41 protein-coding genes (1 of these 41 running past the window's edge) are annotated in these 57,671 nt (G+C 69.0%); 23 read left to right on the top strand and 18 right to left on the bottom strand.

Features of this window, described 5'->3' with window-relative positions; genetic code table 11:
* Nucleotides 1–282 precede the first annotated feature (282 nt).
* From cysN to VH569_RS31105, 3 genes are read right to left on the bottom strand one after another with little or no spacing between them, the layout of a single operon-like run.
* Nucleotides 283–2,214, bottom strand: a complete 1,932-nt coding sequence (gene cysN, locus VH569_RS31095; protein WP_423320661.1) for a sulfate adenylyltransferase subunit CysN — start codon at nt 2,212–2,214, stop codon at nt 283–285.
* Entirely contained in the window at nt 2,214–3,221 is a 1,008-nt protein-coding gene (gene cysD / locus VH569_RS31100) for a sulfate adenylyltransferase subunit CysD (protein ID WP_423320662.1), read from the bottom strand. Before cysD ends, cysN begins: the two co-directional genes overlap by 1 nt.
* Nucleotides 3,211–4,035: a sulfotransferase family protein gene (locus tag VH569_RS31105; RefSeq protein WP_423320664.1), complete on the bottom strand. Its 825-nt coding sequence runs from the start codon at nt 4,033–4,035 to the stop codon at nt 3,211–3,213. The genes cysD and VH569_RS31105 overlap by 11 nt, the downstream gene beginning before the upstream one ends.
* A gap of 30 nt (nt 4,036–4,065) precedes the next feature.
* Between VH569_RS31105 and VH569_RS31110 the strand changes: the two genes are divergently transcribed.
* The 9 genes from VH569_RS31110 (at nt 4,066) to VH569_RS31150 (ending at nt 15,277) form a co-directional block, all read left to right on the top strand.
* Nucleotides 4,066–4,206: a hypothetical protein gene (locus tag VH569_RS31110; protein WP_423320666.1), complete on the top strand. Its 141-nt coding sequence runs from the start codon at nt 4,066–4,068 to the stop codon at nt 4,204–4,206.
* A 640-nt stretch (nt 4,207–4,846) separates the two neighbouring features.
* Nucleotides 4,847–5,695 (top strand): ABC transporter permease, encoded by an 849-nt coding sequence (locus VH569_RS31115; protein WP_377806416.1) that lies wholly within the window; start codon nt 4,847–4,849, stop codon nt 5,693–5,695.
* A 4-nt stretch (nt 5,696–5,699) separates the two neighbouring features.
* Nucleotides 5,700–7,118 (top strand): ABC transporter ATP-binding protein, encoded by a 1,419-nt coding sequence (locus tag VH569_RS31120; protein WP_423320668.1) that lies wholly within the window; start codon nt 5,700–5,702, stop codon nt 7,116–7,118.
* 213 nt (nt 7,119–7,331) lie between these two features.
* Nucleotides 7,332–10,778 carry a glycosyltransferase gene (locus tag VH569_RS31125; RefSeq protein ID WP_423320670.1) on the top strand — a complete coding sequence of 1,149 codons (3,447 nt, stop codon included), beginning with the start codon at nt 7,332–7,334 and terminating at the stop codon, nt 10,776–10,778.
* Between the two features lie 3 nt (nt 10,779–10,781).
* A complete protein-coding gene (rfbC, locus tag VH569_RS31130) occupies nt 10,782–11,333 on the top strand; it encodes a dTDP-4-dehydrorhamnose 3,5-epimerase (RefSeq protein WP_423320672.1) in 552 nt (183 codons plus the stop codon).
* 97 nt (nt 11,334–11,430) lie between these two features.
* Entirely contained in the window at nt 11,431–12,498 is a 1,068-nt protein-coding gene (gene rfbB / locus VH569_RS31135) for a dTDP-glucose 4,6-dehydratase (RefSeq protein ID WP_423320673.1), read from the top strand.
* Between the two features lie 8 nt (nt 12,499–12,506).
* On the top strand, nt 12,507–13,397 hold the full coding sequence (gene rfbD / locus VH569_RS31140; protein ID WP_423320675.1) for a dTDP-4-dehydrorhamnose reductase: 891 nt from the start codon (nt 12,507–12,509) through the stop codon (nt 13,395–13,397).
* 14 nt (nt 13,398–13,411) lie between these two features.
* A complete protein-coding gene (rfbA, locus tag VH569_RS31145) occupies nt 13,412–14,275 on the top strand; it encodes a glucose-1-phosphate thymidylyltransferase RfbA (protein WP_423320677.1) in 864 nt (287 codons plus the stop codon).
* Nucleotides 14,276–14,320: 45 nt separating this feature from the next.
* Nucleotides 14,321–15,277, top strand: coding sequence for a UDP-glucuronic acid decarboxylase family protein (locus VH569_RS31150; RefSeq protein ID WP_423320678.1), 957 nt, complete (start codon nt 14,321–14,323; stop codon nt 15,275–15,277).
* 43 nt (nt 15,278–15,320) lie between these two features.
* Here the strand turns inward: VH569_RS31150 and galE are convergent, their stop codons facing one another.
* The 6 genes from galE to VH569_RS31180 all read right to left on the bottom strand — a co-directional run bounded on the left by galE (nt 15,321) and on the right by VH569_RS31180 (nt 23,780).
* Complete coding sequence (gene galE, locus VH569_RS31155) at nt 15,321–16,316, bottom strand: UDP-glucose 4-epimerase GalE (protein WP_423320679.1); 996 nt, start codon at nt 16,314–16,316, stop codon at nt 15,321–15,323.
* Between the two features lie 163 nt (nt 16,317–16,479).
* On the bottom strand, nt 16,480–17,895 hold the full coding sequence (locus tag VH569_RS31160) for a DUF2142 domain-containing protein (protein WP_423320681.1): 1,416 nt from the start codon (nt 17,893–17,895) through the stop codon (nt 16,480–16,482).
* Nucleotides 17,896–18,004: 109 nt separating this feature from the next.
* On the bottom strand, nt 18,005–19,510 hold the full coding sequence (locus VH569_RS31165; protein ID WP_423320683.1) for an HlyD family type I secretion periplasmic adaptor subunit: 1,506 nt from the start codon (nt 19,508–19,510) through the stop codon (nt 18,005–18,007).
* Between the two features lie 3 nt (nt 19,511–19,513).
* The gene (locus tag VH569_RS31170) at nt 19,514–21,736 is read right to left on the bottom strand and encodes a peptidase domain-containing ABC transporter (RefSeq protein ID WP_423320685.1); all 2,223 of its coding nucleotides are present in this window, start codon (nt 21,734–21,736) and stop codon (nt 19,514–19,516) included.
* Between the two features lie 3 nt (nt 21,737–21,739).
* Nucleotides 21,740–22,159, bottom strand: coding sequence for a hypothetical protein (locus VH569_RS31175; protein ID WP_423320686.1), 420 nt, complete (start codon nt 22,157–22,159; stop codon nt 21,740–21,742).
* Nucleotides 22,160–22,313: 154 nt separating this feature from the next.
* Nucleotides 22,314–23,780 (bottom strand): mannose-1-phosphate guanylyltransferase/mannose-6-phosphate isomerase, encoded by a 1,467-nt coding sequence (locus tag VH569_RS31180; RefSeq protein WP_423320687.1) that lies wholly within the window; start codon nt 23,778–23,780, stop codon nt 22,314–22,316.
* A gap of 728 nt (nt 23,781–24,508) precedes the next feature.
* Here VH569_RS31180 and VH569_RS31185 point away from each other — a divergent pair.
* Nucleotides 24,509–25,453 (top strand): replication protein RepA, encoded by a 945-nt coding sequence (locus VH569_RS31185; RefSeq protein WP_423320689.1) that lies wholly within the window; start codon nt 24,509–24,511, stop codon nt 25,451–25,453.
* A gap of 242 nt (nt 25,454–25,695) precedes the next feature.
* On the opposite strand, the gene VH569_RS31190 is transcribed toward VH569_RS31185, so the two are convergent.
* Nucleotides 25,696–26,211, bottom strand: coding sequence for a hypothetical protein (locus VH569_RS31190; RefSeq protein WP_423320691.1), 516 nt, complete (start codon nt 26,209–26,211; stop codon nt 25,696–25,698).
* Nucleotides 26,208–28,058, bottom strand: a complete 1,851-nt coding sequence (locus tag VH569_RS31195) for an ABC transporter ATP-binding protein (RefSeq protein ID WP_423320693.1) — start codon at nt 28,056–28,058, stop codon at nt 26,208–26,210. The genes VH569_RS31190 and VH569_RS31195 overlap by 4 nt, the downstream gene beginning before the upstream one ends.
* 260 nt (nt 28,059–28,318) lie before the next feature.
* Here VH569_RS31195 and VH569_RS31200 point away from each other — a divergent pair, with 260 nt between their 5' ends.
* The 8 genes from VH569_RS31200 to VH569_RS31235 all read left to right on the top strand — a co-directional run bounded on the left by VH569_RS31200 (nt 28,319) and on the right by VH569_RS31235 (nt 38,473).
* Nucleotides 28,319–29,581 (top strand): glycosyltransferase family 4 protein, encoded by a 1,263-nt coding sequence (locus tag VH569_RS31200; protein ID WP_423320695.1) that lies wholly within the window; start codon nt 28,319–28,321, stop codon nt 29,579–29,581.
* Between the two features lie 163 nt (nt 29,582–29,744).
* A complete protein-coding gene (gene pseB, locus VH569_RS31205; RefSeq protein ID WP_423320697.1) occupies nt 29,745–30,833 on the top strand; it encodes a UDP-N-acetylglucosamine 4,6-dehydratase (inverting) in 1,089 nt (362 codons plus the stop codon).
* Nucleotides 30,833–32,080 carry a UDP-4-amino-4,6-dideoxy-N-acetyl-beta-L-altrosamine transaminase gene (gene pseC, locus VH569_RS31210; protein WP_423320699.1) on the top strand — a complete coding sequence of 416 codons (1,248 nt, stop codon included), beginning with the start codon at nt 30,833–30,835 and terminating at the stop codon, nt 32,078–32,080. Before pseB ends, pseC begins: the two co-directional genes overlap by 1 nt.
* A gap of 232 nt (nt 32,081–32,312) precedes the next feature.
* On the top strand, nt 32,313–33,887 hold the full coding sequence (locus tag VH569_RS31215; protein ID WP_423320700.1) for a flippase: 1,575 nt from the start codon (nt 32,313–32,315) through the stop codon (nt 33,885–33,887).
* Between the two features lie 272 nt (nt 33,888–34,159).
* Complete coding sequence (locus VH569_RS31220) at nt 34,160–34,456, top strand: hypothetical protein (protein ID WP_098734685.1); 297 nt, start codon at nt 34,160–34,162, stop codon at nt 34,454–34,456.
* Nucleotides 34,457–34,539: 83 nt separating this feature from the next.
* Nucleotides 34,540–36,960, top strand: a complete 2,421-nt coding sequence (locus VH569_RS31225; RefSeq protein WP_423320702.1) for a calcium-binding protein — start codon at nt 34,540–34,542, stop codon at nt 36,958–36,960.
* 16 nt (nt 36,961–36,976) lie between these two features.
* Nucleotides 36,977–37,570 carry an IMPACT family protein gene (locus VH569_RS31230; RefSeq protein ID WP_423320704.1) on the top strand — a complete coding sequence of 198 codons (594 nt, stop codon included), beginning with the start codon at nt 36,977–36,979 and terminating at the stop codon, nt 37,568–37,570.
* 177 nt (nt 37,571–37,747) lie between these two features.
* Nucleotides 37,748–38,473 (top strand): hypothetical protein, encoded by a 726-nt coding sequence (locus tag VH569_RS31235; protein WP_423320705.1) that lies wholly within the window; start codon nt 37,748–37,750, stop codon nt 38,471–38,473.
* Nucleotides 38,474–38,498: 25 nt separating this feature from the next.
* Here the strand turns inward: VH569_RS31235 and VH569_RS31240 are convergent, their stop codons facing one another.
* Nucleotides 38,499–39,209, bottom strand: coding sequence for a hypothetical protein (locus VH569_RS31240; RefSeq protein WP_423320707.1), 711 nt, complete (start codon nt 39,207–39,209; stop codon nt 38,499–38,501).
* Nucleotides 39,210–39,791: 582 nt separating this feature from the next.
* On the opposite strand from VH569_RS31240, the gene VH569_RS31245 reads away from it, so the two are divergent.
* The gene (locus VH569_RS31245) at nt 39,792–44,135 is read left to right on the top strand and encodes a DUF4347 domain-containing protein (RefSeq protein WP_423320709.1); all 4,344 of its coding nucleotides are present in this window, start codon (nt 39,792–39,794) and stop codon (nt 44,133–44,135) included.
* Nucleotides 44,136–44,385: 250 nt separating this feature from the next.
* Here the strand turns inward: VH569_RS31245 and VH569_RS31250 are convergent, their stop codons facing one another.
* The 3 genes from VH569_RS31250 to VH569_RS31260 form a co-directional block, all read right to left on the bottom strand.
* Nucleotides 44,386–45,672 carry a glycosyltransferase gene (locus VH569_RS31250; protein ID WP_423320710.1) on the bottom strand — a complete coding sequence of 429 codons (1,287 nt, stop codon included), beginning with the start codon at nt 45,670–45,672 and terminating at the stop codon, nt 44,386–44,388.
* 117 nt (nt 45,673–45,789) lie between these two features.
* Nucleotides 45,790–47,046 (bottom strand): MFS transporter, encoded by a 1,257-nt coding sequence (locus VH569_RS31255; RefSeq protein WP_423320712.1) that lies wholly within the window; start codon nt 47,044–47,046, stop codon nt 45,790–45,792.
* Nucleotides 47,047–47,283: 237 nt separating this feature from the next.
* Nucleotides 47,284–48,309, bottom strand: coding sequence for a hypothetical protein (locus VH569_RS31260; RefSeq protein ID WP_423320714.1), 1,026 nt, complete (start codon nt 48,307–48,309; stop codon nt 47,284–47,286).
* A gap of 288 nt (nt 48,310–48,597) precedes the next feature.
* Between VH569_RS31260 and VH569_RS31265 the strand changes: the two genes are divergently transcribed.
* Both VH569_RS31265 and VH569_RS31270 read left to right on the top strand, forming a co-directional pair.
* Entirely contained in the window at nt 48,598–50,886 is a 2,289-nt protein-coding gene (locus VH569_RS31265; protein ID WP_423320715.1) for a type I secretion system permease/ATPase, read from the top strand.
* 15 nt (nt 50,887–50,901) lie between these two features.
* The gene (locus VH569_RS31270) at nt 50,902–52,410 is read left to right on the top strand and encodes an HlyD family type I secretion periplasmic adaptor subunit (protein ID WP_423320717.1); all 1,509 of its coding nucleotides are present in this window, start codon (nt 50,902–50,904) and stop codon (nt 52,408–52,410) included.
* A 179-nt stretch (nt 52,411–52,589) separates the two neighbouring features.
* Here VH569_RS31270 and VH569_RS31275 read toward each other — a convergent pair whose 3' ends face one another.
* The 3 genes from VH569_RS31275 to VH569_RS31285 form a co-directional block, all read right to left on the bottom strand.
* Entirely contained in the window at nt 52,590–54,068 is a 1,479-nt protein-coding gene (locus VH569_RS31275; RefSeq protein WP_423320719.1) for a carbohydrate-binding domain-containing protein, read from the bottom strand.
* A 143-nt stretch (nt 54,069–54,211) separates the two neighbouring features.
* A complete protein-coding gene (locus VH569_RS31280) occupies nt 54,212–54,580 on the bottom strand; it encodes a helix-turn-helix domain-containing protein (RefSeq protein ID WP_423320721.1) in 369 nt (122 codons plus the stop codon).
* The gene (locus tag VH569_RS31285) at nt 54,573–54,857 is read right to left on the bottom strand and encodes a type II toxin-antitoxin system RelE family toxin (protein ID WP_423320723.1); all 285 of its coding nucleotides are present in this window, start codon (nt 54,855–54,857) and stop codon (nt 54,573–54,575) included. Before VH569_RS31285 ends, VH569_RS31280 begins: the two co-directional genes overlap by 8 nt.
* A gap of 98 nt (nt 54,858–54,955) precedes the next feature.
* Here VH569_RS31285 and VH569_RS31290 point away from each other — a divergent pair, with 98 nt between their 5' ends.
* Together VH569_RS31290 and VH569_RS31295 are read left to right on the top strand one after the other, a co-directional pair.
* Nucleotides 54,956–56,008 (top strand): M23 family metallopeptidase, encoded by a 1,053-nt coding sequence (locus tag VH569_RS31290; RefSeq protein WP_423320725.1) that lies wholly within the window; start codon nt 54,956–54,958, stop codon nt 56,006–56,008.
* Between the two features lie 189 nt (nt 56,009–56,197).
* Nucleotides 56,198–57,671 carry the 5' portion of a right-handed parallel beta-helix repeat-containing protein gene (locus VH569_RS31295; RefSeq protein WP_423320727.1) on the top strand. The gene runs 1,136 nt beyond the window's last position, so the window shows 1,474 of its 2,610 coding nt (coding positions 1–1,474); it begins with the start codon at nt 56,198–56,200; the stop codon falls past the right edge of the window.

The raw sequence follows: 57,671 nt of genomic DNA on the forward strand, positions 1-57,671 counted from the left end.
GAAAAGGCGCTCCATTCTGACAAAAACGGGCGCCGAAACGCCATTTCCAAGCCTCAGCGGAGGCAAAAAGCCAAAATATGTTCGTTTTTCCGCGTCCTGCTATAGGCGTTGCCTTATAGGTTTGATCGATTTGACAGCAGCCAAGCCCTCTTATCGGCCGTCATCCCCGCGAAGGCGGGGATGACGCCGAAAGAGGTGCCGCCCCGTGGGAAATTGGCACAGTCCTGTAAGTTAGCGCCTATGGAAGGGATCGGTTGAGGGCAAGACCGGCCGTACGTCCCCTCAGATCACCTCGCGCCGCCGCAGTTCCTCGATCACCTGGGCGACCATCGCGTCGGTGTCGTGTTCGGCGCCCTTCAGCGTGATCTCCGGGGCGTCCGGCGGCTCGTAGGCGCTGTCGATGCCGGTGAAGTGCGGGAGCTGGCCGGCTCTCGCCTTCCTGTAGAGCCCCTTGGGGTCGCGGGCCTCGCAGACCGCCAGCGGGGTGTCCATGAAGATCTCCAGGAACTCGCCGTCCTCCACCAGGGAGCGTGCCATCCGGCGTTCCTCGCGGAAGGGGGAGATGAAGCTGACCAGCACGATCAGCCCAGCGTCCACCATCAGCTTCGACACCTCCGCCACCCGGCGGATGTTCTCCACCCGGTCCTCGTCGGTGAAGCCCAGATCCCGGTTCAGCCCGTGGCGGACATTGTCGCCGTCGAGGATCATGGTGCGACGGCCGAGACGGTGCAGCTCCTGCTCCAGCCGGTCGGCGACGCTGGACTTGCCGGAGCCGGACAGGCCGGTGAACCACAGCACGCAGGGCTTCTGCAGGCTGCCCGCCCGCGCCGCCTTGTCCAGCTTCGAGGCGTGGCGGTGGATGTTGGAGGCCCGGCGCAGGGGGAAGCGGATCATGCCGCAGCCGGCGGTGGCGTTGGTCAGCCGGTCGATCAGGATGAAGCTGCCGGTCTCGCGACTGTCGGCATAGGCGTCGAACGGGATCGGCCGGTCGAGCGCCAGATTGCAGAAGCCGACATCGTTGAGATCGAGATGCTTGGCGGCGGCATGCTCCTGGGTGTTGACGTTGATGGCGTGCTTCAGCTCGGTCACCTGGGCGCCGACCGTCGCCGTGCCGGCGCGCAGCAGGTAGGAGCGGCCGGGCAGCAGCGGCTGCTCGTCCATCCACACCACATGCGCCGCGAACTGGTCGGCCACCTCCGGCCGGCCGGCGGCGGCGACGATCATGTCGCCGCGGCTGGCGTCGACCTCGTCGGCCAGCACCAGCGTGACCGCCTGTCCGGGCAGCGCCGTCTCCAGATCGCCGTCCATGGTGACGATCCGCGCCACCCGGCTGGTCCGGCCGCCGGGCAGGATGGCGACCTCGTCGCCGACGCGCAGCGCGCCGCCGGCCACCGTGCCGCAGAAGCCGCGGAAATCCTGGTTCGGCCGGTTCACCCACTGCACCGCCATACGGAAGGCGCCGAGCTTTTCTTCCGCCGCGGCATCGACGCTCTCCAGATGGCCGAGCAGGGTGGGGCCGCCGTACCAGCCCATCTGCTCCGACGGCCTGGTGACGTTGTCGCCGGTGAGCGCCGAGACCGGGATGCAGGTGACCTCATTGAGGCCGATGCGCTGGGCGAAGACGCGGTAGTCGGCGGCGATCCGCTCGAAGGTTTCGCGGTCCCAGCCGACGGCGTCCATCTTGTTGACCGCCAGCACGACATGGCGCACGCCCAGAAGCGAGACGATGGTGCTGTGCCGCCGGGTCTGGGTCAGCACGCCCTTGCGCGCATCGACCAGCAGGACCGCGGCGTCGGCGGTGGACGCGCCGGTGACCATGTTGCGGGTGTACTGCTCGTGGCCCGGCGTGTCGGCGACGATGAACTTGCGACGCTCGGTGGTGAAGAAGCGGTAGGCGACGTCGATGGTGATGCCCTGCTCGCGCTCCGCCGCCAGCCCGTCGACCAGCAGGGCAAGATCGAGCTGGCCGGCGCCGGTGGTGCCGAAGCGGCCGGAGTCCGCCTCCAGGCTGGCCAGCTGGTCCTCGAACAGGCATTTGCAGTCGTAGAGCAGCCGGCCGATCAGCGTCGACTTGCCGTCGTCCACCGAGCCGCAGGTGATGAAGCGCAGCAGATCCTTGCCGTTCTGGCGGGCGAGATACGCCTGCACCTCATTGGCCGCATCGGAGGGGGCGGCGTCAGAGGCGGCGGGGGCGGGATCGAGATCCGTCAGCATCAGAAGTAGCCTTCCTGCTTCTTCGCTTCCATCGAGGCGGCGGCGTCCTGGTCGATCACCCGGCCCTGCCGTTCCGAACCGGTGGACAGCAGCATCTCGCGGATGATCTCAGGCAGAGTGGCGGCGGTGCTGCGCACGGCCCCGGTCAGCGGATAGCAGCCGAGCGTGCGGAAGCGCACCCAGGCCATCTCCGGCACCTCGCCGGGCCTCAGCGGCAGCCGGTCGTCGTCGACCATGATCAGGGTGCCGTCGCGCTCGACCACCGGGCGCGGCTTGGCGAAATAGAGCGGCACCACCGGGATGGCCTCCTGGTGGATGTATTGCCAGATGTCCAGCTCGGTCCAGTTCGACAGCGGGAACACGCGGATGCTCTCGCCCTTGTGGATGCGGCCCTGGTAGAGGCTCCACAGCTCCGGCCGCTGGTTCTTCGGCTCCCAGCGGTGGGAGGATGTCCGGAAGGAGAAGATGCGCTCCTTGGCGCGGCTCTTCTCCTCGTCGCGGCGCGCCCCGCCGAAGGCGGCGTCGAAGCCGTGGGCATCGAGCGCCTGTTTGAGCGCTTGCGTCTTCATCACGTCGGTGTGGACGGCCGAGCCGTGGCTGACCGGGCCGATGCCCTGGCGCACGCCGTCCCGGTTGATGTGGACCGTCAGGTCCAGCCCGAGATCCCGCGCCATGCGGTCGCGGAAGGCGATCATCTCCCGGAATTTCCAGGTCGTGTCGACATGCAGCAGCGGGAAGGGCGGCTTCGACGGGTAGAAGGCCTTCATCGCCAGATGCAGCAGGACCGAGCTGTCCTTGCCCACCGAATAGAGCATGACCGGCTTGTGGAACTGGGCCGCCACCTCGCGCATGATGTGGATGCTCTCCGCCTCCAGCCTTTGCAGGTGGGTGAGGCGGGCCGGCGTGGTCAGGATGGCGGGCAGCGCGTCCTCAAGACCGGAAGCGGGAGCGGGCTGGGGGAGATCCCTTGCCGCGGGACGGGTGCCGAGAAGCGGATCAAGAAGCATAGCCGGCCTTCTTCTGCATGTCTCCGGCCACGGCGTCGAACACGGTCCGACGCTTGCGCGACCATTGGATCGGGCGCTTCGACGGGTCGAAGCCTTCGGGTTTGCTGACGGGGGTCCAGCTGACCTCGCCGTTGCTGCGCGAGGCGCGGGACGATCCCAGGATGGGAAGGTCGCCGATCCGCTCGAACGGATAGCGCCCCTCGTCCAAATCCAGGAAGCGCATGAGGTCGCGGGCCGTGCCGTCGGGGGCGGCCACCGCGTCCTCGAAACGGACCAGCCGGCAGGCGTCGGCGCTCATCCGGCTCTGCGCCTCCAGCGCCGCCTCGGTGCCGAAGCTCCATTCCCGGCAGACGTCGGCGAAGGTCCGGCCCAGGAAGCGCAGCGGCCAGGTGTCGATGGTGGACTGCACGGCGCGGCGGCCGTCGCGCAGCACGATCAGGCAGCGCTCCGCCGGGAACAGGTAGGGGAAATAGCGCATCATCCGGGTGTGGGGCGACTTGATCACCACCGTCTTGCCGGCCGGGAACTCGGCTTCGATCCGGCGCAGGAAGCCGTTCACCATGTAGCAGAAGGTTTCCAGATCGCTGAACGATTCCCGGTTGCGGCGATAGAGACGCAGGAAGCGCCCCTCGTAGGTCCGCGCATCCTCCAGCGTGTTCAGGAAGGGAAGCTCGCGGATGCCATAGGGATTGACCAGGACGTCGGGATGCAGTTCCAGCAGGCTCTGAAGATAGTTGGTGCCGCTGCGCGGCATCACGCCATGCAGGAAGACGATGCGGGGGGCCGACGCAAAAGCTGGCGCATCGGACGTCATCCCGCGGACGGATCGGGCGACCGACCGCAGATGGCGGGCGTTCTCCTCGGTGAACCAGGGATCGAAGAAGGCCGATCTTTCGGTGCTTGGAAGTCGAAGAAGCCGTTTCCCGACGAACTCGATCTCTTTTTGAAGACGATGAACCGCACCGTCACCGAAATGATGCCTTAACGACGTGGCATAATGATCGGCTGCCAGGGTCTTTCCATTCCAAAACACAACAGCCTCCTTTTGCGTCACCGCGTCTCCGGACAGTCCGGCTTTCCCGTGGACCCGGCAATCGGTGCGTCTTTCCTGAAAATCGGCCAAGCGCCCTCTCTCAAGGTTAGTTATGGTCCTGCCGGATAAGCTTTTTTAGCTCCAATACGGATCTAACCCCATGGTCTTACAAATATACGGATGCAATCCTCAATGGTTATCCGGGGTCTGCGCGGAAACCGCATGAGAAGGCATGTCTCTATCTTCACAATAGAGAAGTCACGTTTGATCGATACTCGTCATTTACTGATACGCACGGGTCAAAACCCTCCTGCTTTATCTGTAGCGTTAGCCCGTGCAGCACAAATAACTCGAATGTTTATTTTATTATTTTCCTTCGTGATAACGAAAATTCCTGGGCTGTTTCACCACTTCTCCGATCTTTCGGGTAAAGGAGGGAAACCGAAGGTCCGTTCCCCCAGCCGCTCTTTTTGGGAACGGACCGCCTCTTCCATGCCCTTCCGCCACCCCTCCGGCCGGGCCGATGCTTTCGCTTGAACCCCGCCGGAGCGGGGGTTATGGTCGGCCGGCCGCAGACGGGGAATACTCTAAATTGTTTAACTCTCAGTCGGGGAACCCTACGGTAGCGGGTTTCGGCGCCGGTCCCTTTGCCCTTTTCCAGACCGCCTGGCATCACAGGTCGCTGATCCTGCGGCTGGCCCGGCGGGAGATCGACGCCCGGTACCGCGGATCCGTTCTGGGCATCGTCTGGGCGGTGCTGAACCCGATCCTGATGCTGGCGGTCTACACCTTCGTCTTCTCGGTGGTGTTCCAGGCCCGCTGGGGGGCGACGGGTGGAAGCAACACCGAATTCGCCCTGCTGCTGTTCTCCGGCCTGATCCTGTTCAACGTGCTGGGCGAATGCCTGAGCCGGGCGCCCGGCCTCTTGCTGGAGAATGTCAGCTACATCAAGAAGGTGGTCTTCCCGCTGGAGATCCTGCCGCTGGTGTCGCTGGCGGTCGCCTTGTTCAACGCCGGCATCGGCTTCGTCATCCTGGTGGTCTTCCATCTGATGGTGGCCGGGCTGCCGCCGCCGACGGCGCTGCTGCTGCCGCTGGTGCTGGTGCCCTTGTGCCTGACCACGCTGGGTCTCAGCTGGTTCTTCGCCGCCGCCGGCGTGTTCCTGCGCGACCTGCGGCAGGTGGTGGGGGTGGCCGTCACGGTTCTGATGTTCCTCAGCCCGATCTTCTATCCGATGACCGCGATTCCCGAGCGCTTCCGCGCCATCCTGCACCTCAATCCGATGACCGCGATCCTGGAGCAGTCGAAGGACCTGCTGTTCTGGGGCCGCGTCCCGTCGCCGCTCGACTGGGGTCTGGCGACGCTGGGCGCCTGGGCGGTGGCGTGGCTCGGCTATCTCTGGTTCATGAAGACCCGCCGGGGGTTCGCCGATGTCGTCTGAGCCCATGTCGTCTGAGACCGATACCCCCGCCACGGCCGCCGATACTCCCGCCGACACCCCTGTCGTCATCCGCGCCGAGGGGCTGGGCAAGGCCTACGCCATCTTCAAGCGCCCGCAGGACCGGCTGAAGCAGATGCTGGTACGCGGCCGGCGCAAATATTACGACGAGTACTGGGCGCTGCGCGGCGTCGACCTGGAGGTCCGCCGCGGCGAGACGGTCGGGCTGATCGGCCGCAACGGTTCGGGCAAGTCGACCTTCCTCCAGCTTCTCTGCGGCACGCTGACGCCGACCTCCGGCCGCATCGCGGTCGACGGGCGCATCGCGGCGCTGCTGGAGCTGGGCGCCGGCTTCAACCCGGAATTCACCGGCCGCGAGAACGTCTATCTCGCCGCCTCGGTGCTGGGCCTGTCGAACGCGCAGATCGCCGAGCGCTATGAGTCCATCGCCGAGTTCGCGGGCATCGGCGACTTCATCGAACAGCCGGTGAAGCTCTATTCCAGCGGCATGTACGCCCGCCTCGCCTTCGCGGTGGCGGCGCATGTCGATGCCGACATCATGATCGTCGACGAGATCCTGGCGGTCGGCGACGCGTCCTTCACCCAGAAATGCATGCGCTTCATCCACCGCTTCAAGGAGCGCGGCACCCTGTTCTTCGTGTCGCACGACACCGGACAGGTGGTGAACCTCTGCGACCGGGTGGTGTGGCTGGACAACGGGTCGGTGCGGGCCATCGGCCCGGCCAAAGAGGTCTGCCACGATTACCTGGCGGCGCTCTACAGCGACCAGGACACCTCGCGCGGCTTCCGCATCGGCGGGGCGCGCCAGGCGCTGCCCCAGGCCAAGCGCGAGGAGCCGGTGGAGGACGCCCGCGCCGAGCTGCTGAAGGGTTCGCAGCTCCGCAACGCCATCGAGCTGTTCGACTTCAACGACAGCGGCCCCTGGTTCGGCAACCGCGGCGCCACCATCGCCAACGTCTCGATCCTGGATGCCGAGGAGCAGCCGCTCAGCGTGCTGGAGGGCGGCGAGGTCATCGTGCTGAAGGTGGATTGCCGGGCCGACCAGCAGGTCTACCGCCCCATCGTCGGCTTCTACGTGAAGGACAAGCTGGGCCAGAACCTGTTCGGCGACAACACCTTCCTCAGCTACCAGCTCGACCCCGTCACCATCCCGGCCGGGCAGGACTTCGCCGCCCGCTTCCGCTTCCAGATGCCCTACCTGCCCAGCGGCGACTTCTCCATCACCGTGGCGCTCGCCGAGGGCACGCAGGAGGACCACGTCCAGCACCATTGGGTCGAGGACGCGCTGTTCTTCAAGGTCCATGCCAGCCACGTCGTGCGCGGGCTGGTCGGCATGCCGATGCTGGCGATCACCCTGGAGGCGGAAGGGGCGTCGGCCTCCCAGCCGGCCCCCGCGACAAAATAGCGACAGCCCGCGGATCCCCCCGGACTGAGGCAGGAAAACCGCAGTTCCGGGCATTGTTGGGCACCGCAAAGCGGGCTCCGGACAGCGGCTTGCATTCCGGCTTGGTGTCAGCGTATGTGTGTCGGCGGCTGTGACGGGACCGTCCGCCGGGCCTGAAATGGTGTCCCGATGGACCGCACCCCGCCGCGGAGCCAGGCAGAAGAAGAGGCACAGGTGGATTCGTTTTTGAAGGACCAGGGATCGGACGCTCTCCGTCGTATCTGCCGGCCGATCACGCTCCTGACCCCGGATCTCGTCACGGCGCCGGCCTCCTGGCTCGGCCATGTCCCCTTCGCCTTCTGGATCGTCGAGGCGCTCCGCCCGGACAGCCTGGTGGAGCTGGGAACGCACACCGGCAACTCCTATGCCGCCTTCTGCCAGGCGGTCCGCCATGTCGGGCTGCCGACCTCCTGCTACGCCGTCGACACCTGGGCCGGCGACCCGCAGGCCGGCTTCTACGGCGACGACATCTACAACACGCTCGCCGCCTATCATGACCCGCGCTATGCCGGCTTCTCGCGCCTGCTGCGGATGACCTTCGACGACGCGCTGCTCCATTTCGCCGACGGCAGCGTCGACCTGCTGCACATCGACGGGCTGCACACCTACGAGGCGGTGCGCCACGATTTCGAGACGTGGCTGCCGAAGATGAGCCGCCGCGGCGTGGTGCTGTTCCACGACATCAACGTGCGCAAGGACGATTTCGGCGTCTGGCGCCTGTGGGACGAGATCACCCGCGACCGCCCGTCCTTCAGCTTCCAGCATTCCAACGGCCTTGGCGTTCTCGGCGTCGGCGAGGATCTGCCGGACGCGGTGCGCGAGCTGTTCGCCGTGCAGAAGGCCGGCGGCGAGGGGCTGCGGGCCGTCCGCAGCTGGTTCGACCGGCTGGGCGACGCCGCCATCGAGACCGAGACCATCCAGCGCCTGGAAGAGCAGGAGAAGCACCTGCGCACCGAGGTGGCGATGGTCCGCAAGGTGCTGGACGACCAGATCGCCCACAGCGAAGACCTGAAGGAGATGGTCGAGACTCGCGACCGCGACATCGCCGTCATCCAGGGCTGGCTGCGCGACCATCAGGCCGAGATCGAGCGTCAGCACGCCATCCGCCTGGAAGAGGACGCCGCCCACAACCGGACCATCGCCGACCGGGACCGCGACATCGCCGCTCTCCAGCAGGACATCGCCATCCTGAACCGGGAGGTCACCGGCCGCGAACAGGCCATCGCCCATCTGCACGGCGTGGTGGCCAGCCGCGACCAGCACATCCACAGCCTGGTCAACTCGACCTCCTGGAAGCTGTCGGCGCCGGTGCGCAAGCTGGGCCGCCTGACCCAGAAGGCCGGGCGCTTCTACCGCCGCCGCCTGCACGCCATCACGCTGGAGCCGCTGCACGACGTGGTGCCGAGCCCGCAGGGCGGCTACGAGGCGACCGGCAGCGACCCCGCCTTCCTGCTGCGGTCCGACCGCGGCCGGCTGCCCGGCCACTGGTGCGTGATCTCCTACCGGGTGGTCCGCGCCTCGGCCCCGCTGGTGCCGGTGATCTATGTCGATGACGGCAACGGCTTCGACGAGCGGACGATGATCCGCCTGCCGGTCGACACGGTGGGCGAGTTCCGCCAGCTCGCCCTGCTGCCGCAGACGGTCAAGGCCCTGCGCTTCGACCCGGCCACCCGGCCGCTGTCCTTCGAGATCGCCGACTTCACCATCCGCGAGATCGGCAAGACCAACATCCTGCTCGACTATGTCCGGCAGAACCAGCCGGCGCGCGTGCTGGACTATCTGCGCCGCCACGGCTGGCAGGCGACCAAGCAGCGCGTCCTGCAGGAGTTGCAGCCGAACCGCTGGTCGGCCGACTACAAGTCGTGGGTGCGGATGTACGACACCCTGACGCCGGAGGACGCGACGGCGATCAAGGCCGACATCGCCCGTCTGCCGGCGCGCCCGCGCTTCTCCGTCGTCATGCCGGTCTACAACACGCCGGAGACCTACCTGCGCGAGGCGCTGGACTCCGTGCTGGCCCAGTTCTATCCGGACTGGGAGCTGTGCATCGCCGACGACGCCTCCACCGCCCCGCATGTGCAGACGGTGCTGGCCGAGTACAAGGCGCGCGACAACCGGATCAAAATCGTCCGGCGCGAGACCAACGGCCACATCTCCGCCGCCAGCAACAGCGCGCTGGATCTGGCGACCGGCGATTTCGTGGCGCTGATGGACCATGACGACCGGCTGCCGCCGCACGCCCTCTATGCGGTCGCGGCCGAGCTGGCGCTGCATCCCGACACCGACATCCTCTATTCCGACGAGGACAAGATCGATGCGGACGGCGAACGCTACGACCCGCACTTCAAGTCCGGCTTCAATCTGGACCTGCTGCACGGCCAGAACATGGTCAACCACCTGGGCGTCTTCCGCCGCTCGCTGATCGAGCGGGCCGGGCGCTTCCGCCTGGGCTTCGAGGGCAGCCAGGACTACGACCTGACGCTGCGCGCGGTCGAGGCGACGGAGCCGGCGCGCATCCGCCACATCCCGGCGATCCTCTACCACTGGCGCGTCTTCCCCGAATCCGCGGCCTTCTCTACGGTCGATCTGCCGCGCGCCACCGCCGCCGCCCACAAGGCGCTGACCGAGTATTTCCAGCGCCGCGGCGTCGACGCCACGGTGGAGACCTCGCCGTCGACCGCCCGCTTCACCCGCATCCGCTACGCCCTGCCGGCCAAGCTGCCGCGGGTGTCGCTGATCGTGCCGACGCGCGACAAGGCCGATCTGCTGAAGGGCTGCATCGACGGGCTGCTGCACCGCACCGACTATCCGGATCTTGAGATCCTGATCGTCGACAACAACAGCGAGGAAGCGGCGACCTTCGCCTATTTCGACACGCTGAAGGACGAGCCGCGGGTGCGGGTGCTGACCTACAAGGCGCCCTTCAACTACTCCTCGATCAACAACTTCGCCGCCGCCGAGGCGACCGGCGAGGTGCTGGGCCTGATCAACAACGACATCGAGGTGATGGAGCCGGGCTGGCTGGCCGAGATGGTCTCCCACGCCCTGCGGCCGGAGGTCGGCGCCGTCGGCGCCAAGCTCTACTACGCCGACGGCACCATCCAGCATGCCGGCGTCGTCACCGGCATCTGCGGCGTGGCCGGCCATGTCCACAAGGGCCTGACCCGCGACGCCTACGGCTATTTCAGCCGGGCCCAGCTGACCCAGGACCTGTCCTGCGTCACCGCCGCCTGCCTGATCCTGCGCAAGGAGATCTTCGACGAGGTCGGCGGGCTGAACTCCGAGAATCTCGCCGTCGCCTTCAACGACGTCGATTTCTGCCTGCGCATCCGCGAGAAGGGCCATCTGGTCGTCTGGACGCCCTTCGCCGAGCTGTACCATCTGGAATCGGCCTCGCGCGGGCCGGACACCGCCCCCGACAAGGTCAAGCGCTTCATGGGCGAGGTGGCCTACATGCAGGAACGCTGGGGCGACAGCCTGCTGGAAGACCCCTATTACAACCCGAACCTGACGCTGGACGCCGAGAATTTCGGGCTGGCCTTCCCGCCGCGCACGGTCAAGCCCTGGCTGCGCAAATCCTGCCCCGAGCTGCGCAAAGAGCGCCTGAAGGAAAGCATCTGAGCCATGGACGTCGTCTCCCTCGACATTCCCGACGTTAAGATCATCCGTCCGAAGAAGTTCGGCGACCATCGCGGCTTCTTCTCGGAAACCTACACCAAGAAGACGTTCGAGGCGGCCGGGCTGCATTACGACTTCGTCCAGGACAACCAGTCGCTGTCGGCCGAGGTCGGCACCATCCGCGGCCTGCATTTCCAGCTGCCGCCCTTTGCCCAGGACAAGCTGGTGCGGGTGGTGCGCGGCGCCATCCTGGACGTGGCGGTCGACATCCGGAAGGGCTCCCCCACCTTCGGCCGGCATGTCAGCGCGGTGATCAGCGCGGCGGAGTGGAACCAGATCCTGGTGCCGGTCGGCTTCGCCCACGGCTTCTGCACGCTGGAGCCGGACACCGAGGTCATCTACAAGGTGACCAACTATTATTCGCCCGAGCATGACCGCGGCCTCTTGTGGAACGACCCGGACCTCGGCATCGACTGGCCGGTGTCGGCGGACAAGGCGCGGCTGTCGGACAAGGATTACAAGCATCCGACCCTGGCGCAGCTGACCGACCTGTTCTGACGGCAGTTCCGGGTTAGCGGCTCCGGGTTCGGGCGCTCAAAGCTTTTGCACAACGGGGGCCGCGGGCGGCCCCGCTTTTCGGCGGTAAGGTGGTTTGATGACGCGCATTCTCGTCACCGGCGGCGCCGGTTTCATCGGTTCGGCGGTGGTCCGCCAGCTTCTCGCCGAAACCGACGCCTTCGTCGTCAATGTCGACAAGCTGACCTACGCGGCCAACCTGTCCTCCCTGCCGGGCGCCGAGGGCAACCCCCGCTACGCCTTTGAGAAGGTCGACATCTGCGACGCCGCCGAGCTGAGGCGGGTCTTCGACACCCACCAGCCCGACGCGGTGATGCATCTGGCCGCCGAATCCCATGTCGACCGCTCCATCGACGGGCCGGGTGAGTTCATCCAGACCAACGTGGTCGGCACCTTCCGCCTCTTGGAAGCGGCGCGCGGCTACTGGTCGGCCCTGCCGGCCGACCGCAAGGAGCGCTTCCGCTTCCACCACATCTCGACCGACGAGGTGTTCGGCACGCTGGGCGACGACGGCTTCTTCACCGAGACCACCGCCTACAGCCCCAACTCGCCCTATTCGGCCAGCAAGGCGTCGAGCGACCATCTGGTCCGCGCCTGGCACGAGACCTACGGGCTGCCGGTGGTGCTGACCAACTGCTCCAACAATTACGGCCCCTACCATTTCCCGGAAAAGCTGATCCCGCTGATGATCCTGAAGGGTCTGGCGGGCGAGAAGCTGCCGGTCTACGGCAAGGGCGACAACATCCGCGACTGGCTCTATGTCGAGGACCATGCCCGCGCGCTGCGGCTGGTTCTGGAGAAGGGCAAGCTCGGCGAGAGCTACAACATCGGCGGCCACAACGAGCGCACCAACCTGGAGGTCGTCCGCGCCATCTGCGCGCATCTCGACGAGATGGACCCGGCCGGCGCCCCGCACGACCGCCTGATCAGCTTCGTCACCGACCGCCCCGGCCATGACAAGCGCTATGCCATCGACGCCGGCAAGATCGAGCGCGAGCTGGGCTGGACCCCGCAGGAGACCTTCGAGAGCGGCCTGCGCAAGACGGTCGCCTGGTATCTGGAGAACCGCGACTGGTGGCAGGCCATCCTGAACGGCTCCTACCAGGGCGAACGGCTCGGCCTGACGGAAGAGGGGACCGCGCAATGAAGGTTCCCATGAAAGTCCTGGTTCTCGGCAGCAACGGCCAGCTCGGCTTCGAGCTGATGCGCGCCAGCTGGGCGCCGGGCACCGATGTGGTCGGCCTGCCCTATCCCGAGTTCGACGTGACCCGGCCGGGCGACGTGGAGAAGGCGGTCGCCGCCCACGCGCCGGACCTGCTGATCAACGCCACCGCCCACACCGCCGTCGACAAGGCCGAGAGCGAGGTCGACCTGTCCTTCGCCATCAACCGCGACGGGCCGGGCGCCATGGCGGCGGCCTGCGCCGCGCGCGGCATCCCCTTCATCCATGTGTCGACCGACTATGTGTTCGACGGGACGAAGGACGGCATCTACACCGAGGACGATCCGATCAACCCGCTGGGCGTCTATGGCGCCAGCAAGGCGGCGGGCGAGGAGGCGGTGCGGGCGGCGACGCCTGAACACGTCATCCTGCGCACCTCCTGGGTCTACAGCGCCTACGGCAACAACTTCGTCAAAACGATGCTGCGCTTCGGCAAGGAGCGCGAGGAGATGCGGGTGGTCGCCGACCAGCACGGCTCGCCCACCGCCGCCGCCGACCTCGCCGCCGCCATCGTGCAGATCGCCGAGACGATCGAAAAGACGGGCGCCGCCGCCTGGGGCACCTATCACCTGACCGGCAGCGGCTACACCAACTGGCACGATTTCGCTGAGCACATCTTCCGGCGGCTGGAAGAGCGCACCGGCAAGCGGCCGCGCCTGACCGCCATCGGCACGGCCGACTACCCGACCCCGGCGCGCCGCCCGGCCAATTCGCGGCTGGACTGCTCCCGCGCCAGGGAGCGTCTCGGCGTCGCCTGCCCGCCGTGGCAGGAGAGCGTCGACCGCGTGATCGACGAGCTGTTCACCAACCCGCCACAGGCTTGAGAGGCTTCGACACCATGAAGGGCATCATCCTGGCCGGCGGGTCCGGCACCCGCCTCTACCCGGTGACGCGGGCGATCAGCAAGCAGCTGCTGCCGATCTACGACAAGCCGATGATCTATTTCCCGCTCAGCACCCTGATGCTGGCGGGCATCCGCGACATCCTGATCATCACCACGCCGCACGACCAGCCGCTGTTCCAGACGGTGCTGGGTGACGGGTCGCAGTGGGGCCTGAACCTGAGCTGGGCCATCCAGCCCTCACCCGACGGGCTGGCCCAGGCCTTCATCATCGGCCGCGAGTTCGTCGGCAACGACAGTTGCGCGCTGGTTCTCGGCGACAACATCTTCTACGGCCACGGCCTGACCAACATCCTGCGCGCCGCCGGCGAAAAGGCCGACGGGGCCAGCGTCTTCGCCTATGCCGTGCGCGACCCCGAGCGCTACGGCGTGGTGGAGTTCGACGCGCAAGGCCGGGCGCTGAGCATCGAGGAGAAGCCGGTCGCCCCGCGCTCCAAATGGGCGGTGACCGGGCTTTACTTCTACGACAACGACGTGCTGGACATCGCCGCGGCGGTGAAGCCGTCGGCGCGCGGCGAGCTGGAGATCACCTCGGTCAACGCCGCCTATCTCGATCTGGGCAAGCTGTCGGTCGAGCAGATGGGCCGCGGCTATGGCTGGTTCGACACCGGCACCCACGACAGCCTGCTGGAGGCGGCGGAGTTCGTCCGCACCATCCAGCACCGCCAGGGCCTGCAGATCGCCTGCCCGGAGGAGATCGCCTACACCTCCGGCTGGATCGACGCCGAGCAGGTCCGCCGTCTGGCCGAGCCGCTGAAGAAGAACGACTACGGGCGCTATCTGCTCGGGCTGCTGGGCTAAAATCAGGCGGCTCCCCGTACCCACAGCCAGGACAGGAAAGCAGCCTTGCCGGCTCTCACCAACCGAAAGCGTGTCCTCGTCACCGGCGGCGCCGGCTTCCTGGGCTCGCACCTGTGCGAGCGGCTGCTGGCTGCCGGCAACGACGTGCTGTGCGTCGACAACTTCTTCACCGGCAGCCGCGACAACGTCCTGCACCTGCTGGACAACCCGCATTTCGAGCTGATGCGCCACGACGTGACGTTTCCGCTCTATGTCGAGGTGGACGAGATCTACAATCTCGCCTGCCCGGCCTCGCCGATCCATTACCAGCACGACCCCGTCCAGACGACCAAGACCAGCGTGCACGGTGCCATCAACATGCTGGGGCTGGCCAAGCGGGTGGGGGCGCGGATCATGCAGGCCTCGACCTCGGAGGTCTACGGCGACCCGGCCGTGCATCCGCAGCCCGAGGAATATTGGGGCAACGTGAACACCATCGGCCCGCGCGCCTGCTACGACGAGGGCAAGCGCTGCGCCGAGACGCTGTTCTTCGACTATCACCGCCAGCACAGGCTGGACATCAAGGTGATCCGCATCTTCAACACCTACGGCCCGCGCATGCACCCCAACGACGGGCGCGTGGTGTCGAACTTCATCATCCAGGCGCTGAAGGGCGAACCGATCACCATCTACGGCGACGGCCAGCAGACGCGGTCCTTCTGCTATGCCGACGACCTGATCGAAGGCTTCCTGCGCTTCATGGCCACGCCGGCCGGCGTCACCGGCCCGATCAACCTGGGCAACCCCGGCGAGTTCACCATGCTGGAGCTGGCGGAGAAGGTGATCCGCCTGACCCGCTCGGCCTCGACGATCGAACACATGCCGCTGCCGCAGGACGACCCCAAGCAGCGCCGCCCCGACATCGCCAAGGCCCGCGCCCTGCTGGACTGGGAGCCGGCCGTGCCGCTGGACGAAGGGCTGGACCGCACCATCGCCTATTTCCGCGGACGGTTCTTCAGCTGAGGGTGAAAGCCCCTCTCCCCGGACGGGAGAGGGGGCACTCCCTCTACCGGACCAGCCGCTCCTCCCAGGAAAGCGCGGAGGCGACGATGGTTTCCAGATCGGCGTGGCGCGGGGTCCAGTCGAGCGTGCGGCCGATGCGCTCGACGCCCGCCACCAGGGCCGGCGGATCGCCGGCGCGACGCGGGCCGATGCGCATCGGCAGCGGTTTGCCGGTCACCCGCTCCACCATCGCCAGCACCTCGCGCACCGAATAGCCGCGGCCGTAGCCGCAGTTCATCACCTCCGACGCGCCGCCCGCCTCCAGATGGCGCAGCGCCGCGACATGGGCGTCGGCGAGGTCGCTGACATGGATGTAGTCGCGCACGCAGGTGCCGTCCGCCGTGTCGTAGTCGTCGCCATAGATCTGCAATTCAGCCCGCTGGCCGGTGACGGTCTGGGCGGCGATCTTGATCAGGTGGGTGGCGACCTTCGACACCTGGCCGGAGCGGCCCTGCGGATCGGCGCCGGCGACGTTGAAATAGCGCAGCGCCACATAGCGCAGATCGTGCGCCGCCGCGGTGTCGCGCAGCATCCACTCCGTCATCAGCTTGGAGGAGCCGTAGGGGTTGATCGGCTTGGTCGGCGTCTGTTCGTCGATGGGCAGTCGCTCCGGCATGCCGTAGACGGCGGCGGTGGAGGAGAAGATGAAGCGGCCGATCCCGGCCTCGACGCAGGCCTCCACCAGGGCGTGGCTCTTCACCGTGTTGTTGCGGTAGTAGGCGAGCGGCCTCTCCACCGATTCCGGCACGACGATGCTGCCGGCGAAATGCATCACGGTGCCGATGCCGTGGCGGGCGAAGGTGTCGGCCAGCAGGGGCTTGTCGCCGACGTCGCCCTCGACCAGCGGCACCCCATCGGGCAGGGCGGAACGCCGGCCGGTGGAGAGATCGTCCAGCACCACGACGGCGCGTCCCTGGTCGCGCAGGGCCAGCACCACATGGGAGCCGATATAGCCGGCGCCGCCGGTCACCAGCACGGTCGCGTTGTCGCTCGTGGTCATGTCCGCTCTTCGTCTTCGATTGGGGTCGATGGGGCAGAGTCGGAAGATAGTCGCCCGCCCATGCTGCACTGCGGGCTTTTCCGCCGAGCGGGCGACATCATTCGAACGGCCTCCAACGCCCCGTCCTGCCCCGATGGGCGGGCCGGATGGAGAGCGGGGGGCGCTAGTCGAGGTAGTAGCGCAGGATGACCGTCCGCTGGACCACCAGGATGCTGACGATCGGGAAGAGCCAGACCATCCAGGTCAGGCCGCGCTCCAGCACGCCCGTCATGCCGGCAGACCAGCCGCCGGAAGACCAGCCGGAAGCCGGCTCCTGCCGCCCGCTGGCGAAGGCCAGCGGCAGCAGGGCCGCCAGCGGCAGGAAATAGCGCCCCTGCACGCCGTCGACCCACAGCTGGCCGACCGGCGTCCACACCATGTAGAGCGCCCCGAACAGCAGCGCCCCGGTCGCCAGCACGACGGCCGCGGTCACCGCCGAGGCCCGCGCCGGCGCACCGGAATACCAGTCCGCCGCCCGGCGGCCGAGCAGCAGCGGCAGGAAGGACAGCAGCAGGACCAGATAGGCGGCGCTGTAATAGGGCTTGGGCAGCCTTGTATCGACCCAGCCGAGGATGCCGACGAACTGCTGGTAATACTCGTTGCCCCAGACCTGGAAGGTCTTCACCGCGATGGTGAAAACGGACAGCGGGTTGTCGAGCAGGAAGCGGAGCTGCCCCATGGCGTCGGTCGGCGCGTCCTGGCGGATCAGCGGCGTCTGCACGGCAAGTGCCATCCAAACCGCCCAGCCGACGGCGGCGGCCAGCGAGGCGGCGACGGCAAGGCGCTTCACCGCCGCCCGCTCGGCCGGGACCGCCAGCGGCATCAGGCAGAGCAGGGCGTAGGGCTGCTTGGTCATGCCCACCAGGGCGAAGCAGACCGCACTGGCCCAGACCTCCGCGCTGCGCAGCGGCCGGCCTTCGGACAGCGCCCGGGCCAGGAAGGCGATGCCGAGCGCGGTGACGGTGATGACCAGCCCGTCCTGGCTCATCGAGGCGTAGAGCGAGACCGACATCGGCAGCAGCAGCACCGCGAACAGCGGCAGATGCGCCCGGCCGGCCAGCAGCAGAGCGAAAAAGCCAACGACGATGCAGGTCAGCGCATTGGCCGCCCGCGCCAGATACAGCGTCTGCACCACCGGCAGGTCGATGGCCTTGCCGACGGCGATGGCGGCGGCCTGCGGCAGGTAGAAGAAGGGCGGGTAGGGGGCGGTATTCTCCGCCGCGACGTTGAAGATCCGGCCGTCCCAGCGGGCGGTGAAGGACTTGACGAAATCCTCCAGGTTGGCCCTCTCCTCCGGCTTGAAGGGGACATGGTGGAAGGGGAAATAGGCCTCGATGATCGCGACGTCGGACGGGCCGCCCGCCGCGATCCGCCCGTCGGTCTGAACCTTGGCGGCCACCCAGTAGCCATGGGTGATCATGTTGGCCCGGTAGATGTGGGCGGGCTCGTCGGCGGTCTGGAAGGGCGGAAGGCTCCAGACCAGAAAGAATGCCGAGATGGTTGCCAGAACGGCAAAGAGGAACGGACCTATCCGCTGCATCACCAGACCTGTCGCTGAAGGGGCTGGTGGGTGGGTACCCCATCCGCCGGACAGGCGCCACTTGGAAACTTTGACGCGGCAGGAAGGGGTGGGAGACGGGGCCGCCTCCTTACGGTTCGCGGATGCTTTCGTCCAGCGCGCGGATGACGGGGTAGAGGAAGTAGGACAGGACCGAACGGGTGCCGACGCGGATCTCGGCCGAGGCGACCATGCCGGGGCTGAGAGCCGTGCCGGCGGGCACCCCTTCCAGCTGGGTGTCGGTCAGGCGGATGCGGGTGCGGAAGACGGCGCCGGCGGCCGGACGGGGGCCGTCCGGGTTGATGGCGGCGGCGCCCTGGGGGCCCGAGGGATCGTGGGTGAAGGCGTCGGCGCTGATGGTGCGGATCTCGCCGGGCAGGGTGCCGTGGCGCTGGAAGGGGAAGGCGTCCAGCTTCACCCGCACGAAGTCGCCGACGCGGACCAGGCCGATGTCGCGCGACGGGATTTCCGCCTCCACCTCCAGCGGCACGTCGGCGGGGACCAGGGTGACCAGCGGTTCGGCCTCGCGGATGACGGAGCCGACGGAGCGCTTGGCCACCTCCAGCACCACCGCGTCGACCGGGGCGGTCAGGGTGACCAGCGAGCGGCGGCGCTCGGCCTTGGCGATCTGCTCGACCAGCGTGGCCCGCTGGCGGCTCTGCTCCACCAGCTCCTCCGCCGTCTTGCGCCGCCATTCGTCGACGAAGGCGGCGCGGTCGGCCTGGACGCCGCGCAGTTCGTGCGCGCTCGCCTGCTCGCGGTCCTGGAGGGCGGTCAGCTCGTCGCGCATGCGCAGCCGCTCGACCCGCGCCTCCAGCCAGGTCAGGCGGGACCCGGTCTGGCGCACCTGAAGCTGGCGGCGGATGTCCTCGACCTCGCCCACCACGGCGAGCCGTTCGGCAAGGCCGGTCTGGGCGCGGCGGCTGGCGGCGATGGCGCTGTCCAGCTGCCCGGCCTTCTCGTCGAGCGAGGCGAGACGGGAGCGGTATTCGGCGCGGCGACGCTCGAGGATGGCGGCCTGGACGGCCGCATCGGGGTTGCCGGCGGCGGGGGTGAAGTCGCCGCCGTCCAGCTCGGCGCGCAGCCGGCCGATCTGCGCCTCGACACTGGCGAGCTTGGCGGTCAGATCGGCCAGATCCGCCGCGGCGAAGGTGGGGTCGAGCGTCGCCAGACGGTCGCCGGCCCGCACACGGTCGCCGACCTGCACGTCGACGCCGCGCACCACCGCGGTCTCCAGCGGCTGGGCGACCACCATCGGTGCCGTGGTCACCAGCCGGCCGCCGGCGGTGACGATGCGGTCGACCTGGGCGAAGCCGGCCCACAGCACCAGCGCCACCAGCAGCCCGGCCAGCACATAGAGGGTGGAGCGCGCCGCCCGCGGCAGCGGCGCATGCTCGATGGCCGCCCCGTCCGGCAGATAGTCCAGCGCGAAGCCCGGCGGCGGTGCCGACGGGGCGGGCAGGGCGGCACGGCGGCGCGACGGGGAGGATGGGGGGGCGGGTTTGGCCGGCACGACCTCGCGGCCGGTCTCCGCCTGCGCGGCGTCCTGGCGGTCGATTTCGGGCACCCCCGCTTCGGGCATCTGCGTGTCGGGCATGGTTCAGCGCCCCCGGTTCTGCTGCTGCCACAGATGCCGGTATTCGGCGCAGCGGTCGAGCAGGAGGGGATGGGGGGCGAGGTCGAGCAGGCGGCCCTGCTCCAGCACGGCGATGGTGTCGCAGCCGGTCAGGGTGGACAGCCGGTGGGTGACGATCAGCACGGTGCGGCCATGGGCGATGCGCCGCAGATTGGCCATGACGATGGCCTCGCTGTCGGGGTCGAGCGCCGAGGTCGCCTCGTCCAGGATCAGCAGGCGCGGCTGGGGCAGCAGGGCGCGGGCGATGGCGATGCGCTGCTTCTGCCCGCCGGACAGGTTGCTCGCCCCCTCCTCCACCAGCGTGTCGTAGCCGTCAGGCAGGCGGTGGATGAACTCGTCGGCGCCGGCCAGCCGGGCGGCCTCGACGATCTCCTCGCGGCTGGCCTCCGGCATGGTCATGGCGATGTTGTCGCGGATGGTGCCGCGGAATAGGAAATTCTCCTGAAGCACCACGCCGATGGAGCGGCGCAGATGGGCCAGATCCAGCTCGCGGATGTCGAGCCCGTCGTAGCGGATGCTGCCCTCCTGCACCGGGTAAAAGCCCTGGAGCAGCCGCATCAGCGTGCTCTTGCCCGAGCCGCTGCGCCCGACCAGCCCGACGACGGAGCCGGCCGGCACGGTCAGGGTGACGCCGTCGAGCGCCGCCGGCCGGTTGCGGTCGTAGCGGAAGCCCAGCCCTTCGATCTCGATGCGGCCGATCAGGGCGGGGCAGGCGCCGCTGCCCTCGCGCCGGGGCTCGGCCGGGTGGTTCATCACCTCGCCCAGCATGCGCACCGAGAGTGCAGTTTCCTGATACTGGTGGATCAGCGAGACGATCTGGACCAGCGGCGTCACCACCCGGCCCGACAGCATCTGGAAGGCGATCAGGGCGCCGACCGACAGCTGGCGGTCGAAGACGTCGAAGGCGCCGACGGCGACCACCGCCACCATCATCGCCTTCTCCAGGAACTCCGTCACCGTGCGGGCGGCGATGGAGATGCGGCCGACCCGGTAATGGCTGGTCACCGCGCGGGCGGCCTTGCGGTCCCAGCTGCGGCGCTGCTGCGGCTCCAGTGCCGAGGATTTGACGGTGCGCATGCCGTGGATGGTCTCCACCAGCATGGCCTGCCGCTCGGCATCGGCGTTGTAGAGGTCATGCAGGCGGCTGCGGTAGACCGGCACCAATGCCACCACTACCCCGGCGATCAGGCCGGCGAACAGCAGGGCCACCAGCGTCAGCTTGACCGAATAGAAGAACAGCACCGGCAGGAAGACCAGCAGCACCAGACTGTCGAGCACGGTCGACAGCAGGTTGCCGGTCAGGAACTCGCGGATGCGCTCCACCTGCTGCATGTGGCGCACGGTGACGCCAGCCGAATGCCCGTCGAAGAAGGTGATCGGCAGGTCGAGCAGATGGCCGAAGGTGCGGTTCAGCAGGCGGATGTCGATGCGGTTGGCCGCCGCCAGCAGGATGAACTGGCGCAGGAAGCGGAAGCCCGCCTCGAACAGCAGGGCACCCAGCACGCCGATGGTCAGCACCTGAAGCGTGGCGACGGTCTCGTTCACCAGCACCTTGTCGATCACGATCTGGAAATAGACCGGAACGACAAGGGCAAGCGCGTGCAGCACCAGCGCCGCGACCACCACGTCGCGGAAGGCCGATTTCTGGCGCAGGATCTCCGGCACGAACCAGCGCAGGCCGAAGGGCTGGCGCGGGTCGGCAAGGCCGTGGCGCGGCTTGAGGAAGACCAGCTCGCCGCTCCAGCGCTCCAGGAAGCGGTCGCGCGGCACGTCGATCACGTCCAGCCGGTCGGCCAGCGGATCGACGACGCCGACCATCGGTTCCTCGGCAGGCTCCTCGGCGGAGTTCGCAGGGCGGGACAGTCCGACAAGAATGACGGTGTTGCCGTTGGACAGCCGGGCCAGCAGCGGGAAGACGGGGGGGAGGGACTGCAAGCCCGCCCAGTCCAGCCGGCGGGCGGTCGCCTTGAAGCCGGTGGCGGCGGCGATGCGCAGCAGGTCGGCGGTGGACGGCTCGCCGTCCGGTCCGCCGGTGGCGACGCGGGCGCGCAGGGCGGACGGCGAGGCCGATAGGCCGTGATGGCGCGCCACCAGCGTCAGGCAGCGCAGCGCGGTGCTCTCGCTGTGGTTCGGCGCGGCCTCGGGGCCGGGAGGCGGGGCCGTGACGGTGGTGCTGGCGTCCGGCATCGGTCAGCCGAAATTCGGCGAGCGGGGCCGAGTGGGCGGGATGGGCGGGGCTGCCGGTGCGGAAGAGGCAGGCTGGACCGCGGCCTGCACCGGAACCTGCACTTGGCCCTGGAAGGCCGGAGCAGCAGGGGAGGCGTGAGAGGGAGCGGGAGCCGGTGTGGCGGCGGAATTGGGCGGCAGCACGCCGGCGGCCTCCAGCCGCTGGCGCATGCCCTCCAGCGCGGAGAGGCTGGCAAGGAAGCCGGGCAGGCTCATCACCACCCGCTGGCGGATGGCGGGCAGCGGCTGGCCGTTGCCGTCCTTGCGCAGGGCCGACAGGCTGAACAGGTCGATGCGGACCATGCCGTTGCCGAAGCCGATGTCGAAGACCCCGTCGGCATAGAGTTCGGGGATGCGGTCGTCCGGCGGCGGATCGATGGTCATGATGGTCCCGGCAGCAGAAGGCGGGGCGCCGCTGCGGCACCCTCGCGCCCCCTTTCTACCGGAAGTCGGCGACCCGGACCAAGCCGCCAATGTCCGCAACCGCAAAGAGACACAGGCGACGCTCGCGCTTATGTCTTCCTGCGGCCGCGACCGCTCAGTTGCGGCCGTAGACGTCCTCGAGCCGAACGATGTCGTCCTCGCCCAGATAGGAGCCGGACTGCACCTCGATGATGGTCAGCGGCACCTTGCCGGGGTTCTCCAGCCGGTGGACCGTGCCGATCGGGATGTAGATCGACTGGTTCTCGTAGACCATCACCTGCTCCTCGCCGCGGGTGACGAGCGCGGTGCCGTTGACCACCACCCAGTGCTCGGCACGGTGATGGTGCTTCTGGAGCGACAGGCGCGAGCCGGGGGCGATGGTCAGGCTCTTCACCTGGAAGCGGTCGCCGGTGTGCAGCGACTGGTAGGACCCCCAGGGGCGGTGGACCCGGCGGTGGCTGACCGACTCGCTGCGCCCCTCGGCCTTCAGCCGGTCGACGATGCGCTTGACGTCCTGCGCCTGGGAGCGGTCGGCGACCAGCACGGCGTCGTCCACCACCACCACCACGGCGTTCTCCACCCCGACCACAGCGGTCAGGTGGTTCTCGCTGCGGACGTAGCAGTCGCGGGCCCCCTCCAGCAGCACATCGCCGACGATGACGTTGCCCTCGCCGTCCTTGTTGCCGACGTCCCACAGCGCCGACCAGGCACCGACGTCGGTCCAGCCGATCTCGCAGGGGACGACGGCGGCGCGGTCGGTGCGCTCCATCACCGCATAGTCGATGGAGATGCTGGGCGCCTTGGCGAAGGCCGCGGCATCCAGACGGAAGAAGTCGAGATCCTTGGAGCCCTGCTCCAGCGCCTCGCGGCAGGCGTCCAGCACCGCCGGGGCGTGGCGCTCCAGCTCGGCCAGCAGGCGGGAGGCCGGGAACAGGAACATGCCGCTGTTCCAGGCATAGGTGCCTTCGGCGAGGTAGCGCTCGGCCACCTCCAGCGACGGCTTCTCGACGAAGGCGGCGACATTGTAGGCGCCGTCGGCCTCGTCCATCGAATGGCCGCGGCGGATATAGCCGTAGCCGGTCTCCGGCCGGGTCGGGGCGATGCCGAAGGTGACCAGCCGGCCGGCCTGGGCGGCGCGGGCGGCAATGCCGACGGCGCGGCGGAAGGCCTCGGCGTCGCGGATCTCGTGGTCGGCCGGCAGGATCAGCAGCAGGGCGTCCGGATCGTCCGCCGCGACCGCCAGGGCGGCGAGAGCGCAGGCAGCGGCGGTGTTGCGGCCGGCCGGCTCCAGAATGATGCCGCGCGGCGAGCAGCGCGACTGGCGCAGCTGCTCGGCGGCGAGGAAGCGGTGTTCCTGGTTGCAGATCACCAAGGGAGCCGCGAAGACGGCCTCTGCGGCAGCAGCAGCCGGGGAGCCAGGTTGCGCGCTGACCCGCAGGGCGGTGTCCTGGAGCATCGTCCGGTCGGAGCAGAGCGGCAGAAACTGCTTGGGATACAGTTCGCGCGACAAGGGCCACAAACGGGACCCCGTACCGCCGGACAGCAGCACCGGGACGATCTTCTGCGCGGAATTGCCGTTCATCCTGCCGCCATCTGTTGTGTGAGCATGTGGTCGGGCGCCGGCAGCCGCACAGGGGCAAAACCTGAGGGCCGGCGCCATGGCGGTTCGTTATAGACCGCGCTTTCCGCCCTCCACAAGCACCCCTCCGAGACCCACCCGACCGGAGCGCCTCTTCCGGGAGGGGGGCGAGACAAGACTCCAAACACCCTTCCCTCCGGCCCCTGTCCGCGGGGACCGGTCAGCGTCGAGGCCAGGGTCAAGGTTGGAGTCTTGTCGCGCCCCCCTGCCGTTCGGTCCCCGCGGACAGGGGCGGAAGGCGGATCTGGCGGGCAATCGGGGGCAATCGGGGCAAAGCTGGGCGGGATGGGGCGCGACAGAACTCCAAATCCGGCTGCCGACAGCATCGGCGCGGGGGGCGAATCACCGGCGAGTCGTGGCCAATTCGCCTTCACGACTCGGAAATAAGCGAATCGGAAGCGATTCGGGGTCGAATCGAAATGTCCCTGCTGGAGTCTTGTCGCGTCTGCCGAAAAATCCACAGGCAACACGGACTATCCGCTGGAGTCTTGTCGCGGGAGTTCTGGAGTTTTGTCGCGCGACTCGCGATTCTCTACTGGAGTCTTGTCGCGCAAACTATTAACTGAATCAAATAACCGTACAAATAGTTTGAGCGACAAGACTCCAAATTGCTGGCACTAACCGACCGTGATATAGCGTTGACCGCAAAGTCGTGCCAAGGTCAGCTCGATATGGGACAGATACACACCCTGATTACCCAGCTGGGACGCGACCAGGCGAAGGCGCTCCAGACGGATCCGGATAAGCGTTCGCTAGTCGATGTGGCTGCTGCCGTCCTCGAAGAGGAGCGGCAGGAGCTTGGCATCACCTATTCGGGTTTTGCGCTGACGGCTCTTCCGCATCGTCGTCTTCCCGATGACCAGCCGTGGGAGCGTCGCGGACATAAGATCCGCTTGCTGATCGAGCCTGGTCGACTGCCGATCCGCAACGGTGGCTTTAAGCTTTACGGTGTTCCGTACGGCAGCCGCGCGCGGATGATCCTGCTGTATCTGCAAACCCGGGCGATCCAGACCGACAGCCGCGAGGTCGAGCTGGGCCGCAGCATGCACGAATGGCTCGACCGCATGGGCCTGTCGGTGGGCGGCCAGACCTACCGCGACATCCGCGAGCAGGCCTCGCGCATCGCCGCCTGCAACCTGACCTTCGCCTGGGAGGATGCCCACAGCATCGGCTTCGAAAAGGGGTCGATCGTCAAGGGCGGCATTCACTTCTCGACCAATGCCGGGGCGGAACCGGGCCAGGGATCGCTGTGGGAAGACCGCGTCCTGCTGTCCGAGGCCTTCTTCCGCGAGCTGAAGGCCCACCCGGTGCCGATCTGGGAGCCGGCGCTGCGCCACATCCAGAACAACAGCACCAGCATCGACATCTATATCTGGCTGGCCTACCGGCTGCACAGCCTGAACCGCTCCACCCCGATCACCTGGCCGGCGGTGTTCGAGCAGTTCGGCGCCGGATACAGCCGCCTGCGCGATTTCAGGAAGCGGTTCATCGAGGCGCTCCAACTGGCGCTTGCGGTTTACCCGGACGCGCGGGTCGATGTGGAAGAGCAGGGGTTGATGCTTCATCCCTCACCGCCGCCGATCCCGGAGCGCAAGTTCGCCCAGCTTTGCCGGTGATTTCGCGAGGGAATTTTGCGGATCGGGCGCTGACGCAAGACGCGTTCAGCGCCCGATCCGCGTCTGCACCCTATCCGTGCAGTCGCCACCCCCGCGGAGGCGGGGATCCAAGTTTCCCGTCAAGTGCTTGATATGGCTGGATTCCTGCTTGCGCGGGACTGACGGCTTGCAAATATTCCGGGCTAGAACGGGAGCCTCACCCCCCTGCGACAAGACTCCAAACTCCGCCGCACCCCAACCGCTCAGGGATTGGCGCGCAGCGCTCCGCCCAACGGGGTCAGCAGACGGCGGAGCGTTGCATCCAAAAGGCTTTCATCGAGGCGGCCGGACAGGGCCAATGCCTGGGGCGGCATCATGAAGAACGGGGCGTCGCCGGCGGCCCCGCTGCGCTGAAGGGTCGCGGCGAGCGCCAGCAGACGGCGCCCCTCCTCATGCCGCAGCGTGGCATGGACCAGCACCAGCAGGGTGCCCGGCTCGGCGATGCGGGCGTCATTGGGGGCGAGCGCCGTGACCGCCGGACCGGAGGCCAGCAGGCCCGACAGCACCGCGGCGGCGCGGCCGCACAGCGCATCATCCCCGACATCCGTGGCCGGGCCGCCCTCGGCATCCACCGCGCAGAGCAGGCCGACGCGCTCGATCCGCTGGAAGAAGGGCAAGGGTGAATTGGCTGGCGACATGGCGGCGGCCTCCGCGGCGAGGATGAACAGGCTGGCGGCAATCGGCAGCGCCGGGCGGAACCGGCTCAGGATCCGTCTCATCGCGCCTCCTCCATATCGGTGATGGAGCCGGCATCGTCCGGCAGGAAGCCGCCGACCTGACGGCGCCACAGCCGGGCATAGGGACCGTCGCGGCGCAGCAGGGTGGCGTGGTCGCCGTCCTCGAGGATGCGGCCCTTCTCCATATAGAGGATACGGTCCATGCCGGTGACGGTCGACAGCCGGTGGGCGATGGCGATCACCGTACGGCCCTCGAACAGGCCGAGCAGCGCGTCCTGGATCAGATGCTCCGTCTCGGAGTCGAGCGAGGAGGTCGCCTCGTCCAGCACCAGGACCGGTGCGTCCTTCAGGAAGGCGCGGGCGATGGCGACCCGCTGGCGCTCGCCGCCCGACAGCTGGATGCCGCGCTCCCCCACCACCGTGTCATAGCCGGCGGCGCGCCCCTCGATGAAGCGGTCGCAATGGGCGCGGGCGGATGCGGCGCGGATCGCCTCGTCGCTGGCCCCCTCGCTGCCATAGGCGATGTTGTCGCGGATGGAGCGATGGAACAGGCTGGGCAGCTGCGGCACCTCGGCCACCGCGCGGTTGAGCGAGGCGAGGCTGACCGCGGCGATGTCCTGCCCATCGATCAGGATGCGGCCCCCCTGCAACGGGAACTGCCGGCGCAGCAGGCGGACCAGCGTGCTCTTGCCCGCCCCCGACGGGCCGACCAGCGCCACCCGTTCTCCCGGCCGGATGGTCAGGGACAGGCCGTCGAAGACGGCCCCCCCTGTCTCGGGATCGGAACCGGGATGGGCGAAGCGGATGTCTTCGAAGCGGATGGCGCCGTCGCCGACGGTCAGGTCGGGGCGGCCCGGCGGATCCGGGATCTCGTGCGGGCGGACGATCAGGTCCAGCGCGCCGGACAGGACGCCCAGCTGTTCGAAGAAGCCCAGCATGCGCGTCGACAGGCCCCACACATTGGTGCCGACGATGCTGGCCAGCGAGAAGATCATGGCGAACTCGCCGATGCTCATGCGGCCGGCCGTCGCCTGCGACACGGCGAGGCCGATCAGGACGATCTGGAAGACCAGCAGGGCGTTGAACAGCCAGAACCACATTTTGGTCAGGAACCAGCGCAGTTCCTTCGACCGGTCGATCTCGCCGGTCAGCGCGTCGGACAGGCCGGCCAGCTCCTGGCGGCGGCGGGCGAAGGCGCGCACCAGCTCGGCATTGGCGATGATGTCGACCATGCGGCCGGTGGTCGACGACACCTCCTCGGAGAAGGCGTGCGACAGCCGCAGGCAGCGTCTCGCCAGCAGGGCCGACAGCGCCAGATGCGCCACGGTCCAGCCGACCAGCAGGCCGGCGAACAGGGGCTGGGCCGAGGCCAGCAGCGTCAGGCCGATGGCCAGGATGATGACGATGCGGATGATGTCGTTGGTCAGGATCTCCAGGATCTGGATGGCGCTCTGCCCGGCCTGCTTGACCTTCTGGCCCAGGTTGCCGGCGAAATTGTCCTGGAAGTAGCGCGGCGAATGGTCGATCAGGTGGTCGAACAGCCGAACCTGGATGGCATGGCGCAAGGCCGGCGAGGTGTGCATGTCCACCAGCTCGCGCAGGCGGTTGAACAGGGCCGATGCGATCCACAGCCCGCCCAGCAGCAGGAACCAGCGCATCACCTCCGCCGTCCAGGCGGGGGAGCCGGAGGGATGGTTCCCCGACAGTCCGGCCCCCGATATCCCGGTGAGCGCATCGACCAGACCGCGCATCGCCACCGGCTCCAGCCCCATCAGCCCGATCCCGCCGGCAGCGGCGAGGTTCAGCAGGATGGCGCGGCCGAGGAAACCGTCGCGCACGAACATCCACAGGAAGCGCCAGGGCGAAGAGGGCAGGGGGGAAGAGGGCAAGGAAGAGGGTCGGGACGAGGACAAGGGGCGTCGGCGCTCCGTCGCGCGATGGGCCGGGCAGCGCCGGCGGACAAGAGGACCTTATAGGCGCAAGGCGGCGGGGGCGGAACGGATCCTTCCATGCCGGCCGGCTCTCTCATGGGGAGCCTGACCGGGCGGAGGACGGGCAAAGAGCCGGCGATGCTCTTATGCATCGACAGCGGTGACGGATGGTTGCAGGCTGTCGCCCCGTTCCTCCGTTTTCCGGGCATTGTCTTTCCATGCGGATCCTGTTCGTCCACCAGAACACCCCTGGCCAGTACAAGCATCTCGTCCGTCATTTCGCGGCGGATCCGGCCCATCAGGTCGCCTTCATCGGCAAGGTCCGGCGCGAACTGCCGGGCGGCGTGCAGATGGCGCTCTACCGGCCGACCCGCGAGCCGGGGGAAAACACCCACCCCTATATCCGCATGTTCGAAGGGCAGGTCCTGCATGGGCAGGGCGCCGTGCGTGCCGGGCTGGCCCTGCAGAAGGAGGGCTTCACCCCCGATGTGATCTGCGCCCATCCCGGCTGGGGCGAGGCCCTGTTCCTGAAGGACCTGTTCCCGGACGCCCGGCTGCTGCTCTATTGCGAGTTTTTCTATCGGGCCGACGGGTCGGATGTCGGCTTCGACCCGGAGCGGCCGGTGACGCTGGAGACGCGCTGCCGCATCCGCACCAAGAACACCTCCCTGCTGACCGGGCTGGACGCGATGGACTGGGGCGTCAGCCCGACCCGGTGGCAGCGGCAGCAGCATCCCGAGGCCTTCCGCCCGCGCATCTCGGTGATCCATGACGGGGTCGACACCGCGGTCTGCCGGCCGGATCCGGCCGCCACCGTCACCCTGCCCGACGGCCGCACCCTGTCGCGCGAGGACGAGGTGGTGACCTATGTCGCCCGCAACCTCGAACCCTACCGCGGCTTTCCCACCTTCATGCGGGCGGCGGCCGAACTGCTGCGGCGCCGGCCGAAGCTGCACATCCTGATGGTGGGCGGCGACGAGGTCAGCTACGGCGCGCCGCCGGAGGGGGGCGGCACCTGGCGCGAGACGATGTGGCGGGAGACGATGCTGGACGCCTCCGGCAATCCCAGGCCGGAATCGTCGCGTCTGCATGTGCTGGGCAAGCTGCCCTATGACAGCTACCTGTCGGTCCTGCGCATCTCGCGCGCCCACATCTACCTGACCTTCCCCTTCGTCCTGTCCTGGTCGATGCTGGAGGCGATGGCCTGCGGTGCCGTCATCGTCGGGTCCGACACGCCGCCGGTCGCCGAGGTGATCGAGGATGGGGTGAACGGGCTGCTGACCGGTTTCCACGACCCCATGGCGCTCGCCGACCGGGTGGAGACGGCGCTCGACGATCCGGACCTGCGCGCCGCCCTGTCGGCCGCCGCAAGGAGGACGGCGGTGGAGCGCTTCGACCTCGCCACCGTCTGCCTGCCGGCGCAGGTCCGCCTGCTGGAGGATGTGCAGGCCGGCCGGGTGCCGGCCATCCCGGTCCGATGAGGACCTTGCACCGGGGGGCGGAGTGAATTAACCCGATTGTCAGAAAGCACCGGTTACGGTCGGGGTTCATTTTGATCCCGACGCAGCATCTGTCCCGGATCGGGACGGTGGGCACCGGGTGCTGCGGCTTCGAGCGATGCGGCTTTAAAGGACGGAACCGGCGGTGACGACACATTCCAGCAAGGCGGGCGCGACGAAGCCGGAGATCCCTGCGGATGGGTCCGACATGTCGGGCACCGGGCTCGAGGCGGGCTTGCGCATGCTGGACGGCCGGTCGGTCCTGGTGACGGGGGGAACCGGCTCCTTTGGGCGCCGCTTCGTCGAGACGGTGATGCGCCACGCCAAGCCGCGCCGGGTCATCATCTTCTCCCGCGACGAGTTCAAGCAGTACGAGATGCAGCAGCGCATGCCGGCGGACTGGGCGCCGACGCTGCGCTATTTCATCGGCGACGTGCGCGACCGCGAGCGGCTGGAGCTGGCGATGCGCGGCGTCGATTTCTGCGTCCATGCCGCGGCGCTGAAGCATGTGCCGGCTGCCGAATACAACCCGATGGAATGCATCCACACCAACGTCTATGGGGCGGAGAACGTGGTGCGGGCGGCGCTGTCGATGGGGGTGCGGCGTGTTGTCGCGCTGTCGACCGACAAGGCGGCCAACCCGATCAACCTCTATGGCGCCAGCAAGCTGGCGTCGGACAAGATCTTCATCGCCGCCAACAACCTGTCGGGTGCGCTCGACACCCGCTTCGCGGTGGTGCGCTACGGCAACGTCGTGGGGTCGCGCGGCAGCGTCGTGCCGCTGTTCCACAAGATGATCGCCGAGGGCGCCGACCATCTGCCGGTCACCGACGAACGGATGACCCGCTTCTGGATCACGTTGCAGCACGGCGTCGATTTCGTGCTGTCCTGCTTCGCCATGATGCAGGGCGGCGAGATCTTCGTGCCGAAGATCCCCAGCCTGCGCATCGCCGATCTCGCCCGCGCCATGGCGCCGGACCTGCCGCAGAAGATCGTCGGCATCCGGCCGGGCGAGAAGCTGCACGAGGTGATGATCACCGAGGACGATTCCCGCCAGACCTACGAGCTGGCCGACCGCTACGTCATCGAGCCGGCCTTCACCTTCTGGCAGCATGCGCCGTACGAGCGACTGCACGCCCGCCCGGTGGCCGACGGCTTCCGCTATGCCAGCGACGGCAACGACGACTGGCTGGACGGCGAGCGGCTGCGCGACCTGCTGGCGGAAGCGCCCTGATGGCGGGCCCCTCGACAGGGGACCTGCCCTTCCTTCCCTATGGCCGCCAGTCGGTGGATGAGGAGGACATCGCCGCGGTGGCGGCGGTGCTGCGTGGCGACTGGCTGACCCAGGGACCGGCGGTCAGCGCTTTCGAGCGGGCGCTCGCCGCGAGGGTGGGGGCGGCGGACGCGGTGGCCTGCGCCAACGGCACCGCGGCGCTGCGGCTGGCCTATGCGGCGCTGGGCATCGGGCCGGGCGACGCGGTGGTGGTGCCGTCCAACACCTTCCTCGCCACCGCATCGGCCGCCCGCCATGCCGGCGCCGAGGTCGCCTTCGCCGACGTCGATCCCGACAGCGGCCTGATGGGCGTCGCCGAGGCCGAGGCCGCCATCGACCGCGCGGCCAAGGCCGGCTGGCGCGTCCGCGCCCTCGCCCCCGTCCATTATGCCGGACAGACCGCCCCGATGGATGGGCTGGCGGCGCTCGCGCGGGCGGAGGGGCTGGCGCTGGTCGAGGATGCCGCCCATGCCATCGGCACGGTGGATGTGTCCGGCGGCCGCGAGGTGCCGGTCGGCGCCGGCCGGCCGGAGGTGGAGGCGGGGTCGCTGACCGTCTTCTCCTTCCATCCGGTCAAGACCATCGCGGCCGGCGAGGGCGGGGCGGTCACCGGCGGCGACCCGGCGCTGATGGCGCGGGTGCGGCGCCTGTGCAACCACGGCATGATGCGCACGCCCGATCCGGGGGAGGGCTTCGCCGATCCCGACGCCGCCCTGGACGCGGAGGGGAACGCCAACCCCTGGTACTATGAGATGGCGGAGCCGGGCTTCAACCACCGCCTGTCCGACATCCATGCGGCACTGGTGCTGAGCCAGCTCGGCCGGCTCGACCGTTTCGTCGAACGGCGGGCGCGGCTGATGGCGCTCTATGCCGAACGGCTGGCACCGCTGGCACCGCTGGTGCGGCCGCCGGCCCTGGTGCCCTGGTGCCGGCCGGCCTGGCACCTGTGCGCCGCGCGCATCGATTTCGCAGCGGCGGGGCGGAACCGTGCGGCCGTGATGGCGGCCTTGCGCGCCCTGGGCGTCGGCACCCAGGTGCACTATATCCCGGTCCATCGCCAACCCTACTGGCGCCGCCGCTACGGCGACCTCGCCCTGCCCGGCGCCATGAGCCATTATGCCCAGACGCTGTCGCTGCCGCTGTTCCCGGCCATGGCCGACACAGACGTCGACCGGGTCGCCGCGGCGCTGGAGCGGGTCCTGTCCTGACGGGTGTCCGGCCCGGAACCCTGTCGGTCGTCCAGGCGGCCATTCAGGTGGCCGTTCAGGGTCCGGACCGTTTCGCCCAAGCGATTCCGTTAGCGTTTTGGGCAGGATGGACCGATAACAATGGCGTCGTCAGGAGGGCATAGACCTAGGTCGAACGGCTGGAAAGCCGGATGGCCGGGGTCGGGTCGTCCCGAACGCCTCTTCACAGTGTTTCGCGTACGGACCTCCGAATTTGCTTCGCAACACGCTCTGGAATCTGCTCGGCGAGGGGCTGCCCATGGCGGCGGCCCTGCTGTCGATTCCGTTGCTCATCTCCGCCGTCGGGATGGAGCGCTTCGGCGCGCTGACCCTGATCTGGGCGCTGCTCGGCTATCTGGGCGTGCTGGACCTCGGGCTGGGACGGTCGCTGGTGCAGGTCGTCGCCGACCGGATCGGCCATGCGGGCGGGCCCGGGGAGACGCCTGAGGAGGCGGGGCAGGGCTTGGCGAATACGGCAGGGATCGCCGGGCCGGCCATCGCCCTGATGGGCGCCATCGGCATCCTGACCGGCGGGGCGGTGGCGCTGGGCGCCGGGCTGCTGGCCGACCGCTTCCAGCTGGAGACTGGCACCTCGCCGGACGAGATCCGGCTCAGCCTGCTGGTGGCGGCGGCCATCGTGCCCATCGCGCTGATCTCCGCCGGCCTGCGCGGCGTGCTGGAGGCGCACCAGCGCTTCCGCCCGATCAGCCTGGTGCGGATGACGGTGGGGGTGCTGAACTACCTGAGCCCGCTTTTCGTTCTGCCCTTCAGCCAGAGCCTGGTGCCGGTGATCGCCGCCATCGCGGTCGGGCGCTTCATCGGGCTGGTCGGCTATGGCGTGCTGGCGGTGCGGCAGGTGCCGGATCTGCTGCGGCCCGGCCGCTGGGGCCGCCCCGCCCTGCGCGGGCTGTTCACCATGAGCGCCTGGATGATGCTGAACAATCTGGTCGGCCCGGCGATGCTCTATGCCGACCGCTTCATCCTGCTCAGCCTGGTGCCGGCGGCGATGGTCGCCTTCTACACCACGCCGTTCGAGCTGCTGTCGCGGCTGATGGTGATCCCCGGCGCCCTGTCGCTGGCGCTGTTCCCGCTGGCCTCCAGCCTGTTCCGGCGCGATCCGCCGGCGCTGGGCCGCATCCTGGACGCCGGCGGCCACCTGACGCTCGCGGTGTTCCTGGCGATGCAGGCCGCCACCATCGTCGGCGGCGAGACGGCGCTGGAGCTGTGGCTGGGGCCGGCCTTCGCCGCCAACAGCGCCTCGGTGCTGTCGATCCTGATGCTGGGCGTCTTCTTCAACGCCACCGCCTATGTGCCCAACACGCTGATCCAGAGCGTCGGCCGCGTCGACGTGACGGCGCGCCTGCAACTGGTCGAACTGCCGGTCTATCTCGGCGTGCTGTGGCTGCTGGCCGAGCGCTATGGCGCGGTCGGCGCCGCCGCGGCCTGGAGCCTGCGCACGGCGGTCGATTGCGGGCTTCTGCTGGTCCTGCTGCCGCGGCTGGCGCCGGGGACCGGGACGGTGGCGCTGACCATCGGCCTGCGCGCCCTGCTGGCCGGGGTCGCCGGGCTGGCCGGGCTGCTGGTCGGCGGGCCGGTCGGGGCGGCGATCAGCCTGACCGGCCTGCTGGCGGTCGGGCTGGGGGTCGCCGGCCGGCTCCTGCGCACCCGGTCCTGGGAAAAGCTGGCCGCCCCGCTGCGCAAGAGCCGGGCGGTCCCGCTGCCCGCCGCGCTGCCGGCGCCGCGGATGAACGGGCAGGCCATCGACGGAGCGGCGGCCGACCGCCCGTAACACCATTGAGCGTAAAGCCTGACACATCAGGCTTTACGCTTGCCCTCAATCGGCGGGCGCGGCCATCCGGCCGCTTGCCTTCGAGAGGCATGGGCCTGCGGGGCCGCAGTTGCGGCCCTTACCGTCGGGCGACATCTTGATCGGGGCATGGCCTTCCATCCAGAGGGTGCCGGCCATGCCCGGCCGCTGCGGCGCGCAGGTGGTTCCTTTGCCGCCGAAAATGCGCTATGTGAGCGGAAACTCTGTGCAACGCTGGTTGGAGTTCGAAGGCCATGGCCGAGGGTACTGTGGACTATTACGCGATGGTCGAAGAGGCTTGGCAGCTCAGCGACACCGCGCGCGATTACGTGAAGAACGCCGGCCGTGAGGTGGACAACACCGAGCTGTGGGAAAAGGTGTTCGCCTCGTCGGCGCTGATCGACCTGGAGCGCACCCGCGCCGAAGGCGGCCAGCCGCTGCAGAAGATCTTCTTCAAGAACCCCTACGGCCTGCAGTACCGCGCCGACCACAAGGACTGGATCCCGTTCCGTCACGGCGCGCTCGACCCGGCCTATCTCCAGGTCATCTGATCGCGTCATCCGGTTGGCGTTGCGTGATCGGCCCTGACCCGGCGGCCGGTGCCGTCCTGCGGTAGGGGTTTGGGGGAGCGTGCATGGCACGGCTGGTGGCGGGGCAGGGCTTCGCCCTCGATCTGGATGAGGCCCGGCTGGCGAACGGTTTCGTTGCCGATGCCTTCACCACCGTGCCGGATGCCTCCTCCATCGCCGCCGGTGCCGGCAGCCAGACCGTCACCCGCACGGTCGCCGGCCGGGCGCATGCCGCCACGCTCGACTATAGCGCCGCCGGCAGCGGGGTGGCGGCGTCCGTCCGTTTCACCGGCCTGACCGACCGCGATGCGGCCGGGCTCTTGCGCTACCGCATCGACGGGCTGGATGTCGCACTGACCGGCGGGACGCTCGACCGGCTCGGCGCCCGCATCTTCCAGCAGATCGACGGCTTCGTCGGGGCGGACGGCAACGACAGCGTCTATCTGGGAATCCCCGGCGGGCGCAGCTTCGACGGCGGTGCCGGCACCGACCGCGCCATTTACACCGCCGACCCGCGCCGCTATGCCGCCCAGGGCGGCAGTTACCGTGCAGAGACGCCGGTGGTGGTGGCGCTGGACAGCCGGCGCTATGCCGTGGTGTCGAGCCTCGCCACGGATACTCTGACCGATGTCGAGCTGCTGACCGTCGACGGCCGTACCGCCGCTCCGGCGGCCTTCGTCTTCGATGCGCGCAGCTATCTGGCGGCCAACCGCGACCTTGCCGCCGCCTTCGGCGACAACGCGATCGCCGCGGCGGCCCATTACGCCTGGAACGGCCGGAACGAGGGGCGCAGCCTGGGCGGCTTCGACGCGCTGGGCTATCTGGGCGCCAATCCGGACGTGCTTGCGGCGGTCGGCCTCGATGCCGGGGCCGCCATCCGGCATTACCTGGCCTATGGCGCCCGCGAAGGGCGGACGGCCGGCTTCGACCCCTACGGCTATCTCGCTTCCAACCCGGACGTGCTGGCCGCAGTCGGCATCGATCCGGCGGCGGCGGTGGTCCATTACGCCCGCTTCGGCCGGGGCGAGGGGCGCGGCGTCACCTTCGACGCCGCCGCCTATTTGGCGGCCAACACCGACGTGGCGGCGGCCACCGGCGGCGACGCCACCGCGGCCAAGCTCCATTACCTTTCCTTCGGCCGCAGCGAGGGCCGGCCGCTGCGGGTGACGCCCGGCCGGTCCGTGACGGCTGCCGCCGAAGAGCTGGCCATGGCGGCAGCCGCCCCGGCTTGGGCGGCGGACCTGCTGATCCCGCAGGGTGCGCCGGTGGCCGCACCTGTGACGGTGACCGGCACGACCGGCAACGACACGCTGAGCGGCAGCGCCGCCTACGACGCGCTGGGCAACCCGATCAGCGACGCGGTGGACGGGCTTGCCGGGATCGACAGCTTCGTGCTGACCGGCGCGCTCGCCTCCTACAGCCTGTCCTTCGACGGCAGCGGCACCCTGCAGGTCAGCGGTCCCGACGGCACCGACACGCTGACCAGCATCGAGCTGCTGCAGGCCACCGACGGGGTCTATCCGCTGGGGTCGCTGGTCGGCTTCTCCCAACCCTCGCTGAGCGGGCTGACCGTCTCGGCCGCGGCCACCACCGGCAACGACTATCTGGTGGGCGGGCTTCAGAACGACGCCATCGGCGGCGGTGCCGGGAACGACACCATCGCCGGACTGGCCGGCAACGACACGCTGTTCGGCAATGCCGGCAACGACGTCCTGCTGGGCGGCGACGGCGCCGACCAGTTGGAGGGCGGGGCTGGCAACGACCTGATGTTCGGCGGTGCGGGGGACGACCTGATGCGCGGCGACGTGATCGACGTCGTCGGCAACGACACCCTGCTGGGCGAGGACGGCAACGACTGGCTCGACGCCGGGGCCGGCAACGATTGGCTGGACGGCGGCGCCGGTAACGACACGCTCTATGGCGGGCTGGGCAGCGACGTGCTGCGCGGCGGCAGCGGCGACGACGTGCTGTTCGGCGACGTCTATTCCGACCGCAGCCACGAGATCTCGGTCAATCCCAACGACACCGTCACCGGCTACGAGGACGTGCTGCTGGGCGGCAACGGCAACGACACGCTGATCGGCGGCTATGCCGCCGACCTGCTGGACGGCGGTGCCGGGGCGGATGTCTTCTCCATCCGCAACCCGAACGAATCCACCCTGGCCGCCCCCGACGTGATCGTCAATTTCAATGGCGCCGTCGTGGCGGCGGAGGCGTTGAAGGGGCTGGCGAGCTATGCCACCGCCGGCGCCGAGGGCGACCGCATCGACCTGTCGGAGATCGACGCCATCGCCGGCACCACCGCGAACGACGCCTTCACCTTCATCGGCACCGCCGGTTTCAGCGCGGCGGGCCAGCTGCGCTATCAGGCGTCCGGTGCGGTGACGCTGATCGAGGGCGATGTGAACGGCGACCGGACGGCCGATTTCCGCATCCAGGTCAACATCGCCAACTACAGCTTCTCCGCCTTCGACTTCGTGCTGTAGGTCGGCGGCCACCCTCATGATGTTCACCCTTATCAGGACCGAGCGGTTCGAGCAGGACATCAAGAAGAGCCGCTTCCTGGCCCAGGCCGCCCCGGCCGGCAGCGAGGAGGAGGCGCGCCGCTTCATCGCCGCGTCCAGCATGCCGGATGCCGGGCACAATTGCTGGGCTCTGCGGGTCGGCGACGTCTATCGCTTCAGCGACGACGGCGAACCGGGCGGGACGGCAGGGCGGCCGATCCTCCAGGCCATCGAAGGGCAGGGAATGGACCGGGTCGCGGTGGTGGTCAGCCGCTGGTTCGGCGGCATCCTGCTGGGGGCGGGCGGGCTGGTGCGCGCCTATGGCGGCACGGCGGCAAGCTGCCTGAAGGCGGCGGAGCGCGAGCCCATCGTCGCCTATGCCACCCTGTCCGTCGCCTGCGGTTTCGCCGAGGAGGCGCGCATCCGCTCCAGCCTCGGCAGCTTCCCCGGCACGCGGGTGGAGACCACCGGCTTCACCGCCGACGGGGTCCAGCTTCTGGTCACGCTTCCCCAGGACCGGTCCGATGCCTTTGTCCGGCTGGTCACCGACATTTCCCGTGGACAGGCGGTGGTCGAACGCGGTGGGGAATGAGCGGGCGCGTATCGGCGGATGTGCATCTTTCCATAAGCATTCTTATGTGTTTTTCGTCTGCTCGGCGGGCCGTTGTCCGCAATTCTGTCGTTTTGCGTGCATGACATGGCCGCGGCGGGTCCGTTGCCCGCCCTGGCGTGGGTTGCTATTGTTTTTCCGGTAGTATCCGGAGGATGAATGACCACCGCCGCATTGCACGCTCTGAACCGCTTGTCCGATACGGCGATCAGCACCGACCCTTTCCCCCATCTGGTCGTGCCGGACTTCCTGCCCGCCGACCTCTACGCCCGGGCCTGCGCCCAATGGCCAGAGCCCGCCGCCTTCGGCATCCTTCAACCCGGCGATCTGCCGGCGCGCCATCAGGTGCCGCTGACCGAAAGCTGGCTGTCCCGCTGCGACGGGGAGCAGGCGGCGGTGTGGCGGGACGTGCGCGACTGCCTGTTCAACCCCGCCATCGTCGCGTCGATGGCCGAGCGCTTTCCCCAGGTCCGCGACAAGCTGGGCTGGGTCGATGCGCCGCCGGTGCCGAACATGCGCATCATCGAGGACCATACCGGCCACGCCATGCTGCCGCACACGGACATCGAGGCGACGATGTTCTCGATGCTGCTCTACATGCCGGCGGACGGCGGCCCGCCCAACCCGCAGGCATCCTCTCTGGGTACGGCGCTGTACCGGCCCCGCGATCCCGATTTCCGCGGACGGGGGATGGACCGCTACCCGCGCGCGGATTTCGAACTGGTGGCCCAGGCTCCCTACCGTCCCAACCATCTGCTGGCCTATGCGCCGTCCGACCGCTCGTTCCATGGGGTGGAGCCGGTTGCGGCCCCCTGCGAGCGGCGGTTGCTGATCGCCTTCGCGGTGGTGGAAACCCGTTCGCCGTCACGGCGCGGCGCGGTCTGAGACTGGCCCTGCCGTCAGAAGGACGTCAGCACCCTGCCGGCTGCCTGTCCAGCCGGGCCTCCTGGTCATTCTCCAGGCCACTCTCCAGGCCATTGATCGCCTCGGCCCAGGCGTGGGCACCCCGGATCGGATGCAGATGGTGGTCGCGCGGGTTGGGGCTGCGGTAGGCGTCGGCGATCAGGCCGGTTCCGGCATCGAGGACATGGGCGGAAATGTCGGTATAGGGAATTCGCCGCCGGGCCGCTTCCGCCGCAAGCAGCCGGTTGTAGCGCATCGTCAGCTCGGTGCGGTCGCGCAGGCTTGCGGTCACCGTGTGGCGCGCGCGCGCCACGGCGCCCTGGCGATGGCCGTCGGGAATGGTGGGAGGAACGGCTCCGGTCACCACGACCCGGCTGTAGCCGCCATCGATCAGCGTGTCGATGAAGCAGGCGTAAGCCTCGATGGACGCGGCCAGCTGTGCTTCCACCGACTCGCCCAGCGTCTGCGCCCGCCACCAGATGACGAAGCCGCAATCGACCTCGCCGAGCTGGAGGACCGGCACGACGTCCGGCAGGGCGGGCAGCAGCGCCTCCCGGAAATGGGCGATGGCCTGGGTGTGGCTTTCAGGATTGCGCAGCCCGACGGCCGTGGCGCCGGGGACGATGAGGAACCGGGACGGGCGGCGGAGCAGACCGAGCGTGGCGGCAATCTCGAAGGCCTGAACATGGCTGTCACCGATGAAATACCAGCTGTGCATCGCCTGCCCCTGCCCGTCTTGCCGCTCACCATACCGGCATCCCGGCAGAAGCCAACGGTCCGGGTTGCAGACCGGCGTCCAGGACCGGCGATGTGCTGCGGGGATCTTTGTCTGCGCAACCCCCGATGGGATTGGGGCCGGACATTGCGCCGCTGAACTTTGGAGCCTTGTCGCGGCCCCCTCTTTATTTCGGTTCCTCTTGTCGCGGTCCGCCTTGTGGCGGTTCCGGGCCAAGCCTCCGGCTGGAACCGACATACCACTTTTTCGTTTGGGAAAAAAGGTTCCCTATCAGAAGGCGGATTTTTTGGAATATCTCTGGGTGGTATGGAGAAAAGACGAAATACCCGCCTGCGTATGAGCCCGCCTTCTTTTTATTTAACTGCAAGTCTCCCCCGTTCTTGCCGGAGATACTCCGCTTTATTGAGTTGTTAGCGGCGTCTTCCTCCTCACATTTGGGTAAATACGGCCGTTCGGCCTCAATAATCATCACCGGAGTGCGGTGTGGACCGACGGCCGATGGACTGCCCTGTCCCAGCTCCTCTGCCAGTTCCTCTCCCCTGCCGCCATCAAGGAGGATCATCCGTGCGCGACGTACTGATTGCGGACGCCAGCCTCGACGATCTCGATCTGCTGCTCGACCGTTGCCGGCCCGATGTCCGGATCGTCCGGGTCGCGGCCGATGAGGATGGCGGGGCGGCTCTCGCCGCCGCACTCGCCGACCGTCCCGCCGCCATCCATCTGCTGGCCCATGGCGAGCCGGGCGCGGTCCGGCTGGGCGCCGGCCGGCTCGACATCGCGGCGCTGTCAGGCCGTGAGGCGGATGGACGGGCCTGGCCGCAGGCCCCGGACACCGAAATCCTGATCCATGCCTGCGACACCGGCGCCGACGGCGGCCGCTTCGTCCAGGCGCTCGCCCAGGCGACCGGTGCCCGCGTCGCCGCCGCAAGCCATCCGGTCGGCCACCCGTCGCTCGGCGCCTCCTGGGACCTCGACGTGACCACCGGGCCGGTCACCGCGGCCCTGCCCGTCTCCGACACCGGCGCCTGGGTCCAGCGGCTGGCCTACACCGGCACGCCGAGCGACGGCGACGACACGCTGATCGGCGACGACACCGGCAACACCATCAATGGCGGGGCCGGCAACGACAGCATCGTCGGCGGCACCGGCAACGACAGCCTGATCGGCGGGCTGGGCGACGACACGCTGGTCGGCGGCGGCAACAGCGGCCAGTCGGCCGGCGACACGCTGAACGGCGGGCTGGGCGCCGACCATTATGTCGGCGGCAACGGCTTCACCATCGTCACCTACGAGAACGCCACCACCGGCATCACGCTGGACCTGACCGACGGCGCCAACAACACCGGCGAGGCGGCGGGCGACACCTTCGTCGACATCCAGCGCTGGGTCGGGTCGGAGCATGCCGACAGCCTGACCGCCGGCGACACCGCCGTCTGGTTCTGGGGCCATGGCGGCGACGACCTGGAGCATGGCGGGGCCGGCAACGACACGCTGGAGGCCGGCGACGGCAACGACACCGTCTTCGGCGGCGGCGGCAACGACCTGATCTATGGCCGCGCCGACAATGACGAGCTGCACGGCGACGCCGGCAACGACACGGTGGCCGGCGGCGGCGGTGCCGACCTGATCTATGGCGGGGCCGGCAACGACCTGCTGAAGGGCGACTGGGAACGCGACACCATCCATGGCGGCGACGGCGACGACACCATCCTCGCCGGCATCGTCAGCGCCGGCAGCTACGGCCAGGCCCAGGCCGACCAGATCTTCGGCGAGGCCGGCAACGACCGCTACATCGTGGTCAGCCAGTACGATGCCGGGACGGTCAGCTTCGACGGCGGCGAGGGCACCGACACGCTGGAGATCCACTCCGACGACCTGAGCAGCTACAACGGCTACGACCTGGAATATTACACCGCCGTCGCCTCCCCTGCGATCGACCTGACGGGGATGACGCTGACCGGGGTGGAGCGGCTGGAGCTGACCGGCAGCAAGGCGCATGACGTCACCCTGACCGGTGTCCAGGCGGCCGGATTCGAGGTCATCGCCGGCAGTGCGGCGTCCGACACCCTGCGCATCGCCGGCAGCGCCGACCTGTCCGGGGTGGCGATGTCGGGCATCGAGGCCATCGACGTGACCGGCAGCGGTGCCACCCTGACGCTCGCCGCCTCGCAGCTGGCCGGGCTGGCGCTGTCCGGCAACGGCAATGCGCTTGCGGTGACGGCGTCAGGCACCGGAGCCTCGGTGGATCTGTCCGGCGCCGCCGGCTTCGGCCGGGTCGCCCTGACCGGCACCGCCGGGGCCGACGACCTGACCGTCGGGGCCGGGGCGACCGTCACCGGCAATGGCGGCGACGACGTCATCCGCATCGCCGCCGGGACCACCGGCGCCGTCACCATCGCCGATGCCGCCGTCGGCGACCGGCTGGTGATGACGGGTGCCGATCTGACCGCCATGCAAATCGAGACGGGCGCCGGTTCCACCACCCTGCGGGTCGGCAGCGATCTGGCTGTGACGCTGACCGGCAGCTTCGCGGCCAGCCAGTTCCAGGTCGGCAGCGGCGGCAGCGTCACCATCGTTCAGGCCAACAACGCCCCGGTGACGGAGGCCGGCAAGACGGTGATGGCCCAGGCCGGCGCCCCGGTCGCTCTCGGCATCGCCGCCCCGACCGACGCCGACGGCGACACCCTGACCGTGACGGTCACCGGCCTGCCGGCCGGCGGTGCCATCCAGCTGGCCGACGGCACCGCCGTCACCGCCAACCAGAGCCTGACGCTCGCCCAGCTGTCGGCCCTGACCTTCACCGCCGCCGCCGGCACGGCCGGCGACGCCGGCTCCTTCGCCTACACCGTCACCGACGGCCATGGCGGCACCGCCGGCCAGACCGTGGCGCTGACGGTGAACGCCGCCCCGGTGGCGGAGGCCGACAAGACGGTGACGGCCCAGGCCGGTACGCCGGTCGCCTTGGGCATCGCCGCCCCGACCGACGCCAACAACGACACCCTGACCGTGACGGTCACCGGCCTGCCGGCCGGCGGCACGCTGGCGCTCGCCGACGGCACGGCGGTGACGGCGAACCAGAGCCTGACCGCCGCCCAGCTCGCGGCATTGACCTTCACCGCGGCGGCCGGCACGGTCGGCGACGCCGGATCCTTCGCCTACACCGTCGCCGACGGTCATGGCGGCTCGGCGGCCCAGACCGTGGCGCTGACGGTGAACGCCGCCCCGGTGGCGCAGGCCGACAAGACGATGACGGCCCAGGCCGGTGGCACGGTCGGGCTTGGCATCGCCGCCCCGACCGACGCCAACAACGATGCCCTGACCGTGACGGTGACCGGCCTGCCGGCCGGCGGCACCATCCGGCTGGCCGACGGCACGGCGGTGACGGCGAACCAGAGCCTGACCACCGCCCAGCTCGCGGCATTGACCTTCACCGCCTCCGGTACGGTCGGCGACGCCGGGGCCTTCTCCTACAGCGTTGCCGACGGCCATGGCGGCACGGCGGCCCAGAGCGTCGCCCTGACGGTGGAGGCCGCGCCGGTCGTCTCGCCTCCCCCGCCGCCTCCTCCCCCGCCGCCGCCCGTCACCTCCTCGCCGGATCCGGTCGTGGATCCCGTCGTGGAGCCGGCCGTCAACCATGCTCCCACGGTGCAGGCCGACAAGACGGTGAGCGCCCAGGACCGGACGGCGGTGTCGCTCGGCATCGCGGCCCCCGCCGACATTGACGGCGACGCGCTGACGGTGACGGTGGCCGGCCTGCCCGGCGGCGGCATCGTGCGGATGGCCGACGGCAGCACCGTGACGGCGAACCAGACCCTGACGGCGGCCGACCTGCCGGGGTTGACCTTCCTGGCCACCGGTGCGGCCGGCGATGCCGGGTCCTTCGCATACATCGTCGCCGACGGCCATGGCGGTGTCGCGGCGCAGAGCATCGCCCTGCAGGTGGTGCCCGCGGCCGATCCCGCCTCCACCACCCCGCCGGCCGCCGGCGGGCTGCCGCCCGGCTTCAACGCGCTTGCCTACATCGCCTCCTACCCGGATCTGATCGCCGCCTTCGGCACCAACACCGACGCCGCGACCCAGCATTACCTCCAGGTCGGGCAGGCGGAGGGGCGGACGGTGACCTTCAACCCGCTGGCCTACACCGCTTCCTACCCCGAGCTGATCTCCGCCTTCGGCACCAACACGGATGCCGCCACCCGCCACTACATCGAGCACGGCCAGGCCGAGGGGCGGCACCCCAACTTCAGCGGGCTCGCCTACATCGCCTCCTATCCGGACCTGTCGGCGGCCTTCGGCGCCAACGCCGATGCCGGCACCCGGCATTACATCGAGAGCGGCTATGCCGAGGGGCGGACGGCGACCTTCGACGGCTACAATTACCTCGCGGCCAACCGTGACCTGGCGGTCGCCTTCGGCACCAATGCGGATGCCGCCGCCCGCCACTACATCGAGCATGGCCAGGCCGAGGGCCGGCCGGCCCAGGGCTTCGACGCGCTGCGCTACATCGCCAGCAACCCGGACCTGATCCAGGCCTTCGGTCCCGACGTCCAGGCGGCCGAGATCCACTATGTCCAGAACGGCTATGCCGAGAACCGGTCGCTGACCGCCTTCGACCCGGCGGCCTATCTGGCGAGCAATCCGGAGATCGCCTCGGAGTTCGGCACCAGCGCCGCCGCGGTCGAGCTGGCCTACATCAAGCGCAGCACCTCCACCGCGGCGGAGGCCATGGCGGCCGCCAACGGAGAGGCGCCCATCGCCGTCACCATGCTGGCGGCCGGGATGACCGGGTCTCAGTCCCAGGGCATCGACGGCGGCTTCCACGATGCCTCGTCGGGCACGGCGTCCGGCCTGCTGGCGGCGGGCGACGGCGGGCTCTCCACCCGGCAGCGGACGGAGCTTCCGGCGTAAACCTCCTCCCGCCTGTCCACCGGCAGCCCATGGCCGCCGATGGACATCGGGTGGATGTCGGTTGGAATCATCGTGTTGTGGAACCATGGGGGCGGCGGCAAGCCGCCCTTCCTTTTTGAAAGCCGCCGCCTCAGCCAATGGGGGGGCGCGAATGCCTCGGTCCCCGCATCCGGGCGGGAGGAAGCCGGTGCAAAACGAGATTTATATTTATTATTCTATATAATGATTTCATGAATATATGGCAGACCCCTTAGCCCCGTCCGTCCGCCAGCTCATCGATCCAGGCGAACTGGCGCGGCAGGCAGACGGTGTGCAGATCGTGGTTGGCGCGGATGAAGGCGCGGGCCTCGGCGCCCAGCCGGTCGCGCGCCGCCCGGTCCGCCAGCAGGTCGGCCACGGTGTCGGCCAGTGCACGATGGTCGAAGAAGTCCACCAGCCGTCCCGTCCGGTCATGCTCAATGACCTCGCGAACCGGAGCGGTATTGCTGCCGACCACGGCGGCGCCCGCGCTCATCGCCTCCATCACGCTCCAGCTCAGCACGAAGGGATAGGAGAGATAGACGTGGACGGAGGAAAGCTGGAGCAGCGGAATGAAGTGGTCGTAGGGAATGTTGCCCAGGAAGAACACCCGTGACCAGTCGGCGTCGGGAATGGAGCCGCGCACCTCGTCGATGAAGATGTCCCGCCAGCTTCCCGACGGCGGCGGCGTCCCATAGGTGACCCCGGCCCCGCCGACGATCAGCACATTGGCCCGGGGGCGGCGGGCCAGCAGCCGCGGCAGGGCGCGCATGAAGCTGTGATAGCCGCGATAGGGCTCCAGGGTCCGGTTGACGAAGGTCACCACCTCGTCCGCCCGCGTCAGCGTGAAGGTGCCGTTCAGGATGGCCCGGGCGTCGGGGTTCGGGGCCACCGCCCCGGTGTCGATGCCGTCATGCACCACGGTGATGCGGTCGCGGAAGAGAGAGGGAAAGCCGTCGGCCTGCCAGCGGGTGGGAGACAGGCCGGCGTCGGCGATCTCGAACTGCAGCAGGTTCGCGGCGTTCTTCAGGCGCAGGCGGCATGGATCGCCGGCATCGGGCACCGGGAATTCGGGATCGAAGCCGGCATCCGCGCCACTTCCATGGAAATAATACTCGCAATAGATGCCCAGCCTGGCCTGCGGCCAGACATCCTTCACGAACAGGCTGTCGCCCCAGCCGGGGTGAGCGACGATCACGTCGGGAACATAGCCCTCCGCCTTCATCGTCAGCGCCTGCCGGAACAGCGCCTCGCCATGGATCGCGTTGGTTTCGAATTCAGCGGCCCAGAGATGGACGCCGGAGGCCTGCGGTCGCAACGGGGCGCAGAGGACCACGGTGACCCCGCCCCAGCCGGCCGGAACCTCCATCGTCCGGCTCAGGGCATGGACCGTGTGCCCGCGCTGCACCAGGCCCGGCGCCAGGGCCTTGAACTGGCCGGGAAAGCTGGGATGGATGAACAGGATCTTCATGGAGGGCGTCACGGTCCGGCGGAAGGGGCTGCGGAAGCGGGCGATCATGCCACGGCAGCACGGCAAGTCGCTGCCGGAATTTCCCGCGTTCGGTGTGGAGCGCTGGAAATTCCCGCTCCCTGCGCTTCAGGATTGATCCGGTTTCGCGTGATCCGATCCGGCTTTTCAAGCCGGCGGAGGGCTGGCGGCGACCAGGGTCCGGCGCATATGGAGCGCGGTCAGGAAGCCGACCGCCGCGGCGGCTCCGCCCAGCAGGAAGATGCTGCCGTAACCGGCCCGGTCGGCGAGCAGGCCGGCCACCGGGCCGGTCAGGCCATAGGCCACGTCCTGGAAGGCGGCGAAGGCGCCGAGCGCCGTCGCCCGCAGATGCGGCTGCACCAGATGCACCACCTCCCGGCCCATGGCGGGAAAGACCAGGGAGCAGCCGAGCCCGGTCAGGAAGGCGCCGGCCAGGGCCAGCGTGGGGTCGCCGGCGCTCCAGACCAGCAGCTGGCCGACCGCCTCGACCGCCAGCGATCCCATCGCCACCGGCAGGCCGCCGATGCGGTCCGGCAGATGGCCGAAGGCGAAGCGGACAAGCACGAAGCCGATCCCGAAGGCGGTCAGGCCGAGCCCGGCGAACGGCCAGGATTCATGGACGAAGTGCAGGGTGAAGAAGGCGCCGATGGCGGCGAAGCCGATGCCTTGCAGGCTGACGACGGCACCGTGCAGCCAGATCCGGCCGAGCACGCTGCGGAAGGGCGGGCGCTTCGCGCCGGGATGGGCCGCGACCCCAGTCATCGGGCGGATCGCCAGCAGCCCCAGCGCCGGCAGCAGGGCGCCGACCGCCATGGTGCCGGCGAAGCCGATGCCGTCCAGCAGCAGAAGACCCAGCGGCCCGCCCGCCGCGAAGGCGCCATACAGCGCCGCCCCGACCAGGGCCAGCACCTTGCCCGAGCGCTGCGGCCCGACGATGCCGATCCCCCAGGCGATCACGCCGACGCCGACAAGGCTCTCGCCCAGCCCGATCAGCAGGCGTCCCGCCACCAGCACGGCGAATGCCGCCCAGGGGCCGGCCCAAGGCAGGTGCGGCAGCATGCCGGCGCCGAGCGAGACCAGCCCGCCGGCGATGTAGAGCGCCAGTCCGCGGGCGACCGCCGGCTTGGCGCCGCCGCCGTCCACGAAATTGCCGGCGAAGCTGCGGGTGAGGATGGTGGCGAGGAAGGCGCTGCCGACGCCCAGCCCGGCCCAGAAATTGCCCAGTCCCAGGGTCTGGGTCACGAACAGCGGCGTCACCGGAAGGGAGATGGCGACGCAGAGATAGGAGACGAACAGGATGGCGGCCAGGATGAACAGGCGGGCCTGGGACCGGTCCGGCGATGTGTCGTGCGAGGGATTTTGCGACTGGCCGCGTGCCGGATCGTATGTCGGCTGGGGACTCATGAGTGTGCTCCACACTGGTCCGCGGTCGACGCGCGTTCCGGACAAGCGAACGCACTCCGACCGCTGGGGATCGTTGAGTGCGTTGGTTGACGTTGAACGCTTACGGCCAGTGTGACTGACGACTGACAGACAGCTAACCGATCCGGCCAAGCAGCACAACCCCGCAGGCAATGGGGGTATGGCCGCGGCCAAGCGCCGCCGGCACAGCTTGGCCCAGCGGGTGTTTCAGCGGGTGTTTCAGCGGCTCTTGCGGTCGGGCTTCGCCGTGGAGGGCGCCATGGAGGGCAGCACCAGATCGATCACCAGACGGTGGCCGCGGTCCTTCTCGGGGGCCAGGGTGGAGACGGCGAGAAGCCGGACCGCTTCGCCCTTGGCGTCCCCCCTGCCATCCCCCTTGCCGTCGCTTCCGCCGTCCTCGTCGCTGAACAGCAGGCGGGTGCCGCTGCCGGTGCGCTCCGCCCGGTAGCCCAGCGCCGTCGCCGGCAGGCGGCCCGCCGCCGGGGCCTGCCACTGCGTGCCGGGAAGCGTCATCTCCAGCCGGCCGTCGGGGCGGCGCACCGGCGTTTCGAAGCGCGGTTCCTGGTCGAAATCCATCACGACGCGCAGCCCGTCGCCGCCGTTGGCGGTGCGGATGCGCTCCACATGGCGGGGAGCCGCGGTGCTTGCCACGGTCTGGATCGGATTCGGGCGGGTGGGCGCGTCGGGGACCGGCTTGACGCCGGGGCGCAGGATTTCCACCGCCGGCTCCGTCCGCGGGGCGGGGGCGGCATCCTGCGGTTCGGGCTTCGCCGCCGGCAGCGGGGCAGCCGGGACGGAGGCGGGAGACGGAGCCGGTTGGATGGGGGCCGGTTGGGTGGGAGCCGTCTGGACCGGAGTTTCCTGGCTGGGAGCCGCCTGGACGGGAGCTGGCGGCACCTCTGCCGGCTGGCTTGCAGCGGGCTGCGCCTCCGCCGGCTTCCTGACCTGTTCCACGAAGCCGCCGCGGCGGCCTTCTGCCCGGCCCTGCTGGACATAGTGGGCGTAGCCGCTGGAGAGCTGTCCGCTGCGGACGGCGGCGGCGACATCGGGATTGGCGGCCAGATAGGCGCGCTCCCGCCAGCCGGTCGGCTGCGCCGTGGCGGTGTCTACGTCCGCGGGGCGGCGCCAGCTGGACAGCAGCGACGGCATCGACCCGTACAAGCCCAGCCCCTCCACCGCCAGCGACAGCCAGAAGGGCGTCAGCAGCAGGATCAGAAGGCGCAGGAGCTGGGAGATCGGCGACAAGGCGGCTTTTGTCCGGCGTAGGGGAAACGGCGCCGGTCCCGCTGGCCCGGCTGTCCTGCATGCCTACTCCCAAGCACCGCACCGGGTCTAGGAAAAGCAGCTTGTCGAGGCGGACCATAGGGGAAACCACGGAAGAGCGTCTGGCGACCCTTCGGTCCCCTCCCTTCGAACACCAACGATGCGGGGTACCCCATCGTTCGGGTGGCCGCGCGGGGACGCGATCCTCACCTTCGGTTGGCCGCAGCCGTCCGGCGGCACCCCTTAGAGTTTTGGAACCGGGAAGCCTTCATGGAACAGATGCGAGACGGGTCGCCGGCCGATCCGGCGCGGGACCCCTCCTCTCCTCCCCCTGGCCCTCCTCCGCCTGGCGCCCAGACAGATCCCAATCCCGGAGCCAATCCTGGCCCCAATCCCGGCCCCCGTCTCGATCCCGGCATCGCCGGGCTGGTGTCGGCGCTGCGCATCCTCGGCATTCCGGCCGATTATGACGGCGTGCGCCATGCCTGCGGCGGCGAATCCCCCGACCTGACCGGGCTGGTCCGTCAGGCCCACCGGCTGGGGGCCAAGGCGCGGGTGGTGAAGACCAAGTGGGAACGGCTGGAGCGCACGCCGCTGCCGGCGCTGGTCCCCGGTCCCGACGGCGGTTTCCTGGTGCTGGCCAAGGCCGGCGGCGACCGTGTGCTGGTGCATGACGCGGCGACCAACCAGACCCGCATCCTCGACCGCGAAGGGTTCGAGCCCTTGTGGACCGGCCGGCTGATCTGCCTGGGCCGTAAGGGCACGATGGGCATGGGCCAGCCGCGCTTCGACGCCCGCTGGTTCGGCGCGGTCGCCTGGAAATACCGCGGCATCCTGGGCGAGGTGCTGCTCGCCTCCTTCTTCATCCAGCTGTTCGCGCTGGTGACGCCGCTGTTCTTCCAGGTGGTGGTCGACAAGGTGGTGGTGCATCGCAGCCTGGGCACGCTCGACGTGCTGATGGCCGGCATGCTGGCCGTCATCCTGTTCGAGGCGGTGCTGGGGGGCCTGCGCACCTACACATTCGCCCACACCGCCAACCGGCTGGACGTGGAACTGGGGGCCAAGCTGTACCAGCGGCTGCTGTCGCTCCCCATGGGCTATTTCGCGTCGCGCCGGGTCGGCGACAGCGTCGCCCGCGTGCGCGAGCTGGAGACAATCCGCAACTTCATGACCAGCTCCACCATCACGCTGGTGCTGGATCTGCTGTTCACCGTGGTCTTCCTGGGCGTCATGCTGGTCTACAGCCCGATGCTGACGGCGATCGTCGCGGCCTCCTTCCCCGTCTATGTCGCCATCAGCCTGGTGGCGACGCCGATCCTGCGCCGCCGGCTGGACGAGAAGTTCGCCCGCGGCGCCGAGAACCACAGCTTCCTGGTCGAGACGGTGTCGAGCATCGAGACGGTCAAGGCGATGGCGGTCGAGCCGCGCATGCAGCGCCGCTGGGAGGACCAGCTGTCCGGCTATGTCCGCGCCGGCTTCCGCGCCGGCAACCTGAACAACGTCGCCAGCCAGTCGGTGCAGTTCGTCTCCAAGATCTCGACCATGCTGGTGCTGTGGCTGGGGGCCAAGCTGGTGATCGAGGGCAGCCTGACGGTGGGCGAGCTGGTGGCCTTCAACATGTTCGCCGGCCGCGTCGTCCAGCCGGTGCTGCGCATCGCCCAGCTGTGGCAGGACTTCCAGCAGGTGCGGCTGTCGATGCACCGCATCGGCGACATCCTGAACACGGCGCCCGAGCCGTTGCAGAGCGCCGGCCGCGCCGCCATGCCGGCGATCAAGGGCGACCTCAGCTTCGACCATGTCACCTTCCGCTACCGCCATGACGGGCCGGAGACGCTGAGCGACGTGTCTCTGCATATCCCGGCGGGCCAGGTGGTCGGCATCGTCGGCACCTCGGGTTCGGGCAAGAGCACGCTGGCCAAGCTGCTCCAGCGCTTCCATGTGCCGGAGCGCGGGCGGGTGATGGTGGACGGCACCGACCTCTCCACCGCCGACGCGGTGTGGCTGCGCCGGCAGATCGGCGTGGTGTTGCAGGACAATGTCCTGTTCTCGGGCACCATCCGCGAGAACATCGCGCTGACCGACCCGACCATGGACATGGCCCGTGTCGTCGCCGCGGCGAAGCTGGCCGGCGCCCACGACTTCGTCGTCGAGCTGCCCGACGGCTACGACACGGTGGTGGGGGAGCGCGGCGCCAGCCTGTCGGGCGGGCAGCGGCAGCGCATCGCCATCGCCCGCGCGCTGGTCACCAACCCGCGCATCCTGATCTTCGACGAGGCGACTTCGGCCCTCGACCATGAATCGGAGCGGATCATCCAGGCCAACATGCGCCGCATCTGCGCCGGCCGCACCGTGCTGATCATCGCCCACCGGCTGTCCACCGTCGCCATCGCCGACCGCATCGTCACGGTGGAGCGCGGCCGCATCGTCGAGGACGGTGCGCCCGACGAGCTTCTGCGCCGCGGCGGGCGCTACGCCACGCTGTTCCGCGGCCAGATGGGGCAGCTGCCGGGCAGTGCTCCGCCGGCGGACGGGCTGATCGAACAGCGGGCCGCGGGCTAAGGGGGAATGAACGCCATGAGCAAGACGACCGCCGCGGTGACGACCACCCCTGCCACCTCCGCTCCCATTCCTCCTGGGATCAAGCCGCCCGCCAACGCGCCGGGCACGCCCGGCGGGCCGCGCCCGCCGACCAAGCTCCAGGGCCGTCCGCAGAAGCGCCGCCGCGACGAGATGGATTTCCTGCCCGATGCGCTGGAGATCCTGGAGCGTCCGCCCTCCCCCACCGCGCGGACCTTCACCGCGGTCATCATGCTGGCCTTCACCGCGGCCTGCGCCTGGGCATGGTTCGGCCATGTCGACGTGGTGGCGGTGGCGCAGGGCCGGGTGGTGCCGAGCGGCCGGACCAAGACCATCCAGCCGATGCAGACCGGCGTCGTCCGCGCCATCGCTGTGGAGGACGGCCAGCTGGTGAAGGCCGGCCAGACCCTGATCGAGCTGGACCCAACCGAGGCGGTGGCCGACCGTGGCCGCATCCGCTCCGATTTGTCGGCGGCGAGAGCCGAGGCGGCGCGGCTGCGGGCGGCGCTGGAGGTGGTGAACGGCAACCCCGACGCCGAATTCGCCGCCCCGGCCGGGCTGTCGCCCGAACTGGCGCGGATGCAGGGCCAGCTTCTCGCCAGCCAGATCGCCGAGCAGCGCGCCAAGCTGGCCGCACTCGACCGCGAGCAGGCCCGGCGCGAGGCCGACCGCGCCACCGTGGTGCAGACCATCGCCAAGCTGAACGCCACCCTGCCGCTGATCCGCGAGCGGGCGGAGGCGCTGTACGACCTGTCGAAGCGCGGCACCTCGTCCCGCTTCCAGTATCTCCAGCTCCAGCAGGATCTGGTCGGGCAGGAGCAGGAGCTTCTGGTCCAGAAGATCAAGCTGACGGAGTCCGACGCCTCCATCGCCGCCACCGCCGAGCAGCGCCGCCAGACCGAGGCCGAGTTCCGCCGCCAGCTCTACACCAACCTCGCCGAGGCCGAGCGCAAGGCCGCCTCGCTGGAGCAGGAGCTTGCCAAGGCCGAGCAGCAGGTCGACCTCCTGCGGCTGACCGCCCCGGTGGACGGCTATGTCCAGCAGCTGGCCGTGCACACGGTGGGCGGCGTGGTGACCACTGCCCAGCCGGTGATGGTCATCGTGCCGGAGGACAGCCGGCTGGAGGTCGAGGCCTTCATCCCCAACAAGGACATCGGCTTCGTCCAGACCGGCCAGGTGGCCGAGGTGAAGGTGGAGGCCTTCTCCTTCACCAAGTACGGCCTGATTCCCGGCCGTGTCGCCTCGCTGTCCAGTGACGCCGTGCAACAGCAGCAGCAGGCCGACAAAGGGGCGGACAAGAGCGCGGCCAAGACGCCGGAGGCGGGTTCGGTCTATGCCGCCCGCATCGCGCTGGACCGCGACACGCTGGAGGTCGACGGCAAGCAGACGCGGTTGCAGCCGGGCATGACGGTCAGCGCCGAGATCAAGACCGGCCGCCGCCGCATCGCCGACTACCTGCTCTCCCCCCTCTCGCGCAGCGCCCAGGAGGCCATGCACGAGCGGTGAGTTTCTCCCTCTCCCGCCCCGGGAGAGGGAAGGGGCCCATGGCATTGCCATGGGAAGGGTGAGGGGTTAGGCACGAAGCCCTGCGGTTCGGGATTCTTGGATCACCCCTCACCCTCCCCACCGCTTCGCGGCGGGTCCCCTCCCTCTCCCGGGGCGGGAGAGGGCTGCTCTTGCCCGCTTTATGCCGCCATGTCGTGTGCGTCGTGCCAAGCGTACAGGCCATGGTCGGCATACTGGAAGGCCGGGAGCAGGTCCGGCGTCCAGCCGGCGACATGCGCCGTCTCATGCGCGTCCGTCCCGTATGTGGCCGCATTGGCCGACACCGCGTGACCCAGCAGGTCGCCGGCCTGAAGCTCCGCCACCTGCGCCTGCGCGGGGGCCTGCACACCGAACAGGCTCTTGTCGGCGGCGACCACCAGCGTGCCGTTCCACCACAGGCCGCTCTGGCCCTTGACCACGTCGTGCCCGTCGAGCGCGCCCTTGTCGTAGGTCACTGCGGCGTCGGTGGCGGCATAGCTGTGGCCGTTGACGCTGACGCTGTTGACGAACAGGTTGCGGTCCTGGCCGCCGGCGAAGCCGTCATTGTCGTACTGGATCTGCACCTTGTGGGCGCTGTCGGCCGACACGGTGGCGGTGAAGGCGTAGTTCTTGGCCGCGGCACCCACCGTGGCGCTGCCGACCGCATGGCCGTCGACCAGCAGGGTGAAATGGGCGTTCACGCCGGCCGCCGCGGTGCCCTTGGCGTTGACCAGGATGGCGGCCGTGGCGGTGGCGGGGGCACCGGTGCCGGGGCCAGGGGTGGGGCCAGGAGTGGGATCCGGCACCGTCGGCGTCGCCGTCGTGCCATAGAGCTGGCCGATCTTCGCCAGCAGCGCCTGGGTGTTGAGGTCGGTGTAGCCGGTGCCGGCGACCGGCGTGCCGGTCTGCTTCGCCAGCGACAGGAACTCGTCCTGGGTCAGGGCGCTGCCGCGCAGCGCGATAGCCTCCTGCTGGGCGAGCGCCACCGCGGCGGTCACCGAGGGTGCGGAGAAGGAGGAGCCGTTGGCCGTCACCGTCCGCCCGGCCAGATCGGTCAGCCGGATGTCGGTGCCGTCGGCGCAGAGGTCGGTGATGCCCGGATTGCGCTGGGCCCAGCCCGGCATGGTGCCGTCGCCGCCCGATGCGCTGACGCAGATCGTGTTGTGGTCGGCGGCGAAATAGGACACGTCGGTCGCCGTCCCGTTCTGCCCGGCATTGCCGGCGGCGGCCGACACCAGCACCCGCTTGGCGGCGAGGCTCGCCAGCTCGTCCGACAGCAGGGTCGTCATCTCCGACGTGGCGGAGCCGCCGGCCAGCGACAGGTTGACGCCGACGACGTTGTAGTCGGAGGCATGGGCGACGACCCATTGCAGAGCCTGCTCGATCGCCGCCCCCGACGCAGTGGAGGTGCCGTCCGGGATCACCTTCAGCGCGACGATGTTGAGGTCCGGCGCCTGCGACAGGATGCTGGAGGTCACCAGGGCGCCATGGGTGTCGGCGTTGGGGTTGCGCGCATCGGCGTCGTTGTTGGCGTAGTCGTGCTGATAGACGATGCGCGCGGCGGATTCCCAGGTCGGCGACCATCCGCTGTCGATGACGACGACCGTTTCGCCCCGGCCGGTATAGGTGCTGTTCGCCATGCTGTCGGTCCCGTCCTGCTGCCGTCGTCGATGAAGATGCGGGGCGGAGTATGCAGGCTGGCGATGTGGCCTTCGGATGATAAGGACGGGGCGGATTTCGGACGTGGTGCCCCTTATGCGACGACGCATATGGGGCGTCGAGATCAGGTGAGGTCGTCCAACTCCACGCGCAGGGCTTCGGCGATGCGTTTCAAGGCGTCCACCGAGCCGTTCCGCGTGCCGGCCTCGATCTGCGAAACGTAGGACTGCTTGAGGCCGGCGGCTTCGGCGAGTTGGGTCTGCGTCAGGCCGCGGTGATCGCGGAATACTTTCACTGGATGCTCTCCCCCCAGCAGTCGCTCCGCGACCTCGTCGGGAAAGCTTTCCGGAGAGGAATTCCGGTAGGCATCGTAAGCCTGGATCGCGGCAGCTTCGTCGGCGGCCTCCAGCAGGCGTTCATATTCGGCGATGGGCAGCACGGCGAAGGCGGCTTTGCCGTTGCCGTCGCGGATGATCTGCGCCGGACTAGTCATAAATGCCTCCTCTCGGTCCAACATCGATCACGATCAACACCAGAACCCCATCCTCGATGTCGTAGACGACCCGCCAGTCTCCGACGCGGAGCCGGTAGCCGTCGCGGCCCTTGAGCTTCTTCACGTTTCGGGCTGTCGTTGGGTCCGCCGCCACGTCCTGCACTTTTTGACGGATCAGATCCGCGACGTTGCGCGGCATCCGGCGCAAAGCCTTCAAGGCGGCGGCGGTATATCTGATCGCGTACATAGCGAAATTATTGCTCTTTGCAATGTACATTGCAATGGCAAGCCGGCAGAGATTGGCCCATGTCCTCAGGCATCCCACCTGTTGGGGACGATCAAGCAAGCTGGAGCTGTATGGTGCGAAGGGTTTGGATGAGGGTGCCGGTCCGTTACCGCTGGGGTCTTGCCGCCCTGGCCTTCCTGCCATCTACGGCCTTCGCCGATTCTCCCGCCGCCCTCTCCGCCGGGGCTCCGGCGCTGGAAGTGCCGGTGCGCTGCCGGATCGGGGCGGACTGCTTCGTCCAGAATTACGTCGATGCCGATCCGGGGCCGGGGATGCGGGACTTTGTCTGTGGGCGGCTGACCTATGACGGCCACAAGGGGACCGATTTCCGGCTGCCCGATCTGGAGGCGATGCGGCGCGGGGTTGCGGTGGTCGCTGCCGCCTCCGGAACGGTGACGCGCGTGCGCGACGGGATGGACGACGTCAGCATCCGCCAGAGCGGCGGCGCACCGGCCGGGCGCGAGGCCGGCAATGCGGTGGTGGTCGACCACGGCAATGGCTGGGAGACCCAGTACAGCCACCTGAAACGCGGCAGCATCGCGGTCAAGCCGGGCGACCGGGTGGAGGCCGGCACGCCGCTGGCCCAGGTCGGGCTGTCCGGCAACACCGAATTCCCCCATGTCGATTTCGGCATCCGCCATGACGGCCGCACCCTCGATCCCTATACCGGCAAGGAGGTAGGGACCGCGGAGGCGCCGGCCTGCACCGCCGATCAGGGCGCCGCGCCGGTGCCGTCGGGCACGCTGTGGAGCGCCGAGGCGCGCCGGACGCTCGCCTACCGGCCGAGTGCCGTTCTCGGCGCCGGTCTGGCGCCCGAGGCGCCGAAGGCGGAGGTGGCCCGGAATGGCGGTTATGGCGGCAGGCCGCTGCCGGCGGACACGCCGGTGCTGGGGGTGTGGACGGAGCTGATGGGCGGGCGCCAGGGTGACCGGGTGACGCTGGAGGTAACCGGCCCCGACGGCCGCCGCCTGTTCCGCAACGAGGGCGCGGTGCCGCGTCCGCTGGCCGTGCTGTTCTTCGGCGCGGAGGTGAAGAAGCCCGCCGGCGGCCCCTGGGCGTCCGGCCCCTACCGGGTGACGGTGACGCTGCGCCATGGCGATGAAACGGTGGTGAGGGAGGAGCGGAGGATCGACCTGCGCTGACGGGGTTGAATCGGGGGCTTTCGAAACAACGCGAAGGACAGGGCAAGTGACAACTGCGGCGGCATGGTCATTTGTCACGAAATAAACACCGGATTTCCGTACGAAAGAGTATCTCCAAAAGGATAGGGCTACCTCCTTATTAAGTGTTTCCGTCGTGAGATTGCCCGGTATCGGCAAGGCAATCTGGCAATGACAGACACTCAGCAGGCTTTCTACGTCGCGACCAACGGCAACGATTCCTGGTCGGGGCGTTTGGCGGCCCCCAACGCCGAGGGCACCGACGGTCCCTTCGCCACGCTGGAGCGCGCGCAGAGCGCGATGCGGGCGACCGGCATCCGCGACACCTATGTGCGCGGCGGCAGCTATGCCATGGCGCGCACGGTGACGCTGACCGCGGCCGACAACGGCGTCCGCATCATGGCCTTTCCGGGCGAGACGCCGGTGTTCAGCGGCGGCGAACGGGTCGGCGGCTTCACCGCCATCGGCGGCGGGCTCTATGCCGCGCCAACCTCTGCGACCGGCCTTGACCTCTCCATCGGCGGGGTGCGGCAGAAGGTGGCGCAGACCGGCGACTGGAACGCCGGCGACGCCAGGTCCGGCTGGTCGGTGCTGGAGGCGGCGGCCGGCGGGGCCAGCAGGACCAGCCTGCGCATCGGCGCCGGCGACGGGGCGATGGCGGCGGTGCTGGCCGCCGGGGTGCAGCCCGGTACGATGGTCCAGACCTTCGACACCGAGCGGCTGTCCGACAACATCGTCGGCGTCGCCTCCATCGATGCCGGCAGCCGGACCGTCAATTTCACGCAAGCGGCGAAATACGCCCTGCGCAGCGGCGGCACCTATCGCCTGCTGAACGACGACGCCTTCATCCGCGATGCCGGCGAATTCGCCTGGAGCGCCGAGACCGGCCGGCTGGTGGTGAAGCCGCAGGATCCCGGCACCCTGCTGAGCCAGGGCGCCGTGGTGGCGCGGCTGGGCACGCTCGTGGCGCTGAACGGGGCGAACGGCGTCACCCTCCAGGGGCTGACCTTCGCCGACACCACCTGGGACGGCTCGGCCCTGACGCTGACCAATGCGTCAGGCAACAGCATCGCCGGCAACCGCTTCGTCAATGTCGGCACCGCGATGACGCTGACCGGATCGTCGGCCAACGCCATCGAAGCCAACCGGATGGAGCATCTGGGGGCCGGCGGCATCAAGGTCACCTACGGCAGCAACGGCAACCGCATCGGCGCCAACAGCATGGACGGCATCGGCGAGGTGCTGAAGGACGTCGCCGGCATCCAGCTCTACGGCACCAGCGGCACGCTGATCTCCGGCAACGACATCCGCAACAGCGCGCGCTACGGCATCTCGATCAAGAACTGGGACGGCGCCACCGTCAACACCGACACGGTGGTGGAGTACAACCGCCTCTACAACACGATGACCGAGACCGCCGACGGTGGCGCCATCGAGATGCTGGGCCGGTCCAACGTCGACACCCGCACGATCATCCGCGGCAACGACATCCGCAATGTCGGCGGTCTGGCGACCGACGGGTCGGGCTGGCTCGACCGCCAGAAGAGCTTCGGCATCTATCTGGACGACATGGCCAACGGCGTCACCGTCCAGGACAACTTCATCCAGAACACCGGCTGGGCCAGCGTCTTCATCCATGGCGGCG

The sequence above is a fragment of the Azospirillum sp. 11R-A genome (assembly GCF_049472615.1).
Classification (GTDB): Bacteria; Pseudomonadota; Alphaproteobacteria; order Azospirillales; family Azospirillaceae; genus Azospirillum; species Azospirillum palustre.

Coding starts and splice junctions, on each gene's coding strand:
- VH569_RS31185 (WP_423320689.1), top strand. CDS start 24,509: ATGGGACAGATACACACCCTGATTACCCAGCTGGGACGCGACCAGGCG.
- VH569_RS31180 (WP_423320687.1), bottom strand. CDS start 23,780: ATGAACGGCAATTCCGCGCAGAAGATCGTCCCGGTGCTGCTGTCCGGC.
- cysN (WP_423320661.1), bottom strand. CDS start 2,214: ATGCTGACGGATCTCGATCCCGCCCCCGCCGCCTCTGACGCCGCCCCC.
- VH569_RS31160 (WP_423320681.1), bottom strand. CDS start 17,895: ATGCAGCGGATAGGTCCGTTCCTCTTTGCCGTTCTGGCAACCATCTCG.
- VH569_RS31165 (WP_423320683.1), bottom strand. CDS start 19,510: ATGCCCGACACGCAGATGCCCGAAGCGGGGGTGCCCGAAATCGACCGC.
- VH569_RS31285 (WP_423320723.1), bottom strand. CDS start 54,857: ATGTACATTGCAAAGAGCAATAATTTCGCTATGTACGCGATCAGATAT.
- rfbC (WP_423320672.1), top strand. CDS start 10,782: ATGGACGTCGTCTCCCTCGACATTCCCGACGTTAAGATCATCCGTCCG.
- VH569_RS31265 (WP_423320715.1), top strand. CDS start 48,598: ATGGAACAGATGCGAGACGGGTCGCCGGCCGATCCGGCGCGGGACCCC.
- VH569_RS31235 (WP_423320705.1), top strand. CDS start 37,748: ATGACCACCGCCGCATTGCACGCTCTGAACCGCTTGTCCGATACGGCG.
- rfbB (WP_423320673.1), top strand. CDS start 11,431: ATGACGCGCATTCTCGTCACCGGCGGCGCCGGTTTCATCGGTTCGGCG.
- VH569_RS31120 (WP_423320668.1), top strand. CDS start 5,700: ATGTCGTCTGAGACCGATACCCCCGCCACGGCCGCCGATACTCCCGCC.
- pseC (WP_423320699.1), top strand. CDS start 30,833: ATGGCGGGCCCCTCGACAGGGGACCTGCCCTTCCTTCCCTATGGCCGC.
- rfbA (WP_423320677.1), top strand. CDS start 13,412: ATGAAGGGCATCATCCTGGCCGGCGGGTCCGGCACCCGCCTCTACCCG.
- VH569_RS31290 (WP_423320725.1), top strand. CDS start 54,956: ATGAGGGTGCCGGTCCGTTACCGCTGGGGTCTTGCCGCCCTGGCCTTC.
- VH569_RS31250 (WP_423320710.1), bottom strand. CDS start 45,672: ATGATCGCCCGCTTCCGCAGCCCCTTCCGCCGGACCGTGACGCCCTCC.
- galE (WP_423320679.1), bottom strand. CDS start 16,316: ATGACCACGAGCGACAACGCGACCGTGCTGGTGACCGGCGGCGCCGGC.
- VH569_RS31275 (WP_423320719.1), bottom strand. CDS start 54,068: ATGGCGAACAGCACCTATACCGGCCGGGGCGAAACGGTCGTCGTCATC.
- VH569_RS31220 (WP_098734685.1), top strand. CDS start 34,160: ATGGCCGAGGGTACTGTGGACTATTACGCGATGGTCGAAGAGGCTTGG.
- VH569_RS31175 (WP_423320686.1), bottom strand. CDS start 22,159: ATGACCATCGATCCGCCGCCGGACGACCGCATCCCCGAACTCTATGCC.
- rfbD (WP_423320675.1), top strand. CDS start 12,507: ATGAAAGTCCTGGTTCTCGGCAGCAACGGCCAGCTCGGCTTCGAGCTG.
- VH569_RS31200 (WP_423320695.1), top strand. CDS start 28,319: ATGCGGATCCTGTTCGTCCACCAGAACACCCCTGGCCAGTACAAGCAT.
- cysD (WP_423320662.1), bottom strand. CDS start 3,221: ATGCTTCTTGATCCGCTTCTCGGCACCCGTCCCGCGGCAAGGGATCTC.
- VH569_RS31280 (WP_423320721.1), bottom strand. CDS start 54,580: ATGACTAGTCCGGCGCAGATCATCCGCGACGGCAACGGCAAAGCCGCC.
- VH569_RS31270 (WP_423320717.1), top strand. CDS start 50,902: ATGAGCAAGACGACCGCCGCGGTGACGACCACCCCTGCCACCTCCGCT.
- VH569_RS31225 (WP_423320702.1), top strand. CDS start 34,540: ATGGCACGGCTGGTGGCGGGGCAGGGCTTCGCCCTCGATCTGGATGAG.
- VH569_RS31110 (WP_423320666.1), top strand. CDS start 4,066: ATGGCGGGCGTTCTCCTCGGTGAACCAGGGATCGAAGAAGGCCGATCT.
- VH569_RS31105 (WP_423320664.1), bottom strand. CDS start 4,035: ATGACGTCCGATGCGCCAGCTTTTGCGTCGGCCCCCCGCATCGTCTTC.
- VH569_RS31240 (WP_423320707.1), bottom strand. CDS start 39,209: ATGCACAGCTGGTATTTCATCGGTGACAGCCATGTTCAGGCCTTCGAG.
- VH569_RS31255 (WP_423320712.1), bottom strand. CDS start 47,046: ATGAGTCCCCAGCCGACATACGATCCGGCACGCGGCCAGTCGCAAAAT.
- VH569_RS31230 (WP_423320704.1), top strand. CDS start 36,977: ATGATGTTCACCCTTATCAGGACCGAGCGGTTCGAGCAGGACATCAAG.
- VH569_RS31170 (WP_423320685.1), bottom strand. CDS start 21,736: ATGCCGGACGCCAGCACCACCGTCACGGCCCCGCCTCCCGGCCCCGAG.
- VH569_RS31190 (WP_423320691.1), bottom strand. CDS start 26,211: ATGAGACGGATCCTGAGCCGGTTCCGCCCGGCGCTGCCGATTGCCGCC.